The 57081-nt window shown below is 73.2% G+C and carries 50 protein-coding genes and 2 pseudogenes (1 of these 52 running past the window's edge); 25 read left to right on the forward strand and 27 right to left on the reverse strand.

The window, feature by feature from the left end:
* On the forward strand, positions 1-522 hold a 522-nt coding region (locus IE136_RS24335), incomplete at its 5' end, for a DUF1697 domain-containing protein (RefSeq protein WP_189601410.1).
* Between the two features lie 84 nt (positions 523-606).
* Positions 607-1230 carry a mycothiol-dependent nitroreductase Rv2466c family protein gene (locus tag IE136_RS24340; protein WP_158991671.1) on the forward strand — a complete coding sequence of 208 codons (624 nt, stop codon included), beginning with the start codon at positions 607-609 and terminating at the stop codon, positions 1228-1230.
* On the opposite strand, the gene IE136_RS24345 is transcribed toward IE136_RS24340, so the two are convergent.
* From IE136_RS24345 to IE136_RS24415, 16 genes are all read right to left on the reverse strand, one after another.
* A complete protein-coding gene (locus IE136_RS24345; protein WP_189601411.1) occupies positions 1223-1960 on the reverse strand; it encodes a sirohydrochlorin chelatase in 738 nt (245 codons plus the stop codon). The two genes, IE136_RS24340 and IE136_RS24345, sit on opposite strands and share 8 nt — an antisense overlap.
* Before the next feature lie 8 nt (positions 1961-1968).
* Positions 1969-2865 (reverse strand): ABC transporter permease, encoded by an 897-nt coding sequence (locus IE136_RS24350; RefSeq protein ID WP_158991675.1) that lies wholly within the window; start codon positions 2863-2865, stop codon positions 1969-1971.
* Entirely contained in the window at positions 2852-3649 is a 798-nt protein-coding gene (locus IE136_RS24355) for an ABC transporter ATP-binding protein (RefSeq protein WP_158991678.1), read from the reverse strand. The genes IE136_RS24350 and IE136_RS24355 overlap by 14 nt, the downstream gene beginning before the upstream one ends.
* Before the next feature lie 35 nt (positions 3650-3684).
* A complete protein-coding gene (locus tag IE136_RS24360; protein WP_189601412.1) occupies positions 3685-4791 on the reverse strand; it encodes an ABC transporter substrate-binding protein in 1107 nt (368 codons plus the stop codon).
* Positions 4792-4991: 200 nt separating this feature from the next.
* Positions 4992-6350, reverse strand: coding sequence for a sulfate adenylyltransferase subunit 1 (locus IE136_RS24365; RefSeq protein WP_158991682.1), 1359 nt, complete (start codon positions 6348-6350; stop codon positions 4992-4994).
* 2 nt (positions 6351-6352) lie between these two features.
* A complete protein-coding gene (gene cysD, locus IE136_RS24370; RefSeq protein WP_158991684.1) occupies positions 6353-7288 on the reverse strand; it encodes a sulfate adenylyltransferase subunit CysD in 936 nt (311 codons plus the stop codon).
* A gap of 91 nt (positions 7289-7379) precedes the next feature.
* Positions 7380-7961 (reverse strand): adenylyl-sulfate kinase, encoded by a 582-nt coding sequence (cysC, locus tag IE136_RS24375; RefSeq protein WP_308432455.1) that lies wholly within the window; start codon positions 7959-7961, stop codon positions 7380-7382.
* Complete coding sequence (locus IE136_RS24380) at positions 7943-8650, reverse strand: phosphoadenylyl-sulfate reductase (RefSeq protein WP_158991688.1); 708 nt, start codon at positions 8648-8650, stop codon at positions 7943-7945. The genes cysC and IE136_RS24380 overlap by 19 nt, the downstream gene beginning before the upstream one ends.
* A complete protein-coding gene (locus tag IE136_RS24385; protein WP_158991690.1) occupies positions 8647-8826 on the reverse strand; it encodes a hypothetical protein in 180 nt (59 codons plus the stop codon). The genes IE136_RS24380 and IE136_RS24385 overlap by 4 nt, the downstream gene beginning before the upstream one ends.
* Complete coding sequence (locus tag IE136_RS24390) at positions 8823-10520, reverse strand: nitrite/sulfite reductase (RefSeq protein ID WP_189601413.1); 1698 nt, start codon at positions 10518-10520, stop codon at positions 8823-8825. The genes IE136_RS24385 and IE136_RS24390 overlap by 4 nt, the downstream gene beginning before the upstream one ends.
* A gap of 125 nt (positions 10521-10645) precedes the next feature.
* Positions 10646-10729 (reverse strand): putative leader peptide, encoded by an 84-nt coding sequence (locus IE136_RS36780; RefSeq protein WP_310591794.1) that lies wholly within the window; start codon positions 10727-10729, stop codon positions 10646-10648.
* A 142-nt stretch (positions 10730-10871) separates the two neighbouring features.
* Positions 10872-11438, reverse strand: coding sequence for a GNAT family N-acetyltransferase (locus IE136_RS24395; RefSeq protein WP_158991694.1), 567 nt, complete (start codon positions 11436-11438; stop codon positions 10872-10874).
* Between the two features lie 112 nt (positions 11439-11550).
* Complete coding sequence (locus IE136_RS24400; RefSeq protein WP_158991696.1) at positions 11551-12585, reverse strand: LacI family DNA-binding transcriptional regulator; 1035 nt, start codon at positions 12583-12585, stop codon at positions 11551-11553.
* Between the two features lie 24 nt (positions 12586-12609).
* Complete coding sequence (locus tag IE136_RS24405; protein WP_158991698.1) at positions 12610-13404, reverse strand: ATP-binding cassette domain-containing protein; 795 nt, start codon at positions 13402-13404, stop codon at positions 12610-12612.
* Positions 13401-14414 carry an ABC transporter permease gene (locus tag IE136_RS24410; protein WP_158991700.1) on the reverse strand — a complete coding sequence of 338 codons (1014 nt, stop codon included), beginning with the start codon at positions 14412-14414 and terminating at the stop codon, positions 13401-13403. Before IE136_RS24410 ends, IE136_RS24405 begins: the two co-directional genes overlap by 4 nt.
* A 55-nt stretch (positions 14415-14469) precedes the next feature.
* Positions 14470-15483 (reverse strand): sugar ABC transporter substrate-binding protein, encoded by a 1014-nt coding sequence (locus tag IE136_RS24415; protein WP_158991702.1) that lies wholly within the window; start codon positions 15481-15483, stop codon positions 14470-14472.
* 138 nt (positions 15484-15621) lie between these two features.
* Here IE136_RS24415 and IE136_RS24420 point away from each other — a divergent pair, with 138 nt between their 5' ends.
* Both IE136_RS24420 and IE136_RS24425 read left to right on the forward strand, forming a co-directional pair.
* Positions 15622-17667, forward strand: coding sequence for a glycoside hydrolase family 32 protein (locus tag IE136_RS24420; protein ID WP_189601414.1), 2046 nt, complete (start codon positions 15622-15624; stop codon positions 17665-17667).
* 39 nt (positions 17668-17706) lie between these two features.
* Complete coding sequence (locus IE136_RS24425) at positions 17707-18663, forward strand: carbohydrate kinase family protein (protein WP_158991706.1); 957 nt, start codon at positions 17707-17709, stop codon at positions 18661-18663.
* A gap of 124 nt (positions 18664-18787) precedes the next feature.
* Here IE136_RS24425 and IE136_RS24430 read toward each other — a convergent pair whose 3' ends face one another.
* The gene (locus IE136_RS24430; RefSeq protein ID WP_158991708.1) at positions 18788-20086 is read right to left on the reverse strand and encodes a helix-turn-helix domain-containing protein; all 1299 of its coding nucleotides are present in this window, start codon (positions 20084-20086) and stop codon (positions 18788-18790) included.
* 251 nt (positions 20087-20337) lie between these two features.
* Entirely contained in the window at positions 20338-21975 is a 1638-nt protein-coding gene (locus tag IE136_RS24435) for an acyl-CoA dehydrogenase family protein (RefSeq protein ID WP_189601415.1), read from the reverse strand.
* A gap of 17 nt (positions 21976-21992) precedes the next feature.
* Here IE136_RS24435 and IE136_RS24440 point away from each other — a divergent pair, with 17 nt between their 5' ends.
* Together IE136_RS24440 and IE136_RS24445 are read left to right on the forward strand one after the other, a co-directional pair.
* Complete coding sequence (locus IE136_RS24440; protein WP_158991712.1) at positions 21993-23108, forward strand: YihY/virulence factor BrkB family protein; 1116 nt, start codon at positions 21993-21995, stop codon at positions 23106-23108.
* A gap of 62 nt (positions 23109-23170) precedes the next feature.
* Entirely contained in the window at positions 23171-23923 is a 753-nt protein-coding gene (locus IE136_RS24445) for a helix-turn-helix domain-containing protein (RefSeq protein WP_158991714.1), read from the forward strand.
* Here IE136_RS24445 and IE136_RS24450 read toward each other — a convergent pair.
* Both IE136_RS24450 and IE136_RS24455 read right to left on the reverse strand, forming a co-directional pair.
* Complete coding sequence (locus IE136_RS24450) at positions 23860-24258, reverse strand: VOC family protein (protein ID WP_189601416.1); 399 nt, start codon at positions 24256-24258, stop codon at positions 23860-23862. The genes IE136_RS24445 and IE136_RS24450 overlap by 64 nt on opposite strands.
* 366 nt (positions 24259-24624) lie before the next feature.
* Positions 24625-25578, reverse strand: coding sequence for a GlxA family transcriptional regulator (locus IE136_RS24455; protein ID WP_229819096.1), 954 nt, complete (start codon positions 25576-25578; stop codon positions 24625-24627).
* A gap of 354 nt (positions 25579-25932) precedes the next feature.
* On the opposite strand from IE136_RS24455, the gene rsgA reads away from it, so the two are divergent.
* From rsgA to IE136_RS24470, 3 genes are all read left to right on the forward strand, one after another.
* On the forward strand, positions 25933-27102 hold the full coding sequence (gene rsgA / locus IE136_RS24460; RefSeq protein ID WP_229819097.1) for a ribosome small subunit-dependent GTPase A: 1170 nt from the start codon (positions 25933-25935) through the stop codon (positions 27100-27102).
* A 326-nt stretch (positions 27103-27428) separates the two neighbouring features.
* Positions 27429-28817, forward strand: a complete 1389-nt coding sequence (locus IE136_RS24465; protein ID WP_189601418.1) for a bifunctional transcriptional activator/DNA repair enzyme AdaA — start codon at positions 27429-27431, stop codon at positions 28815-28817.
* Between the two features lie 17 nt (positions 28818-28834).
* Complete coding sequence (locus IE136_RS24470; protein WP_229819099.1) at positions 28835-29299, forward strand: GNAT family N-acetyltransferase; 465 nt, start codon at positions 28835-28837, stop codon at positions 29297-29299.
* Here IE136_RS24470 and IE136_RS24475 read toward each other — a convergent pair.
* The 3 genes from IE136_RS24475 to IE136_RS24485 all read right to left on the reverse strand — a co-directional run bounded on the left by IE136_RS24475 (position 29274) and on the right by IE136_RS24485 (position 31368).
* Complete coding sequence (locus IE136_RS24475) at positions 29274-29684, reverse strand: PPOX class F420-dependent oxidoreductase (protein WP_189601419.1); 411 nt, start codon at positions 29682-29684, stop codon at positions 29274-29276. The two genes, IE136_RS24470 and IE136_RS24475, sit on opposite strands and share 26 nt — an antisense overlap.
* Positions 29685-29783: 99 nt before the next feature.
* The gene (locus tag IE136_RS24480) at positions 29784-30266 is read right to left on the reverse strand and encodes a DUF456 domain-containing protein (protein WP_158991724.1); all 483 of its coding nucleotides are present in this window, start codon (positions 30264-30266) and stop codon (positions 29784-29786) included.
* A 118-nt stretch (positions 30267-30384) separates the two neighbouring features.
* On the reverse strand, positions 30385-31368 hold the full coding sequence (locus IE136_RS24485) for a helix-turn-helix transcriptional regulator (protein ID WP_189601420.1): 984 nt from the start codon (positions 31366-31368) through the stop codon (positions 30385-30387).
* Between the two features lie 251 nt (positions 31369-31619).
* On the opposite strand from IE136_RS24485, the pseudogene IE136_RS36970 reads away from it, so the two are divergent.
* From IE136_RS36970 to IE136_RS24505, 4 genes and pseudogenes are all read left to right on the forward strand, one after another.
* Positions 31620-34708: pseudogene (locus IE136_RS36970) on the forward strand (S8 family peptidase).
* A 110-nt stretch (positions 34709-34818) separates the two neighbouring features.
* On the forward strand, positions 34819-36234 hold the full coding sequence (locus IE136_RS24495) for a protein phosphatase 2C domain-containing protein (protein WP_189601421.1): 1416 nt from the start codon (positions 34819-34821) through the stop codon (positions 36232-36234).
* A 27-nt stretch (positions 36235-36261) separates the two neighbouring features.
* Complete coding sequence (locus tag IE136_RS24500) at positions 36262-38004, forward strand: pyruvate dehydrogenase (RefSeq protein ID WP_189601422.1); 1743 nt, start codon at positions 36262-36264, stop codon at positions 38002-38004.
* Positions 38005-38243: 239 nt separating this feature from the next.
* Positions 38244-38600 (forward strand): ATP-binding protein, encoded by a 357-nt coding sequence (locus tag IE136_RS24505; protein WP_373309125.1) that lies wholly within the window; start codon positions 38244-38246, stop codon positions 38598-38600.
* A 38-nt stretch (positions 38601-38638) separates the two neighbouring features.
* Here the strand turns inward: IE136_RS24505 and IE136_RS24510 are convergent, their stop codons facing one another.
* Both IE136_RS24510 and IE136_RS24515 read right to left on the reverse strand, forming a co-directional pair.
* The gene (locus IE136_RS24510; RefSeq protein ID WP_158991732.1) at positions 38639-39715 is read right to left on the reverse strand and encodes a DUF2637 domain-containing protein; all 1077 of its coding nucleotides are present in this window, start codon (positions 39713-39715) and stop codon (positions 38639-38641) included.
* A 206-nt stretch (positions 39716-39921) separates the two neighbouring features.
* Positions 39922-40779 (reverse strand): (2Fe-2S)-binding protein, encoded by an 858-nt coding sequence (locus IE136_RS24515; RefSeq protein ID WP_189601423.1) that lies wholly within the window; start codon positions 40777-40779, stop codon positions 39922-39924.
* 148 nt (positions 40780-40927) lie between these two features.
* On the opposite strand from IE136_RS24515, the gene IE136_RS24520 reads away from it, so the two are divergent.
* Positions 40928-41905 (forward strand): GntR family transcriptional regulator, encoded by a 978-nt coding sequence (locus tag IE136_RS24520; RefSeq protein WP_229819101.1) that lies wholly within the window; start codon positions 40928-40930, stop codon positions 41903-41905.
* A gap of 155 nt (positions 41906-42060) precedes the next feature.
* Positions 42061-44205, forward strand: a complete 2145-nt coding sequence (locus IE136_RS24525; RefSeq protein ID WP_189601424.1) for a WD40 repeat domain-containing protein — start codon at positions 42061-42063, stop codon at positions 44203-44205.
* Between the two features lie 28 nt (positions 44206-44233).
* Here IE136_RS24525 and IE136_RS24530 read toward each other — a convergent pair whose 3' ends face one another.
* Together IE136_RS24530 and IE136_RS24535 are read right to left on the reverse strand one after the other, a co-directional pair.
* The gene (locus IE136_RS24530; RefSeq protein ID WP_158991738.1) at positions 44234-45022 is read right to left on the reverse strand and encodes a hypothetical protein; all 789 of its coding nucleotides are present in this window, start codon (positions 45020-45022) and stop codon (positions 44234-44236) included.
* 159 nt (positions 45023-45181) lie between these two features.
* Positions 45182-46426, reverse strand: coding sequence for a hypothetical protein (locus IE136_RS24535; protein ID WP_189601425.1), 1245 nt, complete (start codon positions 46424-46426; stop codon positions 45182-45184).
* A gap of 160 nt (positions 46427-46586) precedes the next feature.
* On the opposite strand from IE136_RS24535, the gene IE136_RS24540 reads away from it, so the two are divergent.
* The 10 genes and pseudogenes from IE136_RS24540 to IE136_RS24580 form a co-directional block, all read left to right on the forward strand.
* Positions 46587-47567, forward strand: coding sequence for an ABC transporter substrate-binding protein (locus IE136_RS24540; protein ID WP_158991742.1), 981 nt, complete (start codon positions 46587-46589; stop codon positions 47565-47567).
* 38 nt (positions 47568-47605) lie between these two features.
* Entirely contained in the window at positions 47606-48520 is a 915-nt protein-coding gene (locus IE136_RS24545) for a FecCD family ABC transporter permease (RefSeq protein ID WP_373309126.1), read from the forward strand.
* Positions 48521-48543: 23 nt separating this feature from the next.
* Entirely contained in the window at positions 48544-49680 is a 1137-nt protein-coding gene (locus IE136_RS24550; RefSeq protein ID WP_189601426.1) for a FecCD family ABC transporter permease, read from the forward strand.
* Between the two features lie 98 nt (positions 49681-49778).
* Positions 49779-50646, forward strand: a pseudogene (locus IE136_RS24555) (ABC transporter ATP-binding protein).
* A 60-nt stretch (positions 50647-50706) separates the two neighbouring features.
* Positions 50707-50841: a streptamidine family RiPP gene (gene amiA / locus IE136_RS36470; protein ID WP_251067472.1), complete on the forward strand. Its 135-nt coding sequence runs from the start codon at positions 50707-50709 to the stop codon at positions 50839-50841.
* A gap of 141 nt (positions 50842-50982) precedes the next feature.
* Positions 50983-51864 (forward strand): hypothetical protein, encoded by an 882-nt coding sequence (locus tag IE136_RS24560; protein WP_189601428.1) that lies wholly within the window; start codon positions 50983-50985, stop codon positions 51862-51864.
* Positions 51858-53441, forward strand: coding sequence for a CocE/NonD family hydrolase (locus IE136_RS24565; protein ID WP_189601429.1), 1584 nt, complete (start codon positions 51858-51860; stop codon positions 53439-53441). The genes IE136_RS24560 and IE136_RS24565 overlap by 7 nt, the downstream gene beginning before the upstream one ends.
* Entirely contained in the window at positions 53438-54820 is a 1383-nt protein-coding gene (locus IE136_RS24570; RefSeq protein WP_158991752.1) for a YcaO-like family protein, read from the forward strand. The genes IE136_RS24565 and IE136_RS24570 overlap by 4 nt, the downstream gene beginning before the upstream one ends.
* A gap of 11 nt (positions 54821-54831) precedes the next feature.
* Positions 54832-56169: a nitroreductase family protein gene (locus IE136_RS24575; RefSeq protein WP_189601430.1), complete on the forward strand. Its 1338-nt coding sequence runs from the start codon at positions 54832-54834 to the stop codon at positions 56167-56169.
* Positions 56166-57081: the 5' portion of an ABC transporter ATP-binding protein/permease gene (locus IE136_RS24580; RefSeq protein ID WP_158991756.1), read on the forward strand. It continues 824 nt past the right edge of the window; the window shows 916 of its 1740 coding nt (coding positions 1-916); its start codon is at positions 56166-56168; its stop codon lies off the right edge, out of view. Before IE136_RS24575 ends, IE136_RS24580 begins: the two co-directional genes overlap by 4 nt.

Raw genomic sequence — 57081 nt, forward strand, 5'->3', positions numbered from 1 at the left:
ATCAACGTGGGCGGGCACCGCAAGGTCCCCATGGCGGAGCTCCGTTCGCTCCTGGCCGACCTCGGCCACCGCGACGTGCGGACCTATCTCCAGAGCGGCAACGCCGTCTTCACCACGGACGACGAGGCGCCGGCCGAGGAGGAGCGGACGGTGGCCGTCGAGAACGCTTTGGAGAAGCGGTTCGGCTTCCGCGTCGACTGCCTCGTCCGCAGCGCCCGGTACCTCGCGGCCGTCGCCGAAGCCTGCCCGTTCCCCGCCGCCGAACTGGAGGGCAAGCAGCTCCACGTCACGTACTTCGACCAGCCGGTCGGACCCGAGCGGTTCACGGCGATCGACGCGGCGGCCTTCCTCCCCGAGGAGTTCCGGCTGGGCGACCGGGCGCTCTATCTCTACGCGCCCGAGGGGCTCGGGCGGTCGAAGCTCGCGGAGGCGCTCTCCCGGCCCGCAATGCTCAAGGGGGTCGTCGCCACCACCCGCAACTGGAACACGGTGGTCAAGCTGGTGGAGATGACCCGGTCCTGACCCGCGAGCCGGCGCGGACCGGCCCAGTTGACGGAGTCGCGAACGGCCCGTCGATTCGCGGGGCCCGCTGGCTAGGCTCACGCCATGACCACAGAGACGCAGCCCAGGACCGTCGTCGACTTCTACTTCGACCCCGCCTGCCCCTTCGCCTGGATCACCTCCCGCTGGATGCTGGAGGTCGAACAGCACCGTGACATCGAACTGCGCTTCCGGGTGATGAGCCTGTACCTCCACAACATCGGCAACGAACTGCCCGCGTGGTACCGGGAGCTCGTCGACAAGTCGATCGGCCCGGTCCGGGTGGCGGCAGCGGCGGCGCAGCGGCACGGCGAGGAGATACTGCGCCCGCTCTACACCGCGTACGGAACCCGCATCCACCACGAGAAGCAGACCGACTTCGACGCCGTCGTGGCCGAGTCCCTCGCGGAGCTCGGGCTCCCGGCCGAGCTCGCCGAGGCCGCGCACGACACGGCGTACGACGAGGCGGTACGCGCCAGCCACGACGCCGGCAAGGACCCCGAGGCGGACGGTTACGTCGGCACGCCCACGATCCACGTCGACGGCACCGTCTGGTTCGGACCGGTCCTGCGGGCCGTCCCGCGCGGTGCGAAGGCGGCCGAGCTCTTCGACAGCTTCCGGGTCCTCGCCGGCCACCCGGACCTGTTCGAACTCAAGCGGACCCGGACCGGCGGCCTCGACTTCAGCTGACGGCCGCCAGCGCCTTGTCGATCCGCGCCTCCTCGTACCGCGTGATCAGCAGGCGGGCCAGTTCCGGCGAGGGGCCGAGGACGTCCGCCAGGACGTCGGCCTCCGCCGCGCCCGCCGCGATGCGGTCCGGCAGCCGGCCCGGAGCGATGACGTACGGGGCCACCGCCACCCGGCGCACGCCGTCCGCGCGCAGTGCCCGGACCGCGTCCTCGGTCCTCGGCAGAGATGCGGAGGCGAACGCAGGCCGCACGGAGCACCAACCGGTGCGCCGCAGCTCCCGCGCCGTTTCTGCGATCACCGCGATCGCCTCCGGGTCCGTGGAGCCCGCCGAGGCCAGGACGACCCCGGTCGCGCTCCGGTCGCCGGGCATCAGCCCGGCCTCGTACAGCCGTCGCTCCACCGCCGCCACGAGCAGCGGCGACGGGCCGAGTACCTCCGCCTGGCGGACGTTCAGCGACGGCGGTGCCTGCCGCAGCACGGCCGGGATGTCGGCCTTGGCGTGGAAGGCCCGGGTCAGCAGCAGCGGCAGCGCCACCACCTCCCGTACCCCCTCGGCCGCGAGCCGGTCCAGCACACCCGGCACCGACGGCAGGTTGAAGTCCAGGAACGCGGTTTCCATGCGCAGCCCCGGCCGCAGTGACCGGGCACGGCGCACCAGCGCGTGCACGGTCGCCGCGTGCCGCGGGTCGCGGCTGCCGTGGGCGACGACGAGGAGGACGGGAGGGTTCATGGCGTGACTCAGCTCTTCACCAGCAGGCCGCGGCTGCGCAGCACCGCGCGCTCCAGGGGGCTGAAGATCAGCAGGTCGATGGCGATGCCGACGAGCAGGATGAGGATGATCGCCAGGAAGATCCCCGGCATGTCGATGTTGTTCCGGCCGTTCTCCAGCAACTGACCGAGGCCCAGACCCAGTTCCGGGGAGGACGCGATGATCTCGGCGGCCATCAGCGAACGCCAGGAGAACGCCCAGCCCTGCTTCAGACCCGCCAGATAACCCGGCAGCGCCGCCGGCATCACGATGTGCCAGGCGCCCCTGAGGCCCGTCGCGCCCAGCGTCCGTCCGGCACGCAGGAAGAGCGGCGGGACCTGGTCGACACCGGCCACCAGACCGTTGGCGATCGAGGGCACCGCGCCCAGCAGGATCACCGCGTACATCATCTGGTCGTTGAGGCCGATCCAGAGGACGGCGGGGGCGACCCAGGCCACCGACGGCAGCGACTGAAGACCCGAGAGGATCGGGCCGATCGCCGCGCGGACGAACTTCACCCGCGCCACCAGCAGACCCAGCGGCGTACCGATGGCGAGGGCCATGAGGAAGCCGAGCAGGGCCCGCGACACGCTCGTCCAGAGGACGTCGAGGAGCGTGCCCTCCAGCCACATCGTGGACAGGCTGTCCCAGACGGCGGACGGCGGCGGCAGCTTGAACTCGTCGGTGACCTGGGCCGTCACCAGCAGCTGCCAGACCACGAGCACCAGCAGCACGGCCGTGACCGGCGGCAGCACCTTCTTCAGCAGAACCTCACGCACCGGCGTACGGCGCACCTGCACCGCGTCCAGCGCGTCGAGGCCCGCCTCCAGGCCGGCCAGGTCGTCGGCCTTCCCGGCCGACGTGGTGGTCGTATCAGTGCTGGCCATGACGGCGGATCTCCCCACGCAGTTCTTCGGTGATCTCGACGGACAGCTCCGCCACGGCGGCGTCCTCGATACGGCGCGGCTGCGGGATGCCGATGGTCCACTCCCGGGCGATCCGCCCGGGCCGGGACGACAGCAGAACGACCCGCTCGGCCAGCCGTACGGCCTCGCGCACGTTGTGGGTGACGAAGAGCACCGACAGCTTCGTCTCCCGCCAGATCCGGGTCAGCTCGTCGTGCAGCACGTCACGGGTAATGGCGTCGAGCGCCGCGAACGGCTCGTCCATCAGCAGCAGATCACTGTCCTGGGCGAGCGCCCGGGCCAGCGCCACGCGCTGGCGCATGCCGCCGGACAGTTCGTGGACCCGCTTGCGGTACGAGCCGCCGAGCCGGACCAGTTCGAGCAGGCGCTCCGCCTCCGGGCGCCGCTCGGCCTTCGGCACCCCGCGCAGCCGCAGGGCCAGTTCGATGTTCTTGCCCGCGGTGAGCCACGGGAAGAGGGCGTGCTCCTGGAACATCAGGGCCGGCCGGCCGCCGGGGGTCTCGATGGACCCCGCGGACGGCCGGTCGAGCCCGGCGACCAGGTTGAGCAGGGTGGACTTGCCGCACCCGGAGGCTCCCAGGAGGGTGACGAACTCGCCCGGGGCGACATCGAGCGAGATGTCGTCGAGAACGAGCTGCGATCCGGCGGGTCCGCCGAAGGACTTCGAGACGTGCTCGATCCGGGCGGCGTGCGTCACCGCCGCACGGTCCTCCTCGGCCTTGGCGAGCGTCGCGGTCGTGGCCATGGTCGTCACCTCCTGGGGGCTCAGCTGCGGACTTGTTACTTGACGCCGAGACCGGCGTCGGCGACCTCGGGCCGCCCCGCGGCCTTCAGGACCTTGTTGAGCGGCTTCAGGTCGTAGATGCCGGTCAGGTCGGGCTGCTTGAGCAGACCGGCCTTCACCGCGTGGGCCGCCTGTGCCTGGAGCGTGGCGGCCAGCGGGTCGTCGGTGAACCGGATCGACGGCCAGGCGGCGTCGATGACCTTGTCGCCGAGCGGCTTCCCGGACAGCTCCTTCAGCTTGGCGTTGGCCGAGGCCTTCGCCTTGTCCGGGTTGGCGTTGATCCACTCGTTGGTCTTCACGGAACCGCGCAGCACCGCTTCGACGACGTCCGGGTGCTCGGTGAGGAACTTCTGCGACACGATGATGTTCGTGATCACGAACTTCTTGTCGGGCCACAGCGCCGACTCGTCGAGCAGCACCTTCGCGCCCTCGGTGACCAGCTTCGACGCGGTCGGCTCCGGCACCCAGGCACCGTCGATGGAGCCGGACGTGTAGGCGTTCGGGGTGACCTTGTTGTCCGTACGGACCACGGAGACGTCACCCTTGCCGCTCTCGGCGTCGACCTTCCAGCCCTTCTCCGAGATCCAGTTGAGGAAGGCCACGTCCTGCGTGTTGCCGTGCTGCGGGGTGGCGATCCTCTTGCCCTTGAGGTCGTCCAGCGTCTTGATCTTGTCGGGGTTGACGACCAGCTTCACGCCGCCTGAGGCCGAACCGCCGATGATCCGCAGGTTCTTGCCCTTGGACTTGACGTAGCCGTTGATCGCGGGGGAGGGGCCGATGAAGCCGATGTCGATCGAGTCGGCGTTGAGCGCCTCGATCTCGGAGGGGCCGGCGTTGAAGGTCGAGACCTCCAGTCGCGTGCCGCCCAGCTCCTTCTGGATGATGCCCCGCTCGTCGCCCACCAGGGCGGTGGCGTGGGTCAGGTTCGGGAAGTATCCGAGCCGGACCTTGTCGGCCGAGAGCTTCTCGCCCTCGGCGGCCACCTTCTTCTCGTCGTTCTTGGCCTGGGAGCCGTAGCCGCAGGAGGCGAGCGCGCCGATCAGCAGCGGCAGGGCCGCGGCGGCGGCGAGTGAGCGGCGCAGGGTGGTACGGGAGGCAGGCACGGAGGTTGTCCCCTCAGGGTCTTCGAAGTCTTCTTCGTCTATGTCGATCGGGGTGGAGCGGGTACAGCGGGTGCGCGCCGCGTACGCGGCGCGTCGGCGTCAGCACGCACATCGCGCGACACCTCCCCGGCCCGCGCCGAGGGCGCCGGAACCCACCCGGCCGCCCTCCTTGGCGAAGGTGGCGTAGACGTTCTGGATCATCAGAAGTCCCAGCCCTCGTCGTCGGCGGCGTCCGCGACGGCCACGGCCTTGGCGGTGGCGAAGGACTCGCCCGCCATGCCGGCGGCCAGCGTGGTGCCGTCCGCGGGGTCGATCAGCAGGAAGGAGCCGGTACGGCGGGAGTCCGCGTACGCGTCGAGCGCGAGCGGTTCGGCGGTACGGATCTTCACCTGGCCGATGTCGTTGGCGACGAGCTGCCCCGGCTCGGGGTGCTGGGAGAGGTCGTCCAGGGTCAGCCGGGACGGGATCTCCTTGACGATCGCCTTGACCGTGCGGGTGGTGTGCTTGAGCAGCACCCGCTGGCCCACGGTCAGCGGCTGGTCCGCCACGTGGCAGACCGTCGCCTCGACGTCCTGGCTGGTCGCCGGGGCGTCACCGCTCGGGGCGAGCAGATCGCCGCGCGAGATGTCGATGTCGTCGGCGAGGCGGATCGTGACCGACTGCGGTGCCCAGGCGATGTCCACCGACTCGCCCAGGGCGTCGATCGCCGTGATCGTGGAGGTCCGGCCCGAGGGCAGGACGGTGATCGGCTCGCCGACCCGGAAGGCACCGGCCGCGATCTGACCGGCGTACCCGCGGTAGTCGGGGTGCTCGGCCGTCTGCGGGCGGATCACGTACTGGACCGGGAACCGGGCGTGGCAGGCCGTCAGGTCGTGGCTGACCGGGACGGTCTCCAGGTGCTCCAGGACGGTCGGGCCGCCGTACCAGTCCATGTTCGCCGACGGCTCCACGACGTTGTCGCCGGCCAGCGCCGAGATGGGGATCGCGGTGATCTCCGGGACGCCCAGCTCGGAGGCGTACGTCGTGAACTCCTCGGCGATCGCGGCGAAGACGGGCTCCGCGTATTCGACGAGGTCCATCTTGTTCACGGCGAGGACCACGTGCGGCACCCGCAGCAGCGCGGCGACGGCGGCGTGACGGCGGGTCTGCTCGACGACACCGTTGCGGGCGTCGACCAGGACGACGGCCAGCTCCGCGGTCGAGGCGCCGGTCACCATGTTCCGGGTGTACTGCACGTGCCCGGGGGTGTCGGCGAGGATGAAACGGCGGCGCGGCGTGGCGAAGTAGCGGTAGGCCACGTCGATGGTGATGCCCTGCTCGCGCTCGGCGCGCAGGCCGTCGGTCAGCAGCGCCAGGTCAGGCGCCTCCTGACCGCGCTTGAGGGACGCGGCCTCCACGGCCTCCAGCTGGTCGGTGAGGACCGACTTGGAGTCGTGCAGGAGGCGGCCGACCAGGGTGGACTTGCCGTCGTCGACGGATCCGGCGGTGGCGAAGCGCAGCAGGGTGGTCGCCGAGACGTCGGCGAACTGCTCGGTCGTGCTCGTACTCGTGCTCGTCATGGCTAGAAGTACCCTTCGCGCTTGCGGTCTTCCATCGCGGCCTCGGACATCTTGTCGTCGGCGCGGGTCGCGCCCCGCTCGGTGAGGCGGGAGGCGGCGATCTCGGCGATGACGGCGTCCAGCGTGGTGGCGTCGGAGTCGACGGCGCCCGTGCAGGACATGTCACCGACGGTGCGGTAGCGGATCAGCCGCGTCTCGACCGTCTCGGTCTCCTTGGGGCCGCCCCATTCGCCGGCCGTGAGCCACATGCCGTTGCGGGCGAACACCTCGCGCTCGTGGGCGAAGTAGATCTCCGGAAGCTCGATCTTCTCCCGCTGGATGTACTGCCACACGTCGAGCTCGGTCCAGTTGGACAGCGGGAACACCCGGACGTGCTCACCGGGGGCGTGGCGGCCGTTGTAGAGCTGCCACAGCTCCGGGCGCTGGCGGCGGGGGTCCCACTGGGAGAACTCGTCGCGGAGGCTGAACACCCGCTCCTTGGCGCGGGCCTTCTCCTCGTCGCGCCGGCCGCCGCCGAACACCGCGTCGAAACGGTGCTGCTGGATCGCCTCGGTCAGCGGCACCGTCTGCAGCGGGTTGCGTGTCCCGTCGGGACGCTCGCGCAGCTTCCCGGCGTCGATGTACTCCTGCACGGAGGCGACGTGGAGCCGCAGACCGTGCTGGGCGACCACGCGGTCGCGGTACTCGATGACCTCGGGGAAGTTGTGCCCGGTGTCGACGTGCAGCAGCGTGAACGGTACCGGCGCCGGCGCGAACGCCTTGAGCGCCAGGTGCAGCATGACGATGGAGTCCTTGCCGCCGGAGAAGAGGATCACCGGCCGCTCGAACTCACCCGCCACCTCACGGAAGATGTGGACGGCCTCGGACTCCAGGGAGTCCAGGTGCGACAGCGCGAACGGGCTGTCCGTCGCTTCGTGGACGTTGACTACGGTGGTCACGCTGCATCCCCTTCGTTCGCTTCTCCGCCTGCGCGGCGCAGAGGCGCGGGCATCGTCTTCGTCTGCCGCCCGGCGGCCGCGCACGCGCCGCTCACAGCAAGCCCTTCTCGGTGAGCAGCGCGTGGAGCCGTGCCGCGGACTCCTGCACGGTCTGGTTCTGGGACTCGATCCGCAGATCCGGGTTCCGCGGCTCGTCGTACGGGTCGTCGACCCCGGTGAGACCAGTGATCTCGCCCGCGGCCTGCTTGGCGTACAGCCCCTTCACATCGCGTACGGAGCACACGTCCACCGGAGTGGCGACATGCACCTCGACGTAGGCGGTGCCCTCGGACTGGTGGCGCTTGCGGACGGCCTCACGGCTGTCCTCGTACGGAGCGATGACCGGGACCAGGACCTTCACGCCGTTCGAGGCGAGCAGCTCGGCGACGAAGCCGATCCGCTGCACGTTGGTGTGGCGGTCCTCGCGGGTGAAGCCGAGGCCCGCGGAGAGGAACTCGCGGATCTCGTCGCCGTCGAGCACCTCCACGCGGTGACCCTCGCCGCGCAGGCGGCCGGCCAGCTCGTACGCGATGGTGGTCTTGCCGGCGCTCGGCAGGCCCGTGAGCCAGATGGTGGCACCGGTCACGTGATTCTCCTGGTCTTCCTGGGTGTCCGTCATCCGTGCAGTCCGCATTCGGTCTTGTTCCGCCCGGCCCAGCGGCCGGCCCGGGCGTCCTCGCCCTCCGCGACGCGGCGGGTGCAGGGCGCGCAGCCGACGGAGGCGTAGCCGTCCATGAGCAGCGGGTTGGTGAGGACGCCGTGCTCGGCGACGTACGCGTCGACGTCGTCCTGCGTCCAGCGGGCGATGGGGGAGATCTTGACCTTCCGCCGCTTCTCGTCCCAGCCGACGACCGGGGTGTTCGCCCGGGTGGGGGACTCGTCGCGGCGCAGGCCCGTCGCCCACGCCCGGTAGGCGGTCAGGCCCTCTTCCAGCGGCTTGACCTTGCGCAGCGCGCAGCACAGGTCCGGGTCGCGGTCGTGCAGTTTCGGCCCGTGCTCGGCGTCCTGCTCCGCGACCGACCGGCGCGGGGTGAGGGTGATGACGTTGACGTCCATCACCGCCTCGACCGCGTCACGGGTGCCGATGGTCTCGGGGAAGTGGTAGCCGGTGTCGAGGAAGACGACGTCGACGCCGGGCATGGCGCGCGAGGCGAGGTGGGCGACCACCGCGTCCTCCATCGAGGAGGTGACGCAGAAGGTCTTGCCGAAGGTCTCGGCGGCCCACCGGAGGATCTCCAGCGCGGAGGCGTCCTCCAGGTCGCGGCCGGCCTGCTCGGCGAGCGCTTTCAGCTCGGTGTCCTCGGTTACCTGAGTCGTCGTCATATCGCGTCCCCTCCATCGGATTCGCTGCGGTTGCCCGGGGCGAGGAGCCCCAGGAACTTCAGCTGGAAGGCTCGACCGCATGCACGGCATTCCCAGGCGCCGTGACCCTGCTCGTTCGGGCGCAGGTCCTCGTCGCCGCAGTACGGGCAGAAGAACGGCGCGGCACGTTCGCTCATGAGAGGGCTTCCTCGGAGGCGCGCGCAGCCCAGGTGGCGAAGCGCTCGCCGTCCTCGCGCTGCTCCTGGAACCGCGTGAGGACCCGCTCGACGTAGTCCGGCAGCTCGGCCGCGGTGACCTTCAGGCCACGGACCTTGCGGCCGAAGCCCGCCTCCAGGCCGAGCGCGCCGCCCAGGTGGACCTGGTAGCCCTCGACCCGGTTGCCGTCGTCGTCCAGGACCAGCTGGCCCTTGAGACCGATGTCCGCCACCTGGATACGGGCGCAGGCGTTCGGGCAGCCGTTGATGTTGATGGTGATCGGCTCGTCGAACTCCGGGATGCGGCGCTCGAGTTCGTCGATCAGCGAGGCGCCGCGCGCCTTCGTCTCGACGATCGCCAGCTTGCAGAACTCGATGCCGGTGCAGGCCATCGTGCCGCGCCGGAAGGGCGAGGGGGTGACCCGCAGGTCCAGCGCCTCCAGGGCGGAGACGATGGACTCGACCTGCGCCTCCTCGATGTCGAGGACGATCATCTTCTGCTCGGCGGTGGTTCGCAGCCGGCCCGAACCGTGCGCCTCGGCGATCTCGGCGATCTTCGTCAGCGTGGCGCCGTCGACCCGGCCGACGCGCGGCGCGAACCCGACGTAGAACCGGCCGTCCTTCTGCTTGTGCACGCCGACGTGGTCGCGCCACTGACCGGCGGGCTGGGCCGGAGCCGGGCCGTCGGTCAGCTTGCGCTTCAGGTACTCGTCCTCCAGGACCTGGCGGAACTTCTCCGGGCCCCAGTCGGCGACGAGGAACTTCAGCCGGGCGCGGTTGCGCAGCCGGCGGTAGCCGTAGTCGCGGAAGATCGAGATGACGCCCTCGTAGACGTCCGGGACCTCGTCGAGCGAGACCCAGGTGCCCAGGCGCACGCCCAGCTTGGGGTTGGTGGAGAGGCCGCCGCCGACCCAGACGTCGAAGCCGGCGCCGTGCTCCGGGTGGTGCACGCCGACGAAGGCGATGTCGTTGATCTCGTGCGCCACGTCGAGCAGCGGTGAGCCGGAGACGGCGGACTTGAACTTGCGGGGCAGATTGGAGAAGTCCTTGTTGCCCACGATCCGGCGGTAGATCTCGTCGATGGCGGGCGTGCCGTCGATGATCTCGTCCTCGGCGATCCCGGCCACCGGCGAGCCGAGGATGACGCGGGGGGTGTCGCCGCAGGCCTCGGTCGTGGACAGACCGACCGCTTCCAGCCGGTTCCAGATCTCGGGAACGTCCTCGATGCGGATCCAGTGGTACTGGACGTTCTGCCGGTCCGTGATGTCGGCGGTCCCGCGCGCGAACTCCTGCGAGATCTCCCCGATGACCCTCAGCTGTTCCGTCGTCAGCCGGCCGCCGTCGATGCGGACCCGGAGCATGAAGAACTCGTCGTCCAGCTCCTCCGGCTCCAGGACACCCGTCTTGGTGCCGTCCAGGCCCTGCTTGCGCTGGGTGTAGAGGCCCCACCAGCGCATGCGACCCCGCAGGTCGTTGGGGTCGATGGAGTCGAATCCGCGCTTCGAGTAGACCGTCTCAATACGTGTCCGCACATTGAGACCGTCGTCGTCCTTCTTGAACTGCTCATTGCCGTTCAGCGGGGTGAAGTGCCCCACGGCCCACTGACCCTCGCCACGGTGACGGCTCACCTTGCGGCGGGGCGTTGCGGGTGCGGGGTTTTCCGGGGTGGCGGCCATGGCGTTTCGTCCTTCGGGACTGCGGGAGGGCGGCTCTGACCAGCACACTCGTACGCGGGTCAGGAGATGGCGCGACGGTGCGCAGCAGGGTCGGGCAAAGTGGGATCGCGGCGGTGCTGGCTCTCTCAGCGCGCCGGACAGATGGCGCTGGACATGCGGCCGAGGTCGACGTGCCGCCGACTCACCAAGGCAATTCCAGTTCCAGACATGACGGAAGCGTGTCACGGGACTTTGGACCCAGTCCAGCTTCGTCCAAAATGTGGACACAGCCGTCCCGCATCGCGAGACGGTGTGTCGTGCGTCACTTCAAAAGGGTGATTCCGGGGGGAGATTCAGACGCCCCGGAAGGTGTCAGTGGGCGCCGGGCCAGGGGCCCGGGGTCTCGGACTCCTCGACCTCTTCCACCTTGGTGTCGAAGAGCCTGAAGCCACGGCGAAGATAGTTGTCCATCGCGTGCGGTCCGTCCAGCGAGCAGGTGTGCAGCCACACGCGCCGCGTCGGCTCGCGGTCCGGCCAGCGCTCGGCCAGGTCCCAGGCGCGCTGCACACCGTACGACAGCAGATGCCCGCCGATCCGGCGCCCCCGGAAGGCCGGGATCAGGCCGAAGTAGATGATCTCCACAACCCCGTCGTCCTGCGGGTCCAGCTCCACGTACCCGGCCGGCGTCCCCTTCTCGTAGGCCACCCAGATCTCGGCCCCCGGCTTCTCGACGATCTCCTGCCACTCCTTGTACGTCAGCGACAGCCGGTCGTTCCAGCGGATGTCGCCGCCGACCGCCGTATAGAGGAAGCGGCTGAACTCGGGGGAGGGCACCTCGGCGCGCACGATCGTGACGTCGTCGCCCTCCGGCGGGGTGGCGGGGCGCAGGTCGGACGGCGAGGTCTGTTCCAGGGACCAGGTGGTCAGGGAGATGCTCATACGTCCATCGCATCATGCGGAGCGTCCGATTCCCACAGCGGGCTCCGCGCCCCACAGCGGGCTCCGCGCCCCACAGCGGGCTCCGCGCCCCATGGAGGCTCCGCGCCCTCCCTCAGTGCGAGGCCGAGGGTGGCGGCGGTGGCAGTTCCCCCGACCCGCGCCGGACGAGGGTCACCGGGACCGTGCGGGTCACCGCGCGGGAGCGGTCGCCGCCCAGGCGGGCGAGGACCAGCTCCGCCGCGGCCCGGCCGATGGCGGCCGGGTCCTGGGCGACCACCGTCAGGCCCGGCTCGAGGACCGCCGCCAGCGGCAGGTCGTCGAAGCCGACCAGGGCGACGTCCCGCCGCCCCGCCTCCGCCAGTGCCGGCACCACCCCGAGCGAGGCGAAGTTGTTCGCCGCGAACACGGCGGTCGGCGGATCCGCGAGCGCCAGGAGGCGTCGTACGGCCACCCCCGCCGCGTACGGATCGTGAGCGGTGACCACCAGCGCCGGGTCGTGCCCGATCCCCGCCGCCTCCAGCGCCGACCGGTAGCCGCGCTGCCGCGTCTTGCGCGTGTAGAGGGTGGCCGGCCGGTCCCCGACGAAGGCGATGCGCCGGTGCCCGTGCGCGATCAGATGGGCCACTCCCACCCGCGCACCCTCCTCGTTGGCGCTGACCACCGCGTCCGCCGCGAGCCCCGCCCCCGGCCGGTCCACGAACACCACCGGAAGGCCGCTCTCCCGCTCCCGGCGCAGGAAGCGGTGGTCGCTGCCGGCCGCCGGGACGACGAGCAGCCCGCTGATCCGGCGGGCGAGAAAGGTCGTGATGAGCGCGTGCTCCAGCGGCTCGCGCTCGCCCGACGACCCCATCAGAAGGGTCAGCCCCCGGTCCCGTACGGCGTCCTCGACGCCACCCGCGACCGTGCCGAAGAAGGGGTTGCCCATGTCCGGCACGACCAGGCCCACCGTCGAGTCCCGCGCGCCGACCCGCATGTTGCGGGCCATGAGATTGGGGCGGAATCCCAGCTCCTCGACGACCGCGAGCACCTTCGCCCGGGTCGCCTCGGACACCGGCCCGTCCTCGTTGAGCACCCGTGACACGGTCTTCGGGGTCACACCGACCCGCGCCGCCACATCGGCCAGGGTCGGCCGTCGGGTGCTCCCCATGGTCACCGCATCTCCGTCGTCGATTCAGCGTTGCTCGGCTCCGACGGTACCGCCGTTCTCGGGCGCCACGGTCAGGGCCCCGGTCATGATCGCCACCACGTCCGACATGGAGTGGTCCGAGGGCCGGATCTGCGCCACCCGGCGGCCGAGCCGCTGGACGTGGATCCGGTCCGCGATCTCGAAGACGTGCGGCATGTTGTGGCTGATCAGCACCACCGGCAGCCCCCGGTCCCGGACCCGCCGGATCATGTCCAGGACCTGACCGGACTCCTTCACCCCCAGCGCGGCCGTGGGCTCGTCCATCACCACCACGTGCCGGGCCCACGCGACCGCCCGTGCCACCGCGACGCCCTGCCGCTGACCACCGGAGAGCGTCTCGACGGCCTGGGTGAGGGAGCGCAGCCCGATCTTCAGGTCCGCCATGTGGGCGGCGGACTCCTCGCGCATCCTCTTGTTGTCGAGCATCCGCAGCACCGAGCCGAGCGGACCGCGGCGGCGGATCTCGCGACCGAGGAACATGTTGCTCGCGATGTCGAGTGAGGCGGCGACGGCCAGGTCCTGGTAGACGGTCTCGATGCCGTGCCGGCGCGCGTCGGCCGGATCGCGGAACCGGACGGGCGCGCCGTCGAGCTCGAGGGTGCCCTCGTCGGGCTGGAGCGCCCCGGTGAGGGCCTTGATCAGACTGGACTTGCCGGCGCCGTTGTCGCCGATGACGGCGAGCACCTCGCCGGGCATCAGATCGAAGTCGGCGCCGTCGAGCGCGGTGACCTGGCCGTACCGCTTCACCAGGCCACGGGCCTTCAGAACAGGAGTGCTCATCGACGGACCTTCCTGCGGGAGAACTGGTCGACGGTCACGGCGAGGATCACCAGGCCGCCGGTGATGAGGGTCTGGTAGATCGAGCCGACGCCCATCAGCTGCAGCCCGTTGCGGAACACGCCGACGATCAGCGCGCCGACGAGCGTGCCGAGGACCGCGCCGCGGCCGCCGAACAGGCTCGTCCCGCCGAGCACCACGGCGGTGATCGCGTCCAGGTTGTCGGTCTGGCCCGCCTTCGGGTCGCCGACGCCGGTGCGGGAGACCAGCAGCAGTGCGGCGATGCCGTAGATCACCCCGGCGAGGGTGTAGATGCCGAGCTGGAGCCGGGTCGTGCGGATGCCGGTCAGCCGGGCGACCTCGGGGCTGTTGCCGAGCGCGTAGGTGTGCTTGCCCCAGGCCGTGCGGCCGAGGAGGTAGGCGAAGCAGAGGAAGAGCACGATGGTGAGGACCGAGCCGTACGTGATGTCGGTGCGGCCCAGCGGGAACGTCTCGCCCAACCCGGTCAGCAGACCCGGGAGTTCGGTGACGGTCTGCTCCTCGGAGTAGATGTGGGTGAGGGCGAAGGCGATGTTGAGCATGCCGAGCGTCACGATGAACGGCGGCAGCCTGACGAAGGTGACCAGGGCGCCGTTGGCGAGCCCGAACAGGGCGCAGACCCCGATGCCGGCCGCGATCGCGACGAGTGGAGGGAGGGTGCCCTCGGCGGCGAGCTTGGCCATCACGATCGTGCCGAAGGCCATCACGGCGCCACAGGACAGGTCGATGCCGGCCGTGAGGATGATCAGGGTCTGGCCGAGGGCGAGGGTGCCGACGACCATCACCTGCTGGACCACGAGGGAGAGGTTGCCGCCGGAGAGGAACTGCTCGCTCTGGAACGAGAAGAAGAGGCAGGCGGCGAGCAGGGCGACGAGCGGGCCCGCGGTGGGATGGGTGACGAGGCCGCGTGCGGCGCCGGAGCGACGCGGGGCGGCCGGAGGCGCGGCGGTCGGAGGTGCGGCGGTCGTGGTCAACGATGCTCCTTGAGGAGAGGGGAGTGGTGGGTGAGGTCGGCGGGCCGCGCGCGGATCAGCCCCAGCAGTTCTCCAGGCCGTACGCCGTGTCCTTCGCGCTCACCCCGGAGGCGGCCTTGTCCGTGATCAGGTTCACGCCTGTGTCGACGTAGCCGGACGCCTTCGTGCCGTCCTCGGCGTACGCCACGACCGCCTCGACGCCCTTGGCGGCCATGAGGAGTGGGTACTGCTGCGAAGTGGCCGCGATCTTTCCCGACTTGACCGCCTCCGTGCCGGTGCAGCCGCCGTCGACCGAGACGATCAGGACGTCCTTCTCCCGGCCCTTCGCCTTGAGCGCGGTGTAAGCGCCCAGCGCCGCCGGCTCGTTGATGGTGTAGACGAGATTGATGTCCGGGGCCTTCTGCAGGCAGTTCTCCATGGCCGTCTGCCCCTTGGCCTGGTCGCCCCCGGTGTCCTGGGAGCAGGCCACGGCCGGGTCGCCGTCCTTGATGCCGTACCCCTTCAGGAAGCCGTCGTGGCGCAGCTGCCCGACGGCGACGCCGGGTGCGAGGTCGAGCGTGGCGATCTTCGCCGGCCTGCCCGCCATCGCGGCCTTGGCGTACCGGCCGATCAGTTCACCGGCCTTGAGGTTGTCGGTGGCGAAGAGGGCGTCGGCGGCGTCCTGGGGATCGGTCGGGCTGTCCAGGGCGATCACCAGGACGCCCTTCTTCCGGGCCTGCTGGATCGCGGGGACGATCGCCTTGGAGTCGTTGGGCGTGATCAGGATGCCCTTGACCCCGGCCGCCACCATGTTCTCGATCGCGGTGACCTGGCCTTCGTTGTCGCCGTCGAACTTGCCCGCCGCCGTGGAGAGTTCGGCGCCGGACTTCTTCGCAGACGCCTCGGCCCCCTCCTTCATCTTCACGAAGAACGGGTTGGTGTCCGTCTTGGTGATCAGACCGACCTTCACCGGGCCGCTGCCGACGGAGCCGGCGGAACCCTTCGCCCCCTCGCCGCAGGCGGTGAGCAGCAGGGCCGCCGAGGCGAGGCTCGCGGCGAGGGGGAGTGCGGTGCGGAAAGTGCGCTTCATGGCGCGGCTCCTCGAGGACGCAGGACTGTCATCGTTGACTTATGTCAACGTTGACATCGACTGGCCAGGATGATGGACTCCGCCGCGAGCAACGTCAATGCCCCTTACCCGTCACAAGTCGGCAACGGAGGCTTCCGGATGAGCCGCTGGAGAGCACCGAACCTGATCAGCGTCGCGGCCCTGCTCGTCGCCGCGTCCCTTCCCATCAGCGCGAACGCCACCACACACCCAGCCCACGCCGCGACACCCCGACCCCCGGCCACCGGCCCGGTCAACCCCGGATTCGACACCGGGGATCTCACCGGCTGGACGGTCACCGCGGGCACCGCCTTCGGTCCCGCCGCCGTCACCGCCACCGACACCTACTGGGGAGGCCCCTTCCAGCACCGGGGCAGTCACCACCTCTGGGGCCACGCCGCCGCCGGCGACGAGGCCACCGGCACCCTCCGCTCCTCCACCTTCGCCGCTCCCGCGCGGATGAGCTTCCTGGTGGGCGGCGGCTGGGACCCCGAGCGCCTCTACGTCGCCCTCGTCAGGGACGGCGACGGCCGCACGCTCCTGCGGCAGACCGGCCCCGAGGACGAGGCGTACGTCAGGATCGTCTGGGACACCTCCGCCTGGCGGGGCCAGGCCGTCCACCTCGAAGTCGTCGACCGCAAGACCGGCGGCTGGGGTCACGTCAACCTCGACGACGTACGCACCGGGGACGCCGCCCTCCGGGACGACAACGGCCTCACCTTCCGTACGCTCGGCCAGGCCAACCAGCCCACCGCGACCAGGGACTACGCCGCCGACCCGCTGCGGCCCCAGTTCCACCACACGCCCTACCAGGGCTGGATCAACGACCCCAACGGCGTGATCCAGTGGCGCGGCCGCCACCACCTCTTCAGCCAGTACCACCCCGACGCCCCCAAGTGGGGGCCCATGCACTGGTCGCACGCCGAAGGCCCCGACGCCGTCCACTGGCGGGACCTGCCGGTCGCCCTCACTCCGCCGCCGCGCGCGACCCCCACCGACAACAGCGGGATCTTCAGCGGCAGCGCCGTCGACGACGACGGCACCCTGACCGTCGCGTACACCCGGTCCACCGACACGAGCGCACACCCCGGTGCCACCCCGGAGACCGTGGAGATCGCGACCAGTACCGACGGCGTCACCTTCACCCCCGGCACCGAGGTCGTCGGCGAGGCCCCGCCCGGCTCCGCCGCCGGATTCCGCGACCCCAAGCTCTTCCGCGACCCCGTCGACGGCCGGTGGAAGATGGTCGTCGGAGCGGGCGACGGCGGACGCGGCAAGGTGCAGCTCTACGCCTCCGACGACCTGCGCAGCTGGACGTACGCGGGCGTCCTGACGGAGGGCGACGGCACGACCGGCGCCATGTGGGAGTGCCCCGATCTCTTCGAGCTCGACGGGAAGTGGGTGCTGCTGTACTCCACCAACGAGGGCGGGCAGTCGCTCCAGCGGTACGCCGTCGGCACGTACGACGGCAGTCGCTTCCGTGCCGAGCGGCACGGCGTCCTCGACGGCGGTGGCGACATCTACGCCGCCCAGAGCTACCGTGACGACGCCGGGCGGCGGCTGATGACCGCCTGGATGAGCGACTGGAGCGCGAAGGAGCCCACCAGGGTGAGCGGTTGGGCCGGCGCCCAGTCTCTCCACCGCGAACTGTTCCTCACCATCGACGAGCGCCTCGGCCAACGGCCGCTCGCCGCAGCCGACTCGCTGACGTCGGGCCGGTCGATCAGCGTCACCGGCAAGACGGTGGACGGAACATGGCGGCTGGGACGGGGCGACACCGCACGCGTCAAGGCCGTCCTCGACCTGGCCGGCAGCACCGCCGACACCCTCACGCTCCGGCTCAAGGCCTCCCGGGCCGAGGCGACCGTCCTGCGGTACGAGAAGTCCACCGGCACCCTCACCCTGGACACCGCCGGGGCGGGCTACGGCACCCGAGCCACGTACACCACCCATGCCGAGCCGGCGGCGGACGGAACCCTGTCCCTCGACGTCTTCGTCGACCGCTCGTCGGTCGAGGTCTTCACCGGTGACGGCGCCGCCCTCACCGCCCGGGTGTATCCGCGCTACCGCGAGTCCGACGCCGTCGAGTTCGCCACCACGGGCGGACAACTACGCCTGAGAAGCGCCTCCCTGACTCCGCTCGGCTCCGCCGTCCTCCCCGACTGACTCGTGTCCGCCCGCGAACAGCCCTGAAAGGTTCCTCGTATGACCGCGACCCGCCGCCCCGTGGCCGTCCTCGGCGAATGCGTCGCCGACGCCTTCGTCGCCCCCACGGGCACCGAAGGACCAGGTCTCCGGCTCGACGTGCTGCCGGGCGGCGGGCCCGCGAACACCGCCGTGGCGCTCGCCCGCCTCGGCACCCCGACCCACTTTCTCGCCCGGCTCTCCGGCGACGTCTTCGGCGGCCTCTTCCGCCGCCGGCTCGCCGAGTCCGGAGTCCGCATCGACCTCTGCCCCGACGCCGCCGAACCCAGCACCCTGGCCGTCGCCGGCCTCGGCCCGGACGGCGCCGCCGAGTACTCCTTCCACGCCGAGGCCACCGCCGACTGGCAGTGGACACGTCAGGAACTGGCCCCGGTGGGAGCCCTGGACGCGGCCTGCCTCCACACCGGCTCGCTGGCACTGGTGCGGGAGCCCGGGGCGCCGGCCGTCGAGGAACTCCTCGAAGCCCTGCGGCCCACCACCACGATCTCCCTCGATCCCAACGTACGCCCGCTGCTCGCGGCCCCCGAGCGGTACCGGGCCCGTCTGCCGCGCTGGTGCGCCCTGGCCGACATCCTCCGCCTCAGCGAGGACGACCTCGCCCACCTCCACCCCGGGACCTCCCCCGAGGCCGCCTGCGACACCTGGCACCGGGCGGGCGTCCCGCTCGTACTCGTCACCCTCGGCGGGGCCGGCGCCCTCGTCTCGTACGACGGCGTCCGCCGGCAGGTCCCCGCGCCGCCCGTCGACGTCGTCGACACCGTCGGCGCGGGCGACGCCTTCACGGCCGGCCTCCTCCACCGGCTCCACGGGGCCGGCGCGCTGGGCGGACGGCTCTCCACGCTGACGTGGGACACCCTGCAGGAGGCGGTCGCCTTCGGTACGACGGTCGCCGCGGCCACCTGCGCCGTCCGCGGCGCGAACCCGCCGTACGCGCAGGACCTGGTCACCCGCGTCTGACCGGAGGTCTTCGCGTGATCAAGACCCGCGACTGCCAACAACGCTCGTGATCGATACAGATGGGTCGTGTCCGGAAAGTAGCGCCGTCTGCCCGCAGGGCAGCCGGGACTTCACGGACACGGCCTTAGGCCGCGCCCCTGCGCGCCCCGCGGACCGCCGGTGCCGTCGAGTGCGGGAGCAGGTCGTCCGGGTGGGGCGGGCGGAGGATCTCGACCTCGACCTCCTCACTGAAGCGGTACGGCCGGTGGGCGAGCACGCTCGCCAGGTTCCGGCGGATCCGCGACATCTCCGCCCGTACCGTCACCGTCCTCGTCCGGTCGCCGAACACGTCCTGCGCCAGTTCCGCCGCCGTCCGGCCGTCGCGGTGCAAGGCCAGGACGTACAGCAGTTCGGCGTGGCGCGGACTCAGCTCCTGCGTCCAGCTGCCGGCCGCCCCCGACACCGCCACCGACCAGCGGCGCGGCCGGCTCAGGTCGAGCACCACCCGGCTCGCCGCGCCCGTCGCGCCGTCCGCCGCGGCCCGCTCCTCCTCCACCCGCAGCAGCCAGCCGCCCGGCAACGGCTCCACCGCGCACATCCCCAGCGACGGCAGCCAGACCCGCCCGGCGCGGAAGGACCTGGGCAGCGCGATCCGGTCCACGGGCGCCATCCCGGTCACCGCCGCCGTCCAGCCGTGCGTGTCCACCGCGACCGCCCGCCCGCCCACCCGGCACAGGATCGGCGCGGCCACCGAGCGCAGCCGCTCGATCGACCGCAGATGGCGTTCGCGCATCTCCGCCTCGGCGAGCCGGGCCACCGAGGCGACCAGCGCCAGGGTCGCGGGATGGAAGCTGGAGGCCGGGCCGCTCACGTCGATGATCCCCAGCAGCCGGTGGTCGCGCGGGTCGTGGACGGGGGCCGCGGCGCAGGTCCAGTTGTGCAGGGTGTGGACGTAGTGCTCGGCGGAGTGGACCTGGACGGGCCGCCCCATGGCGAGCGCCGTCCCCACCGCGTTCGTCCCGGTGGTGTGCTCGGTCCAGGCCGCGCCCTCCTCCAGACAGATGCCGTGGGCCTGCCGGAGAACCGCGCTGTTGCCCTCGCGCCATAGCACCCGGCCCTGCTCGTCGGTGACCACCATGATCTGCATCGAGGCGTCGGCGATCCCGGCGAGGCCGGCGCTCAGCGTCCGCATGACCTCGCCGAGGACCGTCGCACGCCGCCGCTGCTCCAGCTCGTCACGCTGGAGCAGCACACTGCTGGTGCCCTGGTCCGGATCGAGACCGAGCCGGAACATCCGTCGCCACGACGCGTCGATCACCGGACGCGGCGCGATCGGCGGCGTCCGGCCCGCCAGGGTCTCCTCCCGTACCCGGTGCAGCAGTCGGGTCGCCTGGGCGGCGTCCATGGTGGCGAGCCGGTTCATGTCGAGCTGAGTGTTCTTCATCGGTCTCTCCCAGCCACCCGCGGTGCTGTATCGGTTCTGCGCAACTACGGAGTCGTGGTGCCCATCGTGCCGCCCTCCGCTTCCCGCTGAAGGGCGGTTCGGGTAATCCTGCAACCCTTTGCAACTCTGGCAGTCACCCGTTCGGTGCATGAGGCTGTGCACAGCGGAGGGTGGTGCCGTGTCGGCGCAGCACCACCCTCCGCTTTCGTGCCCGGCGCATGCCGCGTCGGCGCGGCCGGCCCCGGACCGGCTCAGATCTCCACCCGCGCCCGCTCCACCACCGTTCCCAGGTCCAACGTGTGCGGCAGCGTCCCGAACGCCGACCCCCAGTCGCCCCCGAGCCGCGAGGCGCAGAACGCGTCCGCCACCTCCGGCGGCGCCCAGCGCACCAGCAGGGACCCCTGGAGCACCAGCGCCATCCGCTCGGCGAGCCGCCGAGCCCGTGCCTCGATGCCGTCCAGATCCGCCAGCTCCGTCAGCACCGCCGTGATCGCCCGGTCGAGCCGGTGGTCCGCGCCCCGGGCCCGCCCGACCTCCGTCAGGAACGCGTCCAACGCCGCCGGCTCCTGCCGCAACGCCCGCAGCACGTCCAGCGCCTGGATGTTGCCGGAGCCCTCCCAGATCGAGTTCAGGGGCGACTCGCGCAGCAGGCGAGGCATCCCCGACTCCTCCACGTAACCGTTGCCGCCCAGGCATTCGAGCGCCTCCGCCACCAGCGGCGTGCACCGCTTCGTCACCCAGTACTTCGCCGCGGGCACCGCGATCCGCGCGAACGCCCGCTCCTGCTCCGTACCGGAGTCCCAGGCCGCCGCGAGCCGCATCCCGAGCACCGTCGCCGCCTCCGACTCCAGCGCCAGATCGGCCAGTACGTTGCGCATCAGCGGCTTGTCGATCAGCGGGCCGCCGAACGCACGGCGGTACGCGGCGTGGTGCACGGCCTGCGCCACCGCCTGGCGCATCAGCGCCGCCGAGCCGAGCACGCAGTCGAGCCGGGTCGCCGCGACCATCTCGATGATCGTGCGGACCCCGCGCCCCTCCTCACCGACGCGGCGCGCCCACGTCGTCCCGTCGAACTCCACCTCCGCCGAGGCGTTCGACCGGTTGCCGAGCTTGTCCTTGAGCCGCTGGATCAGGAACGTGTTGCGCGTGCCGTCCTCGAGGACCCGCGGCACCAGGAAGCAGGTCGGTCCCCCCGCGGCCTGCGCCAGGACCAGGAAGCCGTCCGACATCGGCGCCGAGCAGAACCACTTGTGCCCGGTCAGGACGTACCCCCCGTCCGCGTCCAGCGGCCGGGCCTCGGTCGTGTTGGCTCGTACGTCGCTGCCGCCCTGCTTCTCCGTCATCCCCATGCCGAGGAGCACCCCCGCCTTCTCGCGTGGCGGCCGCAGCCCCTCCTCGTACACCAGCGAGGTCAGCAGCGGCTCCCACACGGCGGCCAGAGCGGGATCCGCCCGCAGCGCGGGCACCGCGGCGTGCGTCATCGACAGCGGACAGCCGTGACCCGCCTCGACCTGGGTCATCACCATGAACCCGGCGGCCCGGCGCACATGACCACCCGGACGGGCCCAGGCGGCCGTCAGTCCCGCGTTGACGGACTTCCCGAGGAGCCGGTGCCAGGACGGATGGAACTCGACCTCGTCGCTCCGGTTCCCGTAGCGGTCGTGCGTCCGCAGCCGCGGCGGGTACTCGTTGGCGAGCGTCCCCCACGCCTGCGCCTGCGCCGACCCGGCGGACCGGCCCAGCGTCCGAAGCTCCCCGCGCGCGTCCGCGAGGACCTCCGGTGACAGATGGCGCTCGACGGCATCCGCCAGAGCCCGGTCGGACGCGAAGACGTCGTATCCCACCAGGGGCGGAGCCTGGTTGGTCACTGTGTGGGTGGTGGCTGCCATGCCGATACGGTAAGGAGGTGCAGGCAGCAAAGGAAACACCCGAGCGGCAGCCCGGGAGCAGACTCCACCGGGCGCGAGTCCTCTACCGCAACGTATCCAAGCGGAAGATGGTCTGGCTGCTCCTGAAGGACACCGTCAATTCGTGCATCGAGTACCGCATCCTCGGCCTGGCCGCCGAGGCGGCGTTCTTCACCCTGCTGTCCCTGCCCCCGCTGCTGCTCGGCATGATCGCGCTCCTCGGCTACGCGGACGACTGGACCAACACCAACACGGTCGCCAGCATCGAGGAGAACATCCTCAACGCCGCCCGGACCGTCCTCTCCGACCGGGGCGTCCGCCAGATCGCCCAGCCGCTCCTGGAGGACGTCACCCACGGCAAACGGCCGGAGCTGATCTCCCTCGGCTTCGCCATCGCCCTGTGGTCCGGGTCCCGAGCCGTGAACGTCTTCATCGACACCATCACCGTGATGTACGGACTCGACGGCCACCGCGGCATCGTCAAGACCCGGCTCCTCGCCTTCCTGCTCTACATCGTCGCGCTGCTCATCGGCGCGGTCGTCCTGCCGCTCGCCGTGGTCGGCCCCGACCGGGTCGTGGAGCTGGTGCCCTGGGGCACGGAGGTCGTCTCCGTGCTCTACTGGCCGGCCGTCATCCTGCTCTCCATCGCCTTCCTCACCACGCTCTACCACGTGTCCGTCCCCGTCCGTTCGCCGTGGATCGAGGACATCCCGGGCGCCCTTGTGGCGCTCGCGATGTGGGTTCTGGGCAGTTTCCTGCTCCGGATCTACCTGACCAGCCAGGTCGAGGGACCGACCATCTACGGCTCCCTCGCCGCCCCGATCGCCGTCCTGCTCTGGATCGGCATCTCGGCCTTCGCCGTCCTGGTCGGCGCGGCGGTGAACGCGGCGATCGACCGCGTCTGGCCCTCGGTCGCGACGGCCGCGGCCCGCGAGGCCACCGACCGGGCCCGCGCCGCCCAGGTCGCGGACCTCGTCGCACGGCTGCGCGCGGAGGCGGACGAGGTGGACGAGGACGACCCGGACATGCCGTCCGAGTTCCCGGAACGCTGGTCCAGGTTCCTGCCCCCCGACGACGTGAAGTCGCGGCTGCACTCCGGGTGGGAGAAGGACTGACGCGAGGGGGGCGGGGTCAGGCGCCCTCCGGTGACCCGGCTCGGCCGCCTACCCTCGGCGGTGTGTACGAGGAGAGAGCCGCGCGCCTGGACGGCGCCGTCGTCTGGACCCGGGCCCCCGCATCCGGCGACGGAGCGGCCCGGCCGCCCGAGCCGTACGCCGTACTGCCGGACGGCTGCATGGACCTGATGTGGTGCGACGGCCGGCTGCTCGTGGCGGGACCCGACACCCGGGCGTTCGTCCCCGAGAACCAGGCGGCCCACTACGCCGGCGTCCGCTTCGCACCCGGTGACGCACCCGCACTGCTCGGCGTCCCGGCGCGCGAGCTGCGCGACCGGCGGATCGGACTCGGCGCCCTCTGGGGCGAGGCCCGGGCCCGGCGGCTCGGCGAGCGTATCGCCGAAGCCTCCGACCCCGCCGCCGCACTGGAGGAACTCGTCCTGCGACGGGCCCTGGAGGTCCCGGCCCCCGACCCGCTGCTCCGGGCCGTCGTCCGGCGGCTGAACGCCGGCCGGCCCGTGGCCGAGACGGCCGAGGCCGTCGGCATCGGCTCCCGCCAGCTGCACCGGCGGTCGCTGGACGCGTTCGGCTACGGCCCCAAGACCCTCGCCCGCGTCCTCCGGCTCCAGCGCGCCCTCGCCCTGGTCCGGGCCGGACTGCCGTACACCGAGGCGGCGCTCCGAGCCGGCTGCTCCGACCAGGCCCATCTGGCGCGCGAGACCCGGACGCTGGCCGGGACCACGCTGACCGCCTACGCCGCCGCCTGGGCGAAGAGGGAGACGCCGCAGCCGTCCGGGTCGAGCACCACGGCGTAGCGCTGTCCCCAGACCGCGTCCCAGGGCTTGAGGTGCCCGCGGTATCCGGACGAGACGAGCGACTCGTACGTGGCGTCCACCTCCTGGGGCGAGGAGCAGCGGAAGGCGAGCCCGATCCGGTCACCGGCCTCGGGCCGGGCCCAGCCGGGGTCGAAGGAGCGGATGACCTCCTCCGTGTCCCAGGCGATCCGCATCCCGCCGGGCAGCGCGGCCTCCACGTGCGGCGCCGTGTCGGCGTCGGCCGGTACGCCGAGGCCGAGGCGGCGGTAGAAGGCGAGCGAGGCGGCCATGTCGGAGACCACCAGGCCGATGACATCGAGTCGTGGTGTGTTCATGCCGCCACGCTAGAACCGGCCCCGGCGCCGGGTCTTGAACGAATCGGACCCGGGCCGCCGGACTACGCCACCGTCGTGACGATCACGGGTACGCGTACCTCGTGCACCGGCGCGATCCAGCCCGGCAGGGCTCGGATCCGCCGAAGCGGACCGCCGGCACCCAGCCCCGTCTGCCGCTGTCGGCCATGGTCATCGCCCAGCCCTTCGAGCTCCACCCGAGCGCCGCGCATGTGTCCGTGTGGCTACTTGAGCGGCAGGCGAACCAGTCGCTGCTGCCGGCGTGCACAAGGGGTTCCCCACGACTTGTCGCGGCCGCGAGTCCGCGCACGCGCAGACGGGCCATTGCCGACGGCGGCCGCTCTTCGGTCACCGGGTCCTGGTGAAGGTACGGCGGTAGGTGCGGGGCGGTACGCCACGGCGGCGGACGAACTGTTCGCGCAGCACGGCCGCGGAGCCGTAGCCGACCAGGCGGGCGATCTCCTCGACCGGCAGGTCCGTGGTCTCGAGGAGTTCCTCCGCCCGGCCGAGCCGCAGACCGAGCACCCACGCGTGGGGCGTCGTGCCGGTCGCGGCGGTGAACCGGCGGGCGAAGGATCGCCGGCTCATCAGGGCGCGCCGCGCCAACTCCGCGACGGGCAGCCGTTCGTGGAGGTGTTCCCGGGCCCAGGCGAGCACGTCCGCGAGCCGTTCGTCCTCGCTGTCCTCGGGGACGGGAGCCGCCACGTACTGGGCCTGCCCGCCGTCGCGGTGCGGTGACAGAACGAGGTCGCGGGCGACGGCGTTGGCGGCGGCCGCTCCGTACTCGCGGCGCAGCAGATGCAGGCAGAGGTCGAAACCGGCCGCGGCCCCCGCGCCCGTGAGGATCCGGCCCTCGTCGACGTACAGGGCGTCGGGATCGACGGTGACGGACGGGTGGCGGCGGGCGAGGAGATCGGCGAACCGCCAATGGGTGGTGGCCCGAAGACCGTCGAGCAGCCCGGCGGCGGCGAGCGCGAACGCACCGACGCAGTGAGCCCCGACCAGCGCGCCGCGGGCGTGCGCGGCACGGAGCGCCTCGAGCACGGGGGCGGGTGGTGGAGTGCGGAAGCCGGCCCAGGGGAGGGCGAGTACGAGATCGGCGGAGGCGAGCCGTTCGAGCCCGTGCTCGACGGCCAACGGCACCCCGACATCGGTGACGACGCGCCCCGGCCGTTCGGTGCAGAGCGCGAAATCGAAGCGCGGAGGCCCGTCGGCGTGGGCGTCGAAGACCTCGGCGACGAGACCGACGGCGAGCATGCCGACGCGAGGCGGGGCGTAGGCGGCGACGGAGAGGAACGGCATGGCGCGGAGTATGGCAGGAGGTGGCACCGAACCCGTGATCGGCGGCAGAGGGTCGCTCGGCCTGGTCGCGGTCGGCACGCTGTCCTCCGGGCCCTCAGGTTCGCGGAAAATACTTCGCGCGGTCCGGAGTCCCCGGTCTAGGGTGTGATCGTTCCCCGGGACGGCCGTTGCGGCCGTCCGCGAGTGTGTCGACGTGTGTGATCCAGGAGGTGTGACCGATGGCTGTCATGACGACGGGCGCTGCCCTCATCCAGAAGTGCGTCAACTCCACCTCTGTGGTCTCCGGCTGACCTTCCTGTCTCATCCGCGCGCCCAAGTGCGCGTGCCGGGGCCACCCTTGTGAAGGGTCACCCCTTGTCTTCCTCTTCTTCTCCGCAGGCTTCTTCTCCGCAGGCTTCTTCTCCGCAGGCTTCTTCTCGTCAAGTTTCTTCTCCTCAGGCTTCGGCTTCGCATGCTCTCGCCCCGTACGGCTGGGACGAGAACTGGGCGACCGCGTTCGCCCCGTACGCCCGGCAGGGACTTCTGCCGGGGCGGGTCCTGCGTGTCGACCGGGGGCAGTGCGACCTGGTCACGCCTCTGGGCACCGTCCGGGCCGACACCGAGTTCGTCGTGCCCCGTGATCCGATGAAGGTCGTCTGCACGGGCGACTGGGTCGCCGTCGACCCGGACGGCGACCCGCGGTACGTACGGACGCTGCTGCCGCGGCGGACGGCGTTCACGCGCTCCACCTCGTCCAAGCGGTCCGAGGGCCAGATCCTCGCCGCCAACGTCGACCACGCGATCATCACCGTTTCGCTCGCCCTCGAGGTCGACCTCGGCCGCGTCGAGCGCTTCCTCGCCCTGGCCTGGGAGTCGGGCGCCCAGCCGCTCGTCGTACTCAGCAAGGCCGACCTGGTCCCGGACCCGCTCGGGCTCTCCTACCTCGTCGAGGACGTGGAGAGCGTGGCCCCCGGCGCTCAGGTGCTGCCCGTCAGTGCCGCGACGGGGGAGGGCGTCGAGGTGCTCGCCGCGATCGTGGGGGGCGGGACGAGCGTGCTGCTCGGGGCCTCCGGCGCCGGCAAGTCGACGCTCGCCAACACCCTCCTCGGCGAGGACGTCATGACCGTCCAGGCCGCGCGGGACGTGGACGGCAAGGGCCGCCACACCACGACCACGCGCAACCTGCTCGTCCTGCCCGGGGGCGGCGTCCTCATCGACACCCCGGGGCTGCGCGGGGTCGGGCTCTGGGACGCCGAGACCGGCGTCGGACAGGTCTTCGCGGAGATCCAGGAGCTGGCGGCGGACTGCCGCTTCCACGACTGCGCCCACGAGGCGGAGCCGGGCTGCGCGGTGCGGGCGGCGACGGAGGACGGCTCCCTGTCGGTACGCCGGCTGGAGAGCTACCACAAGCTGCTCCGCGAGAACCAACGCATCGTCGCCAAGACGGACGCCCGCGTCCGCGCCGAAATCCTCAAGGACTGGAAGCGCAAGAGCGCGGCGGGCCGCGCGGCCCTGGAGGCGAAGCGGGGCGGCAGGGGGAGGTAGGCGGCCGACGCGGTCACGGCGGGTGACGACCCGCCGTGACCGGCGACAGGCGGCCGGTGGGCGGTGCGCGGTGGCAAGGGAGCTCGGGCGCCGTGGCCGGTGTGCTGGGACGGGGCGTGGGCCTCAGCGGGGGCCGGCGTGCTCGGACGGGGCGCGGGCCGCAGCGGCGGCCCGCGCCCGACGCGGCGACGAGCCGTGACCTGGGACCGCCAGGCCGGGGGCGGCGATCCCGGGCCCTGGCGAGGCGCCCGGCTCCTCCCGGGGGCAAGGTGGTGTCCGAAAACCGCCAGCCCAGCCCCCCGTGCTCCCGCACACTGGAGCTCGTGATGGACGAGGAGACCAGGTACGAGGCGGTCAGCAGTCGGGACGCGCGGTTCGACGGGGAGTTCTTCTTCGGGGTGCGGACGACCGGGATCTACTGTCGGCCCAGCTGTCCCGCCGTCACCCCCCGGCGCAAGAACGTCACGTTCTTCCCGACCGCCGCCGCCGCGCAGGGGCACGGCTTCCGGGCCTGCCGGCGGTGCCGGCCGGACGCCGTGCCCGGGTCCGCCGCCTGGGACCTCCGTGCCGACGTCGTCGGACGCGCCATGCGGATGATCGGCGACGGCGTCGTCGACCGTGAGGGCGTGCCCGGACTCGCCGGACGGCTCGGCTACAGCGCCCGGCAGGTCCAGCGGCAGCTCACCGCCGAGCTCGGCGCCGGCCCGATCGCCCTCGCCCGAGCCCAGCGGGCGCACACCGCCCGGCTGCTCCTGCAGACCACCGGGCTCCCGATCACCGAGATCGCCTTCGCGTCGGGCTTCGCCAGCGTGCGCCAGTTCAACGACACGATCCGCCGCATCTACGCCCGTACTCCCTCCGAACTCCGCACCGAGTCCGGCACCGGCGCCGGCCCTCGCACCGGGCCCAGCACCGGCGCCCGGACAGCGCTCGCCGCCGGAGTGCCGCTGCGGCTCGCCCACCGGGGGCCCTACGCCGCCCGCGAGGTCTTCGATCTGCTCGCCGCCGAGGTCCTGCCGCACGTCGAAGAGGTCCTCGGCACCCCCGGCGCCCGCACCTACCGCCGTACGCTCCGCCTCCCGTACGGCACCGGCGTCGCCTCCGTCGACGAGACCGCCGCCGGACCCTGGCTGGAGGCGCGGATCCACCTCACCGACCTACGCGACCTGACGACCGCCGTCCAGCGGCTGCGCCGCCTGTTCGACCTGGACGCCGACCCCTACGCGGTCGCCGAGCGTCTCGGCGCCGGCCCCGCTCTCGCCGACCGGGTCGCCGCCCGCCCCGGCGTACGGTCGCCCGGCGCGGCGGACCCCGAGGAGTTCGCGCTGCGGACCCTCCTCGGCCCGGAGGAGGCCGCGCGGCTCGTCCTGACGCACGGCACCGCCCTGGACACCGCCTGCGGCTCCCTCACCCACCTCTTCCCCGAGCCCGCCGCCCTCACCGGCCACCCCTTCGCCGGCCCGCTCGCGACCGCGCTCACCACCGGCGCCCTGCGCCTCGACGCGGGCGCCGACCGCGACGAGGCCGAACAGGCCCTGCGCGCCGTCCCCGGCATGACCGCCGCCCGTGCCGCGCTCGTCCGCATGCGCGCCCTCGGCGACCCCGACGCGGCTCCGGCCGGCAGCCCGGTGGACGGCCCCGGCGCCGAGGCCTGGCGACCTTGGCGGTCCTACGCCCTCCGCTACCTGGAGGCGGTCCCGGCGTCCTCGGCCTGACCAGGCACAATTCCCCCATGAATGCCACGGACGCGACGGACGCCATGATCACCATCGACCGGCTCGGCCCGGATGACCGTGAGGTCTGGGAGCGGCACTTCCGCGACTACATCGACTTCTACGGCCGTACCGAAGGCCCCGAGATGTACGACCGCGCCTGGAAGGAGTTCCAGGACGACACCCGGCTCCACGCACGGGCCGCCCGGCTCGACGGACGGCTCGTCGGCTTCACCCACTTCCTCGTCCACCCCAGCACCTCCGGGCCGGACGTCTGCTACCTCCAGGACCTCTTCACCGAGCCCGAGGCGCGCGGCAAGGGCGTGGCGCGCGCCCTCATCGCGGCTGTCGCCGAGTGGGCACGGAGCGAAGGCTGCGACCGGGTCTACTGGAACACGCAGGAGTCCAACTCCACGGCCCGGCACCTCTACGACAAGGTCGCCAGGAACACGGGGTTCATCAGGTACCAGATTGATCTTCCTTAGCCCCCTCCGGCCCGGGAAGGCCCCAGCTGTGGATCCGGCGCGGGTGGATCCGGATGACCTCCTCGCTGAAGTGCGGGCCGAGCTCGTGCGGCCCCACGAGGAGCTCGGCCTCGCCCCGGATCTCGACCCCCCGCACCCGCCAGGGCCGTACGCTCGCCAGGTCGTCGACGACCAGCGCCACGTGGGGGTTGGTCATCAGATTGCGCCACTTCTTCGTGCGGCCCATGGCCATGCCGCCCACCAGGACGGTGCCGTCCTCCTGCGGGAAGAAGCCGACCGGGTTGGCCTGCGGCCGGCCCTGCGGGTCGACCGTGGCCATCCGGCCCAGGCGCTGGGTCCTGAGGTAGGCGCGTTCCTCGTCGCTGAAGCCCTCGAAATCCCTCATGCGGCCAGCATCACGCGCCGGCCGTCTCCCGGGCATCGGCGGCAGGACGGATCCTCGCGGAGCCGAGTCGTAGCCGGGTCCCGGCCGAGTCCTAGGACCTCAGCCCCAGACGACCGCCCCCGCCCACGCGCCGACGATCAGCAGACACGCGAACAGTTCCACGAGGATGCTCGTGCCGGCCGCCCGCATCACGGTCCTGGTGGAGGCCCGGGCCTGGCCGTGGCCGCCGAGGCGGAGACGCTCGGAGAGGTAGATCCCGCCGACGAAACCGGGGATCGCGCCGAGCACGGGGACCAGCAGGAAGCCGAGGAACGCGCCGACCCCGGCGTACGTCACCATCCGCCGGGTGATGCCGACCCCGCGGATCCGCCGCTGCGGCAGCTGCCAGACGACCACCTGGGTGAGCAGGAGCAGCGCGGTCGAGGAGACGAGCAGGATCCAGGCGAGACCGGACTGCTCGTGGAGGGACCACCAGAGCATGGCCGCCCACACCAGCCACGGCCCGGGCACGCCGGGAGCCAGCACCCCGAACAGGCCGAGCAGCATGACCATCGCGACGAGCAACAGCTGCCACACACCCATCTGTCAAGGGTGCAGGACCGACCGCGTTCTCGCAGGTCGCGCCATACGCCAAAACCACGGACGGCCGTACGCGAAAGGCCTGGGCGCCGCGTTCGAAGCCACCTCGGAGCCCCACCCCCTACCCCCGGGCCACCCACCCCCTCTCGTAGGCGTGCCAGCCCAGCTGGAGGCGGGTCGTCACCCCGGTCAGTTCCATCAGGCCCTTCACGCGGCGCTGGACCGTGCGCAGGCCCAGGTCCAGCTGCTTCGCCACGCTCGCGTCCGTCATGCCCGCCAGCAGCAGTGACAGGATCTCCAGGTCCGTCGCGTCGGGACCCGGCGTCTCCGACTCCGTGACCTGTGCGCCCGCGCCGAGGCGCAGCGGCAGCGCATCGCGCCATACCGCCTCGAAGAGGCCCATCAGGGACTCGAGGAGCCCGCTCGCGTGCACCACCAGAGCCGCCGGTTCCGCGCCCCGGCCCGTCAGCGGGACCATCGCCAGACTCCGGTCGGCCACCACCAGCTTGGTGGGGACCCGGTCCACCACCCGGATCCGCTCATCGCGTCCGAGCGCCGCCGACAGCTCGACGATTCCCGACGGCAGCGTCAGCACCTCGCGCTCGACGACCACCCGGTAGGCCACGCCCCGGCCTGCCGCCAGCTCCTCCGCGTCGTTCTCCATGCCGGTCACCGCGACCGGCTTGCCCGTCACGAGCGCACAGACCTCCTCCGTCGCGCCCAGCTGCAGCTGGAGGAAGCGGTGGGTGACGGCGCTCGCGCCGGTCACGACCTCCACGAGGTCGTGGACGGCCGGCTCCGCCGCCTCCGCCCGGTACTCCTCCGCGAGCAGCGCCGCGGCCAGTTCCGCCTGCTCCAGTTCGTGCCGCTGCTGGGTGAGGAGCGCGCCGAGCGCGACCCCCGGCGGGGCCGCCACCCACCGCCCGGTCCCGGCCGAGGACTGCGCGGCCAGGCCCCGCGACTCGAGGCGCCGCAGCGCCCGCTCGGTGTCCGTCTCCGGAAGGGCGAGCCGGTGGGCCAGGTCCGTCACCTCGGCCGCGCCCAGCGCGACGAGCGCGCGGTACGCGGACTCCTGCCGTTCGTCGAGACCTATCGCTCCCAGCATCGCCGCCCCGCCCCTCGCCGGATGTCCCCGGACGTGCCCCACGCCCCCGGACGTCCCGGACCTTCCCCGGACGTTCGGCGGACGCTTTCGTTCCGTTGGTGCCATGGCGGGAATCGGCCACGACGCATTCCCGCCGCGCCCATCATCCCTGTACCACCCTCACCTCTGCCAATGTGGCGGCACCGCAGCACCAACAGCCTCCAGGGTCCAGGTATTTGCCTACCTATGCCCGGAATCATATGGGGAGAGCGATGCGCCCGATTTCGCGTACGGTCCTGGGGGTGGCGACCGCCGCCGTCCTGGCCGTCACCGCGGTCGCGCCGTCCACGGCCGCCGCGCCGGGGGACGACTCGACCGGCAATCGACCGCTGGTCGGCAGCGAGGCCTCCGCCCGTGCCGGGGAACGGGCCGCCACCGTCACCCTGGTCACGGGCGACCGCATCCTGGTCAGCCGGGACGCGGCCGGCAACGCGGCGGCGTCCGCACTGCCCCGGGAGGACGGCACCGTGCCGCTCGTCCAGACCCGCCGCTCCGGCGAGGACCTGTACGTCTACCCGGAGCGCGCCACCGCCGCACTCGCCGCGGGCCGCGTCGACGAGGAGCTCTTCAACGTCACCGGCCTCGTCCGCCAGGGCTACGACGCCGCCGCCACCGGCACGCTCCCGCTCATCGCCGTCTACGGCACCGACCTCGCCCGCTCCGCACCGCCCGCCGCCCCGCGCGGAGCCCGCCGCGGCCAGGTGCTGAAGGCCGTCGACGGCGTCGCCCTCCAGGCCGACAAGAAGCGGGCCGCCACCTTCTGGGCCGAGGTGGAAGCCCCCGCCGCACGCACCGCGGGCGGCCTGAGGAAGCTCTGGCTGGACCGCAAGGCCGAGGCCACCCTGGAGCACTCCACCCGCCAGGTCCACGCCCCCGAGGCGTGGGCCGCGGGCTTCGACGGCACGGGCACCAAGGTCGCCGTCCTCGACACCGGCGCCGACGTCGGCCACCCCGACCTCAAGGGCCGCGTCGTCGCCTCGCGCGACTTCACCGACTCCGACGGCGCCGACGACCGCCAGGGCCACGGCACCCACACGATCTCCACCGTCGGCGGCTCCGGAGCCGCGAGCGGCGGAAAGAAGAAGGGCGTGGCGCCCGGCACGGACCTCCTCAGCGGCAAGGTCCTGGACGACTCCGGCTCCGGCGCCGCCTCCTGGATCATCGTCGGCATGGAGTGGGCCGTCGCCCAGGGCGCCGACGTGGTCTCCATGAGCCTCGGCAGCCCCGTACCGACCGACTGCACCGACCCGATGAGCACCGCCGCCCAGCGACTCGCCCAGAACCAGGGCACGTTGTTCGTCATAGCCGCCGGCAACACCGGCCCGAAGCTCAACACCGTCTCCTCGCCCGGCCCCCCGACGTGCTGACCGTCGGCGCCACCGACCGCGACGACTCCACCGCGTACTTCTCCAGCCGCGGCCCGACGATCGTGAGCCACACCCTCAAGCCGGAGATCGCCGCCCCCGGCGTCGCCATCTCCACCGCCGCGGCGGGCGGCCGCGGAGTGTACGCCTACCAGTCCATGTCCGGCACGTCGATGGCCGCCCCGCACGTCGCGGGCGCCGCCGCCGTCCTCAAGCAGCGCCACCCGGAGTGGACCGCCCGCCAGATCAAGGCCGCGCTCGTCTCCTCCGCCGAGAGCTCCGTCCCGGGCGACGTCCGCGAGGTCGGCGGCGGCCGCCTCGACGTCAGGGCCGCCGTCGACCAGACGGTCCTCGGGCAGGCCGCCGTGCAGGGCGGCACCTTCCACTGGCCCCAGGACACCAGCGACCGGACCACCGTCCCCGTCCCGTACACCAACACCTCCGGCCGGTCCGTCACCCTGACCCTGGCTGTCGAGAAGGTCACCGGCAACGACGGCACACCCGTCCGGTCCTCTCTCGCCCGGCTCGGCAAGCGCACCGTGACCGTCCCGGCGGGCGCCACCGTCGAGGTCCCGCTGCACCTCGACCCGGCCGCCCACCTGGAGCGCGCCCGGCTCGTCGACGCGGGCACCGGCACCCCGGACGAACTGAAGGCCGCCGGAGTCCAGGGCCGTATCGCCCTGGTGCGCTTCCCCGACACCTCCACCAGCGCGAGCACCGTCGCCCGGAACGCGAAGGCGGCCGGAGCCGTCGCCGTCCTCGCCTACCGCACCTCGCCGGCCCGCTGGTACCCGACCGGGGGCTTCACCGGAGCCGGGTTCCCGGTCCTCGCCGTCGACTCGGCCGAAGGCGCGGCGCTGCTCGCCGAACTCGCCGCCGACGAGGTCACCCTGAGCTGGAAGGCCACCGCGAAGAGCCCGTACCTCTACAGCCTGGTCTTCCCCGAGACCGGTGCGATCCGCGACGACAAGGTCTACCGGGTCCGCGACGGACAGCTGGGCCGCACCGAGTCGACGTACGGCTCCATGGGCGTCGCCACCGACTTCATCGACAACCCGGCGGCCTACCGCCCGAACGGCTCCGGCGTGTTCTTCGGCGCGGTCGAGCCGGTCGCGGCGCCCGGCACCCGGACCGAGTACTACACGCCCGGCGACACCCGGTGGGAGCAGGTCCTCTCCTCCGGCTTCCCGTTCGGCGAGTTCATGCGGGGCACCGCGCACGCGTACACGGCGGGGGAGAAGCGCACCGAGCGCTGGTACGACGGCGTCGTCGCCCCGACCGCCCCGCGCGACGCGGCCGGAATGCCGGTCCTCGTCGCCGAACGCCAGGGCAACCTGATCGGCTTCGCCGACGCCCTGTGGGGCGACAGCACCCACGACGCCCAGGCCGGTTCCTTCGGCGACATCGGCAACGTCCGGCTGAGCAGGGACGGCGAGCTGCTCGGGGAGAGCGCATGGCCGTTCGGAGTCTTCGAAGTCCCCTCCGCGAACGGCGCGTACACGCTCGAACAGAACGTCATGAAGATCGGCAGCGAGGTGTGGGCGCGCTCCACATCCGTCAACTCCGTGTGGAAATTCACCTCGAAGCTTGACGAGAGCGTCTACTCTCAAGGCATCCCGATTCTCTTCCCCCGGTACACCCTGCCGGAGGACGGCCTCAAGACCCTCGCCGCGACCGACGACCAGAAGATCGGCCTCACCGCGACGGGTCACGCGGGCTACACGCCCGCCGCGCTCACCTCGGCCAGGCTCTCGTACTCCTACGACGGAGGCACGACCTGGACGGAGGCGCAGGTCTCGCAGCAGGACGGTGCGTGGACCGCGACCGTGAACCACGCGGGCGCGGCCGGCCGGCCGGTCACCCTGAAGACCGAACTGACGGACAGTCACGGCAACTCCGTCACCCAGACCGTGGTCCGCGCTTACGACGTGCGCTGATCACGCCGGTCCGCCGGGCGTCCTTCCCGTGGGGGGTGGGGTCGCCCGGCGGACCCACCTTTTTCCGGATGTCCCGTTTTCATGCGGCCTGCGCGGTGGACAATAAGGGCATGACTCAGCAGGGGGACAGCTGGTGGGACAAGCTCTACGACGAGTCGGCCCCGGACACGGCGCCGACCGCGACGGGTGACACGCTGGAAGACCGCTTCGACTCCGCGTCCCGGGCCATGCCCGCCGCCGTACGACGGGACAGCGCCCCGCCCCGGCCGGAGCGGCCCCCGTGGGAGCCCCTCGACACGGAGGAGGAAGCGGGCGACCCGCGTCCCTTCCCACCGCCCCCCGACGCCCCGCCCCCACCACCGGCATCGCCCGCAGCAGCCGTACCATCGGCACCACCCGCCCCACCGGAACCGCCGCCCCCGCCCCCGCCCGCGCCTCCCAGGTCTTCCGCGCCGGCCCTCGAGACCCAGCAGGCCGACACCGCCGCCGTCCCCCGGCCCCGTACGGGTCACATCGGCAGCCGCCCGCCCACCTACGAGGCCGAGCCCACCGCACTGCCCGCCGCCCGCCCCGGTGAACTGGCCGACCTGGTCGCCGACACCGTCCTCGACGGCGCCCGCTACGGCGCCTGCACCGTGCGCGCCGCCTCCCTGCGCGGCGACTCGGCCCGCTACCGCGGCGAACCCCGCAGGGACACCCTGCTCACCGCACGCTTCGGCCAGGACGAGGCCGCGCTCGTCCTCGTCGCCGTCGCGACCGGCGCCCGCGCCTCCGAAGGCGCCCACCTCGCCGCCGCCGAAGCCTGCCGCTGGATCGGTGACGCCGTCGGACGCAGCCACGCCCGGCTCTCCGAGGACATCAGGGCCGGCCGCCGCGGGGACCTGAAATCGGGGCTCCACCGGCTCACCGACCGCACCTACGGCAAGCTCCGCGCCCGCGCCGCCGAACGGGGCCTAGAACCCGAGGAGTACACCGCGAGCCTGCGCTGCCTGCTGCTCTCCGCCGACCCCGGCTGCCGTACCCGGGTCTTCTTCGGCATCGGCCGCGGCGGGCTGTTCCGGCTGCGCGACGGCGCCTGGCAGGACATAGAGCCGCTCGTACCCGAGCGGTCGGCCCTGCGCGGCGCACCCGTCCTCGGCTTCGGTTCGCCCCCGCCCGACACGCCGGCGGAGACGGAGGAAGGCGACCGGCTCACCATGGACCTCGGCATCACCACACCCGCCGGCCCCTTCGTGGAGGACCCGCACTCAGCCTCCGGCGGGAGGGACCCCCATCTCGCTTCGCTCGCGCCGCCGGCCGAGCCGTTCCGCTTCCGCGCCTCCGTCGCCCGCCCCGGCGACACCCTGCTGCTCGCCTCCGAAGGACTCGCCGAGCCGATGCGCGGCGAGCCCGCCCTGGCCAGGGAGCTCGCCGAGCGCTGGGCCGGCGCCGAGCCGCCCGGGCTCGCCGCCTTCCTCGCCGACGTGCAACTGCGGGTGAAGGGGTACGCCGATGACCGTACGGCGGTGGCCGTCTGGGAGGCGTAACGCTCCTGCCCATGTGTTGATGGATCCATGGCCAAACAGAACGTCGCAGAACAGTTCGTCGACATTCTCGTCCGAGCGGGCGTGCAGCGCCTGTACGGAGTCGTCGGCGACAGCCTGAACCCCGTCGTCGACGCCGTCCGCCGCACCCCCGGCATCGACTGGATCCACGTCAGGCACGAGGAGGCCGCCGCCTTCGCCGCCGGGGCCGAGGCACAGATCACCGGCCGCCTCGCCGCCTGCGCGGGCTCCTGCGGCCCGGGCAACCTGCACCTGATCAACGGCCTGTACGACGCCCACCGTTCGATGGCACCCGTGCTCGCCCTCGCCTCGCACATCCCGTCGAGCGAGATCGGCCTCGGCTTCTTCCAGGAGACCCATCCCGACCGGCTCTTCACCGAGTGCAGCCACTACAGCGAGCTGGTCTCCAACCCGAAGCAGATGCCCCGGCTGCTGCGGACGGCCATTCAGCGCGCCGTCGGCCGGGGCGGCGTCAGCGTCGTCTCCCTGCCCGGCGACATCGCCTCCGAGCCCGCCCCCAAGGAGGCGGTGGAGCACGACCTCGTCGCCACCCGGCCCACCGCCCGTCCGGGTGACGCCGAGATCGACGCCCTGGTGCGGATGATCGACGCCGCCGATCGGGTGACGCTGTTCTGCGGCAGCGGCACCGCCGGCGCGCACGCCGAGGTCATGCAGTTCGCCGAACGGCTCAAGGCGCCCGTCGGCCACGCGCTGCGCGGCAAGGAGTGGATCCAGTACGACAATCCGTTCGACGTCGGCATGAGCGGACTGCTCGGCTACGGCGCCGCCTACGAGGCCACCCACGAGTGTGATCTGCTGCTCCTGCTCGGTACCGACTTCCCGTACAACGCCTTCCTGCCCGACGACGTCACGATCGCCCAGGTGGACATCAGGCCCGAGCACCTCGGCCGCCGCTCCAAGCTCGACCTCGCAATCTGGGGCGACGTCCGCGAGACGCTGCGCTGCGTCACTCCGCGGGTGCGCGCCAAGACCGACCGCCGCTTCCTCGACAAGATGCTGAAGAAGCACGCCGACGCCCTGGAGGGAGTCGTCAAGGCGTACACCCGCAAGGTCGAGAAGCACGTGCCGATCCACCCCGAGTACGTGGCCTCGGTCCTCGACGAACTGGCCGACGACGACGCCGTGTTCACCGTCGACACCGGCATGTGCAACGTGTGGGCCGCCCGCTACATCTCGCCCAACGGACGCCGCCGGATCATCGGCTCCTTCTCGCACGGCTCCATGGCCAACGCCCTGCCCCAGGCCATCGGCGCCCAGTTCGTCGACCGTGGCCGCCAGGTGATCTCGATGTCGGGCGACGGTGGATTCGCCATGCTCATGGGAGAGTTCCTCACCCTCGTCCAGCACGACCTGCCCGTGAAGATCGTCCTGTTCAACAACTCCTCGCTCGGAATGGTGGAGTTGGAGATGCTGGTCGCCGGGCTGCCTTCCTACGGAACGACGAACCACAACCCGGACTTCGCCGCCATCGCCCGCGCGGCCGGCGCCTACGGCGTCCGCGTGGAGAAGCCCAAGCAGCTCGCGGGCGCACTCAAGGACGCCTTCAAGCACAAGGGACCGGCCCTCGTCGACGTCGTCACCGACCCCAACGCCCTCTCCATCCCGCCGAAGATCAGCCGCGAGATGGTCTCCGGCTTCGCGCTCTCCGCCGGCAAGATCGTCCTGGACGGCGGTGTGGGCCGCATGCTCCAGATGGCCCGTTCCAACCTGCGTAACGTCCCCCGGCCCTGAGAGGTCTGATCCGCACCCCCGTCACGCATCCCACCACATCGCCCGCATCGCATGAATGCGGGCGATGTGGTGGGGCATGCATCCCCGTGAGCCTGTTCGAGGCGAGCGGCGCGCGATGCCGTTCCGACATGTGGGTGGGGGTTATGGCAGGGGAGGCGAGACAGCCGACTCAACTGCTCAGGAAGGTGGGATGCGCCGATCTCACCGCGGTGCCGGAGGTGCGACATGCGTTGCGGAAGATGCTGCGGAAGTGGGGTGGGCCTGGCGCCTCCGACGTGGCGGAGCTGCTCACCAGCGAACTGGTCACCAACGCGCTGATCCACACCGACCACGGCGCGGTGGTCACCGCCACCGTCGTCCCCGACAGCCTCCGGGTCGAGGTGCGGGACTTCGTCTCGGGCCTGACCGCGCCCCCACCACCACCGCACGTACCGACCGCCGACGCCGGTACGCACGGGGACGGGGTGCGTGAGGAGGGTACGAGCGGCAGGGGCCTCGTTCTGGTCCAGGCGCTGGCCGACTCGTGGGGGGTGGAGGACCACGGCGTGGGCAAGGTGGTCTGGTTCGAGCTGAACGGCGGGTCCGCCGCCGCCTGAGCGGCGACGGACCCGCCGTCCGGTTCCGGGTCTCCCGCTCAGCCGAACTGCTGCTCGAGATCCTTGAGTTTGCGCTCCAGGGAGTCGAGCCGGGGAAGCGTCTGGGTGTCGTCCTCGGCGGTGAGGTCGACCGTCCGCGGCTCAGCGTCTCCCTTCACGGCTTGGAGGGAGGGCCGGTGTCGAAGCGGCAGCTGTCCGGGGTCCGCTATGGCGGGCTCCGCGACAGCCGCCCCCACGGACGACGTCGCGGAGCCCGCGCCGGAGTTCAGCGCCGCGACCTCGACCTGGCGGCCGCCGCCACCGCCACCACCGCGGCCGAGGCTGAAGGCCCGGTGCTGCCGGTTGATCGCCTTGAGTCTCGCCCGGTCGAGTTTCTGCTGCTCGCGCCTGCGCAGCCGGTTCTGCTGCTTCTCGCGCCGGTCCTCCCGGACCTCGTCGACCGCCTCGTCCAGGGTGCGTACACCCTCGAGGAGCATCAGCGACCAGGCACCGAAGGTCTCCCGGGGAGCCCGGAGCCACCGTACGATCCGGATCTGCGGCAGCGGGCGAGGTACCAGACCCTGCTCGCGCAGGGCCGCCCGGCGGGTCTGCTTGAGGGCCCGGTCGAAGAGGACCGCCGCCGAGAGGGACATGCCCGCGAAGAACTGCGGGGCTCCCGCGTGGCCCAGACCCCGGGGCGCGTGCACCCAGTTGAACCAGGCCGCCGCGCCGGCGAAGGTCCACACGAGGAGGCGCGAGCCGAGGGCGGCGTCACCGTGGCTCGCCTCGCGGACCGCGAGCACCGAGCAGAACATGGCCGCGCCGTCGAGGCCGAAGGGGACGAGATACTCCCAGCCCCCGGTGAGATTGAGGTTCTGCCGGCCGAAGCCGACGAGCCCGTGGAAGGAGAGTGCTGCGGCGACCGCCGCGCAGCAGAACAGCAGGACGTAGGAGGCGGTTCCGTAGATGGCTTCCTTGCGTCTGCGGCGTTCCTCGCTGCGCTCCCAGGAGTCCTCGGCCGCGGCCTGGTCACCGGCGCGCTTGCCGCGCGCGAGCACCGCCACCGCCGTCAGGACTCCGGCCACCATGACGCCGCCCGGAAGCAGCCAGTCCAGCGATATGTCGGTCAGTCTCATGCGGTGTCCCTTGCATCGCAGTAGGGCGTTTCGGCCGCCCATACTGGCCGACCCCGTGGCCACCTCAGGGGGTTTCCCGGCAAGAGCACGCCATTGGGGCCGCACAGCATACGAATAGGTGCGATCTGATCGAACGGCAGCGCGAGGCAAGGGAGTTGCGTTCGATTCGCGTCACCCGTGAGGGTGGCGTAATCGCGGTGGGTGGGTCAGGCGGTCGCGGCGAGCCTGCGGACCCGCTCGGCGTCGCAGGTGCGCGGACACGTCATGCAGGTGTCCTCGGGGCGCACGGTGTAGAAGAAGCAGCACGTCGCACGGTCCCGGGTGGAGTGGAGCGTTCCGCCGACGGCGTCCGAGCCGGCCAGCTCACGGAAGCCCGCGGTGCCGACGTACGGCTTGGCGGTGCCGGGCATCAACAGCTCCAGCTCCTCCATGGCCCGCTGCTCCTCACCCAGCAGGGCGGCGATGTACCAGAGCCCTTCGACGATCTCGTCGGTGGTCATGCCCCACAGGGCCCGCTTCCCCCGCCGCATCCGGGGGCCGAAGCCGGCCAGGACGTCCTCGAAGTGCTCGGCCAGCGAGGAGCGGACCTCGGTGCGCAACGCCTCCTCGTCCGGTACGACCCGGGCGCCCGGCAGGGCGGCGGCCGGGTCGTCGGGCAGGCAGGCGAACGACTCGACGCGGACGGCCAGCCGTCCGAGCGCACGCTGGAAGGCGACGTCGCGGGCCGGCAGGCGCGGGACCCTGCGGTGCAGGAACCAGGGGGCGGTGACCAGGAGGCAGGCGGGCCAGGCGTACCGGTGCAGTCCCAAGCCGGCGACCACGTCGGGGCGGGCCTGCCGGCCGTAGTCGCGCAGCACCTGGGCGTTGTCCCAGGCGAGGAAGGCGTCGAGGGCGGCGCCGCCGGCCGCGAGCTCGTCCGCGCCCACCCAGCCGCCGCCGCGCGGCGACCGCTCGTCCTGACCCAGCTCCTCTAGCCGCAGACCGGAGAACACCTCGCCGAGACGGGCGTACGAGGCCGCGACGGGCGAGGTGAAGGGGGCGGGGAGCAGGGCGGGGACGGTCATACGGGACCACCGAATCGCGATCGTTAACAGGTAAGCCTTACCTTACCCGATACGTGCGATGTTTGAACTGCCGTCCTGTCCGCCTATGGTGCACAGGGGGCGCCGGTATCGCGAGCCGGGCCCGGCACGAGCCCGCAGGAGGACCCGGGTGGAGCAGGGCAGAGCGCGTGAGCGGGCGGCGCAGGAGCCGTATCCGCCGCTCGGCGACGCCGTACGGGTCCCGGAGCAGGCACGCGGCGGCCTGCCCGCCGCCCCTTCGGAGGCGCACGCGGCGAGGGCGCGTGGCGAACACACCCACAGCGAGCCTCCGGCACCGGGGCTCGCGCCGAGGTCCGCCGGCGAGGAGCCTGGGCGGGAACCCACCCCCGGGCCCGCCGGCGAGGCGCCCGCGCCGGGGCTCGGGGCCATGTCTGCCGGCTCGGCCGGGTCTGCCGGGTCGGCCGGCTCCGTCGGTTCTGTCGGTTCTGTCGGCGACGTGCCCGCGCCCGGGCTCGCGCCCCGGTCCGTGCAGCGCCACTCCGTGCGGGGCCAGATCCTCCAGGCCCTGCGCGCCGCGCTCGTCGGTGGCGAGCTCGTCCCCGGTGAGGTGTACTCCGCCCCGGTGCTCGCCGAGCGCTTCGGTGTCTCGGCGACCCCCGTGCGCGAGGCGATGCAGCAGCTGGCCACCGAGGGCGCCGTCGAGGTCGTGCCGAACCGCGGCTTCCGGGTCGCCGAACGCACCCCGCGCGAGCTGGCCGAGCTGGCCGAGGTCCGCGCGCTCATCGAGGTCCCGGTGATGCTGCGGCTCGCCCGTACCGTCCCGGCCGCTCGCTGGGCCGAACTCCGGCCCCTCGCCGAGGCCACCGGCGCGGCCGCCGCCCGCGGCGACCGCGCGCGCTACGCGGAGGCCGACCGCGCGTTCCATCGCGCGGTCCTCTCGCTGGCCGGCAACGAACAGCTCCTCGCCGTCGCCGACGACCTGCACCGGCGCTCCCAGTGGCCGTTGACGGGCGCCCCGGCGACCCGTCACGCCGATCTCGTCGCGGACGCGGCGGAGCACACCGCTCTTCTCGACGCGCTCATCGCCCAGGACCTGAACGTCGTGCAGTCACTCGTACGGGAGCACTTCACCGGATCGGAAGGCTGACGACTAAGGTCGTTGCCCTCCGCCCGTTACCGTCCTCCTCCTCGTCTTTGCTCCCCCCGCCCGCACAGCGCGTCCGTGAGGTGTCCCATGCCGTCCGTGACTCCGACCCCGGCGCGACAGGGGTCCCTCCGGCCGAAGGACGAGGGAGGGCGGCCGTGACCGGATCCGGATCCGTACGCGCAGAACGCCCCGCCGCCGGTACGGAAGCCCAGGCCGCGGCCCTGCTGGGCTGGCTCACCGACCCGGACGCGCCCCGCCTCTGCCTGGTCACGGGCGGACCCCGCACGGGCAAGTCCGCGCTGCTCGCCTGGTTCGCCGCGTACGGCGCGCGTTCGGGGGGCCGTTCCGGCGGACGCTTCGGCGCGCGGACCGGCGGCCGCTCCGGCCCGCGCCGCAAGCGCGCGGCACGGACCGCGGTCCCGCTGGCGGACCAGAGCGCGCTCGGCGCGGCCTGGACGATCGCCGACCGCCTCGGGGTCGTGGCGCGGACGCCCGGAGAGCTGATCCATGTGCTCGCCACCACCGAGACGCGCCGCGCGACGCTCCTCCTCCCGGACCTGCACGCCGCCGCCGAACCGGACGCCCTCGCCGAACTGTGCGCGGAACTCGCCGGTCTGGGCCGCATCCGCCTCGTCGTCGAAACCCGCACGGGAACGCCCTCGCACGCGCTCCTCACGACCTGCCGTGCCACGGTCGTGGACCTCGGCGGGGAGACGGAGGACGGCAGAGGGGGCGGGGGCCGAAAGACCGTCCGGGACTTCGGCGAGCCGGAGGAGCCCGAGGGCTCCGGGGAGACCCGAAAGACCGTCGGAGGCGTCCGGGATCCGGGCGTGGCCCGAGAGGCCGGCCGAACCGGAGGGGCGGGGGAGGCCGGGACAGCCGGAGGCGCCGGGCAGACCGAAGGCGCATCTGGGGACTTTCGGGCGTCCGGGGATGCCGCCGAGGCTCCGGAGCCCCAGGCGGCGGGGGAGCCCGCGCAGCCGCGGGACCCCGGCGCACCCGGGCCGCGTGCGCGGACCGGAGCAGCACGGTCCCGACCGGGCGCGGAGGTATCCGGCGTGGAACCGTCCGACCCGGCCGGGCGGTCTCAAGCGGGCGCGGAGGTATCCGGCGTGGAACCGTCCGACCCGGCCGGGCGGTCCGAACCACCCGCCGAGGCCCGCTCGTCGGACCGGTTCGACAACCTCGGGCGGTCCCAACCGCTCGCCCACGCAACAGGGTTGGGCCGGTCCGACCCTGACAGGCGGTCCCGACCGCACGCCGGCACCCCCGCGTTGGACCCCGCCGACCCCGTTTCCGTCTGCCGGGCGGATCCGCGGCGGGTGACGACCGCCTACGTGGCGGACGCCGAAAACGATCACGGTGGGCTGCGTGCCGCTTGGCTGCGCGCCGGCCAGTCCCTCTCACGCGACCAGGACCCCGCCACGCGGGCCCTGGTCCTGCGCGCCGCGCTGGGGGACGGTGCCGACCCCCGGCTTCGGCCCGCCCTGGAGGAGCTGGCCGCCGGCGAGCCGTGGCGGGTGCGGTGGTCACGGGTGCGTGGCGACCTGACCCCGCCCTGGCCCGGCCCGGTCACCGCCCTCGCCGCGATCGGCGACCGGCTGCTCGTGGCCGGCCCGAACGGGACCGTACGGCCGCTCGACCCGGCCGACGCGACCCCCGCCGGGGAGCCGCTCACGAGCCCGGCGGGTCGGGTCGAGGCGCTGGCGCCCACGCCGGACGGCAGCGTCCTGCTCCTGGACGAGCGGGGCCGGCTGCACACCGTCCGCGGACCCGCGCCGCGCCCGCCCTACCTGGATCGGCTCACCGCCGCCGTCACGGCGACCCTCACCCGGCACCCTGGTACGGCACTCGCGGCGATCAGCGGTTCCGTGGTCGTGGGGGACCGGCTCGGGTCGGTGCACGCCTTCGGTCTGACCGGCATCCACCAGGCCGCGCCGCACAGCGGGCGGGTCACGGCGGTGACCGCCGTCGAGACGCCCGCGCCCTTCCTCTGCAGCGGCGGGCTCGACGGCACGGTCCGCCGGTGGGTCCCGGGCCAGGACCCGCACCCCGAGCCGATCGCCGAACGCCGCACGCCCGTGGTGGCGTTGGCCGCCTCGCCGACCTCCCAGGGCCCGGCCCTGGCGATCGCGTGGGCGGACGGCCTGGTCGAACTCCGCCTGCTCGAAGCGGAGGACCGGCTGTTCTTCCGCCCCGGCCCGCCCGTCCGCGCGGTGACGCTGAGCGAGGACGGAGGCGTCGTCGTAGGCATGGACGAGGCGCTGATCCGCTTGGACAGGGCGCCGCACGAAGCGTGACGCCCTGTCATGACAGCTGATCGACCGGTCAGGCGGCCGTCTGAGGCGCCAGCTGCGCCGCGAGCCAGGTCGGAACCCCGCCCAGGAGTCGGAAGAGGCGCGCCGCCTCCGCCCGCAGGCGCCCCGCCTCCGGCTCCGTCTCCGTATCGGCGAGAGCGGTCAGTGCCGGAGCCGTACCCACCAGGTAGCCGAGCTCCTCACGGATCCGCAGGGACTCCGCGAAGCCGTGCCGGGCCTCCGCCAACTCACCCTCACGCAGGGCGAGTCCGGCGAGATGCCGCCAGGTGGAGGAGAGCAGCAGAGAGTCCCCCTGGGCCGTCGCTCCCGCGTGGGCGCGGCGGTAGGCGGCACGGGCCGCCTGCGGGGAGTCGCCGAGGTTCTGGGCGACCAGGCCGCGCCGGTAGTCGAGCAGCGGGCGCCCCTCGGCCGACGGGCCGATCAGCGCCGCCGCCCGGCCGAGCGCGGCCGTCGCCTCGTCCGCCCGGTCGCGTACGCCGAGCAGTGTCGACGCGTAGGCGAGGTAGCCGCGTTCGCACGCCGCCGCCCCGCGCTCCTCGTCGCTCTGCGCGACCGCCTCGGCCGCCCGGAGCGCCTCCTCCGCCTCCGCCCAGCCCTGTTCGGTGTACAGACAGCGCTCGATCAGCAGCGCCGCCCGCTCCAGCGCCGCCGCCGGCTCGGTCGCGCGGGGCAGGAGCAGCGCCGCCGCGTCCGTCCAGCAGCCTCGTGAGCGCAGCCGCCATATGGCGGTCTCCATGGGGGTCTCCTTGCCGTAGGCAAGGGACGGATCGTCGCCACCCGTTGTTTCGGAACCAGACATGGCGGTGTCCGCCACATTGCCCTCCCCGAGCGCGCCATCGAGCTGTTGAGTCAGGCTCGCATCTCAGCACGAAGGGGTGGGCCGGGCCAAGAGGTCAGGTGAATCATTTCACAAGTGCCGGGTGTTCATCCGGTATACGGACACGGTGACTGGTGCCGCTCAGCGGCCGACCCGGTCGGCCTGCGCTCCGTCGCCCGGCGCGACCAGGGCGAGATGTCCGCCGTCGTCCAGAGGTGTCGGCATCTTCAGGACGGTCAGGGCGCGCTCTCCCTCGAAGAGATGAATCTCGCCGTGACCGCCTCGGGTGACGGCGGTGTACGCGGCGCCCGGCGAAGCCGCGATCGCGCGCCGCTGGACGCCGTCCCAGGGGGTGCCGCCGGGGCGCGGAGCGCCGTCCATCGGGGGCAGGGGCAGGCGGGCGGTGACCCGGGGTCGGAGCGCCGAGGGGTCGAGCAGGACCAGTTCGTCGCCGTCCGGGTGGACCCGTGCGTACGCGATGTGGGAGGCGGCGACCGCGAGCCGGAAGACGAGCCCGGGGCCGAGCGGGACGCGGCCGGTCAGGCCGGAGCCGAGGTGGTGGAACCAGGCGTCGTTGGTCCACTCCGGCCACCGCCCGGGGTCCGCGGGTCCGCCGCGCACGCAGGACCAGAGGGTGCGGCGGACCGGGTCGAGGCGCAGGTAGTAGCCCCGGCCGGGCCCCGCCCAGCCGAGCGGTTCCTCGGCGGCGAGCCGGGTCCCCTCGCGCCGGGCGCGGTGGACGCCGGAGCCCGCGGCCGCGAACAGCCGCCCGCTCTCGGGGTCGTAGGCGTCGCCGTGCCCGTCGTCGTCGGGGAGGGGCAGCTCGTGGGCGGGCGCGGCGGGCGGGCAGGAGGGCGCCGCGCCGAGCAGCGCGGCCCACGGGTAGGCGGTGAGGGTGCCGGGCTCGCGGTGGCGCAGGACGACGAGGGGGTCGGTGCCCTCGTGGCTGTCCCCCTCCCCGACCAGCGTGACGCCGGGCTCGCCGGTCCGGGTGCGGACCCGCGCCGCGAGCGGGCGGCGGCCGGGGCGCAGTTCGACCACGGTCAGGAGGTCGCTCCAGGGCTCCTCGTTGCGGCCGAGGCCGGTCGTCACGGCGAGGCGCCGCCCGCTGGCGTCGGCGGCGAGGTGCTCGGCGGGGGTGGCGACGGGGACGGTCGTCTCGGTCAAGGGCCGGCCGGCCTCCGGGCCGTAGGGGTCGAGCACGACCAGCTCGCCCGCCAGTTCGTCGACGAAGGCGCTACGGCCGCCGGGGAGCGCCAGGAATCCGGCGTGCTCGGCGAGGTGCCGGCCCTCCACGACCGCGATCGTCCGGCCGCTGGGCAGGTCCAACACGGTTATTCCTCCCGCGACTTGGTCGGCGACGAGAAGGCGGGGCGGCAGGGGCATGGCGGTCTCCTGGAGGTTGGGCGCGAGTCAGGGCCTTATTGAGAATGATTATCATGTGTCACTCTGTGGGGGTGCGGGACGGTCCGGGGCGCCCGCCGCGCCCGCCTGCCATCACCCCGGACGGAACGGAACTGAGGGACACATGTCGCGCAGGATGCTCATGCTGAGAAAGGCGCGCCGCTGGACGGCCGCGGCGGTCCTGGGAAGCGTGCTCGTCGGCTGCGGAACGACCGCCGACGGCAAGGGTGAGGAGAAGGGGGGCGCGGGCGGCGGCTCGGCGACCGACCTGACCGTCCGGCCCATCGCCGCCGCACGGACGGTCACCGACGCGAAGGGTGTCACCGTCGAGACCACCGCCCCGCCGAAGCGGATCGTCTGCCTCGTCGCCCTCTGCGACGACATGCTGGCCGAACTCGGCATGACCCCGGTCGCCACCAACTCCGCGCTGCTCTCCCACGAGAAGTTCCTCGGCAAGGAGAAGGCGACGAAGATACCCGTCGTCCCCGGAGGCTTTCTCAGCCCCGAGACCGAGGCGATCCTCTCGTACCGTCCAGACCTGGTGATCGGCCTGGAGGACACCCACGGCAAGCTCGCCCCCGCGCTCGAGGGAGCCACCGTCTTCTGGCCCGTCCAGCCGGGCGACTGGCAGGACAGCGTGGGCTATCTGCGCGACCTCGCCGCCCTCACCGGTCGTACCCAGCAGGGCGAGGCGGCCGAGAAGACCTTCCGCGCCAAGCTCGCCGCGGCCGAGAAGTCGCGCAGTGACAAGACCGCACTGATCATCTTCGGCAGCGACGAGAACTTCGGTGTCGCGACGCCCGGCAACGACGTCACCGCCGGACTCATGCCCAAGATCGCCGACTATCCCTGGAAGAGCCGGGGTGTCGAGGGCACGTACAGCATGGAGGAGATCCTCGCCCGCGACGTCGACGTCCTCTTCGTCGAGACACTCTCCTTCGGCGGCCCCGCCGCCCCCGGCGACCGGCTCTCCGACAAACTCGCCAGGAACCCGCTCTGGTCGAAGATCCCGGCCGTCAAGAACGGCAGGGTCCACGAGGTCGACGCCGAGGTCTGGGCCAAGGGGCGCGGCACCCGCTCCCTGGGCATCGTCCTCGACGAGGCGGCGGCCGCGCTGCGGTGAGCGCCTCATCCGTACGTCAACTCTGCCTCTGCGCTCTCGTGTTGGCGGGCGCCGCGGCCAGCGCGCTCTGCCTGCCGCTCCTGGGCGACTTCGGCGACGCCGGCACGGCGGGGGTGATCCTCACCGAACTTCGCCTGCCCAGGCTGGTTCTGGCGCTCGTCGCCGGCGCCTGCCTGGGCGCCGCCGGCCTCGTCCTCCAGGAAGCACTGCGCAACCCCCTCGCCGTACCGGAGATGCTCGGCGTCTCGGGCGGCGCGGCGCTCGGCGTCGCGGCGCCGCTCGTCCTGGCCCTGCCCGTGCCGCTCGCCGTGCAGCCTCTGCTCGCGCTGGCGGGAGCGGCGACCGGAGGTCTCCTCACCCTGCTCGCCGCCGGGTTCGGCCGGAGTCCCGGCGCCGTCCTGCTGACCGGCGCGGCCGTCGCGGCGGCGCTCCAGGCCGCACTGCTCGTCCTGATGGTCCTCGCCGACCAGCTCGACCTGCAGATCGTCTACCGCTACCTCCTGGGCAGCCTCTCCGCCCGGACCTGGGACGACGTCACCGGACTCTGGCCGTGGCTCGTCGTGGGGCTGCCCGCACTGGTGCTCTGCGCACCCGTCCTCGGTGTGCTCCGGCTCGGCGACGAGGACGCCCGCGCCCTCGGCGTACGGGTGCGGCGCGCCCGTCTCGCGGCGCTGGGTCTCGCCGTCCTGCTGATCGCCCCGGTGGTCGCCGTCTGCGGCCCCGTCGCCTGGGTCGGCTTCCTCGCCCCGCACCTCGCCCGCCGACTGCGGCCGGACGCCGACGCGGTGACCTGGCTGCCCTGGTCGGCCGCGCTCGGCGCACTGATCGTGATCTGCGCCGACCAGCCGGCCCGCCTCGCCCTCGCCCCGATCGAAACGCCGGTCGGCGCCTGGACGGCCCTGCTCGGTGTCCCGGCCGGCGTCGCGCTCCTGCGGACGGGGGCGCGGCGATGAAAGGCGTACGTGAGGCCCGGGGGATGCGTGAAGCCCAGGGGACGCGTGAGAACAAGGAGCCGTGGGAGAACAAGCGGCCGCGTGCGGAGAAGGGGCTTGACCGGGGCGCGGCGGCTCCTGTCACCGTGTCCCGGCCGGCGGCGCGCCGGTGGGTGCGGGTCGCCCTGCCGGTGGCGCTCCTCGCGGCGCTGGTCGGCGTCGCCGTGGCGGGGCTCGTGGCCGGACGCACTGTCGGGGTGGGCGGGGTGGTCGACGTGCTCCGGGGTGGCGGCGATCCCCTCGCTCGGCACGTCGTGCTCCAACTCCGGCTCCCCCGAACGCTGGTGGCGCTGACCGCCGGTGCCTGCCTGGGCCTGGCCGGGCTGGTCCTCCAGTCAGCGCTGCGCAACCCGCTGGCCGGACCGGAGGTCACCGGTGTCACGCCCGGCGCCGTCCTCGGCGCGGTGGCCGCTACCGGGCTCGGCCTCGCGGGCTGGGAGTCACCGGTCGCCGTGGTCGTGGCGGCGTGCGCCGGCGGTGTCACCGGGGCCGGGCTGCTCTGGCTGCTCGCGGGCAAGGACCGGGGCGACCCGGCGCAGACCGCCGTCCACGGAGTTCTGGTCTCGGCCGTGCTGTCCGGGCTCACCGCGATGGTCCTGCTCGTCGCCCCCGGTGAACTGGGCAGCGTCGTGCAGTGGTTGGTCGGCTCCACCGAGGGGCGCGTGTGGGGTCACTGGGAGCTGCTCTGGCCCTGGGCGGCGGTCTGGGCCGTCACCGCCTGCGCGCTCGCGGCCCCGCTGACGCTGCTCCGGTGCGGCGACGAACAGGCCGCGGCGGCCGGCCTGCACACCGGTCGCGCCCGCCTCGGGGCGCTCGCCTGCGCGGTCGCCCTGACCGCCGGGGCGGTCTCGGTGGTCGGAGCCCTCGGATTCGTGGGCCTGCTGGTGCCGCACCTGGCCCTCGCCCTCTTCGGGGCGGACCTGCGCCGGGCGCTGCCGGGCGCCGCCCTGCTGGGGGCGCTGGTGGTGGGCGGCGCGGACGCCGGGGCCCAGTGGCTCTCGCGCGTCCTCGCGGATGCCCTGGAGATGGACCGGCTGAGCATCCCGGCGGGCGCGCTCACGACCTGCGTGGGCGCGGTCCTGCTGCTGATCGTGGCCCGGCGCGGAACGGAGGAGAGTTGACGATGAGAAGGATCACGGAGCCGCTCGGGACACGGGCGGTCGAGGCGGGAAACGGCGTCCGGGGCTCGGGCCCGGACGGTCCGACCGCGGACCACGCGATCTCGGGCACCACGGGCGATGTTCCGTCCGAGGGCACGGGGGCGGCGGGCACGATCCGGGCCGAGGGGCTGCGGTTCGGCTATCCCGGGCGCGAGGTGCTGGCCGGAGTCGATCTGTCCGTGGACGCGGGAGAGTTGGTCGCGCTCGTCGGACTCAACGGCTGCGGCAAGTCCACCCTGCTGCGACTCTGCGCGGGCCTGTTGCGGCCGGGCGAGGGCCGGGTACTGCTCGACGGCGACGACCTGTCCCGGCTCTCCCGCAGGGCCGCCGCCCGTCGGGTCGCGATCCTGCACCAGGCCGCTCCCGCCGTGCCCGGCATGTCGGTGAGGCAGTTGGTGCGCCAGGGGCGCTACGCGGTGCGCGGCCCGCTCGGCATGCTGCGCGACGGCGACGACTCCGTCTGCGCCCGGGCCATGGCGGACGTCGGTGTCGCCGACTGGGCCGACCGGCCGGTGGACGCGCTCTCGGGCGGTGAGCGTCAGCGCGTACGGCTCGCCATGGCGCTGGCCCAGGACACCCGGCTGCTGCTGCTCGACGAGCCCACCACCTATCTGGACCTGCGGCACCAGTTGGAGGTCATGGGGACGGTGGTGCGGCTGCGGGAGGAGCGCGGCCTGACGGTCGTGATGGTCCTCCACGACCTGGGGCACGCGGCACGGTTCGCCGACCGGATCGTCGCTCTCCGGCGGGGGCGGATCGCGGCCGACGGGCCGCCCGAGGCGGTCGTCACGCCCCAACTCCTCGCCGAGGTCCTCGGAGTCGCGGGACGGGTGGGGCGCGATCCGGAGGGCGGCTGGCCGGTGTGTTACCCGGATCACCCTCTGGATGTGGAGCCAGCTATTGCGGAATGAAAATCATATTCATTAGTGTCCCTGGTGCGACGCCGGAACGGCGGCGTGACCATCCCATCGAATGGAGAGTCAACTCATGGAGCAGCACAAGGTGTTCAGCCCGATCGCCGAGCAGGGCCAGCTCGCCCACCTGTCCGCCACGCACTCCAACGCGCTGGTGGAGAACCCGTTCGACGACGCGGTCGAGGCGGACACCGACTCGGACAAGTAAGTCCGGACCCCCGGCACCACGCCGGGCACCGCGGGCCCGCCCGGATCGCCTTCCCGGGCGGGCCCGCTCCGTCCTTCCACTCCGCTCCATCCCTCCCGCCCCCGCCCGCTGCTCCGCGTCACCCGTCCCAGGAGGAACCCCGTGACCCCCGTGCGACTCGCCCCCGGTGTCTTCCTCGTCGCAGTCCCCGGCCAGGGGCTCGCGGTGCGCACACCCGACGGGGAGTTCCTCCGTGTCGACACGGGAGCGGTCCCGCCCGGGGACCTCGTGACCCGGCTGACGGAGGGAGGCGGTGCGCGCGAGCCCCGACTCGACGCACTCGTCTCGGCCTTCGAGGAGGCCGGCTACGCCGGGAACGTGGACACCGCCCCGCCGGCCCCGCTCGCCGGCCGGACCGTCCTCGTCCTCGGAGACCCGCCGCTCACCGGCCCGCTCGCCCGGTGCGTACGTGAGGCGGGGGGCCGGGTCCGCACCGGCGGACCGGAGGACGTGCGCGCCCTCGTGTCCGCCGAGGGGGACCTCCGGACAGCAGTGGTCTGGTGCCTCGACGGGCCCGTTCCCGTGGGCCTCTGGGACGAGGCCGACCGCCTGCCCGCCGCCGGCGCCGCCTGGCTGCGCTGCCACCGCGAAGGAGCGCAGGTCTGGCTGGAGCCGCCCGCGTTCGGGCCCGGCGACGTGACCTCGGCGGACGTACGCCTCCGCCGTCTCGCGGCCACTCCCGCCCACCGCGAACTCGTCGCCTACTGGGACGGTCCGCGCGCCGGCGACGGCGGCCCCGGGCACCACGCGGCCTCCGCCGCCCTCACCGTCGCCCTGCTCACCGCCGACCTCCTCACCTGGGCGAACGGCCCCGCCACCGCCCCCTCCCGGACGACACGCAGACACCTGCGCCGCATCGACATCCGGACCCTCGCCCTCACCGAACACCCCATCCTCCCGGTCCCCCCGATCGCGGGTGGCCGGCCCCAGAGCGCCACCGCCGTGCAACACCAGGGCAACTCCGGACCGGGGGGCGCGTGTTGAGGAGCGTATGGGTCGGGGGGCTGGCCACGGACGTCTGCCTTACGGAGGGTGAGGGGCCCCGGCCCGCCGTGCTCATTCGTACGCCCTACGACCGCAGGCGCCACCGTGCGGAGCTACGAGCCTGGGCCGCGCGCGGATTCGTGGGGGTCGGGCAGGACGTGCGGGGCCGGTACGCCTCCGAGGGTGACTGGCGTCCCTACCGCTCCGAGGCGGCCGACGGCGCCGCCACCCTGGCGTGGATCCGCGCGCAGGAGTGGAGCGACGGACGCGTCGTGGCGGTCGGCGCCTCGTACGCGGCCCACTGCGCGCTCGCGCCCCTGCTCGAAGAGGAGGCGGGCGAGGTGCCCGACGCGGTCGTCGCCGCCGTTCCCGCGCTCGGCGGCGCCGAAGTGGCGCGCGAGCCGAGCGGCGTCGAAAGACTCTCGCCGCGCGTGGGGTGGTGGCTCACGCACGGGGACCGGGCCGACTCCGACGAGGAGGCGTTCGCCCGGGCCCTGCGGGACACTCCCGGCCTTCTCGACCGGCTGCCGGTACGGAAGATGCTCCCGCAGGCCTCCTGGCCGGACGTGTGGACCGCCCGGCGTGACGACGGCCTGTGGGCGCGGGCCGCCTGCGCCCGTGTGCCGCTCCTCGCGGTCGGCGGCAGCCGTGACCCCTTCGCCGACGAAACGATCCGCCTCTGGCGCTCGTGGGGCGGCGCCGCGCGGCTGCTCCTCGGCCCCTGGGGCCACGGCCTGACCACCACTCCCGCCCCCGAGGCCCACGCGGAACACCACCTCGACCTCGGAGAGCTGTACGCCCGGTGGGCCCGGAAGGCCCTCGCCGCAACCCTGCGCGGACGGCGCGGCGCCCTCGCCCTCGGCGGCAGCGCGCACTGGTGCGACGCCGCCACCATCGGGCCCGCCGCGCCCGGGTTTGGCCCGGACATCGGTCCCGACACCCGTACCGACACCCGTCCTGACACCGACGCCGGCCCGGGCGCCCGGACCGACCGCCCGCACCGCGTCGCGCGCCCCCTCGCGTACCGCTTCGGGCACAGCGCCGGGTTGCGGCTCGTCCACGGGGCCGACTTCCTCGCCGACCCCCGCCGGCCCGTGCGGTCGGACCGCCTCGACATCGACGAGCATGCCGCGCCCGACCGCTGCCTGCTCGTCACTCCGCCCCTCCCGCGCCCCCTGGACCTCCTCGGGGACGCCGAGGCGCGGCTCGTCGCGGCGGCCGAGGGGCGGAGCGCCGACTGGGCCGTCCGGCTCGTCGCCCTGCGCCCCGACGGGCGGGCCGAACCGCTCGCCACCGGTGTCGCCCGAGCCGACCACGGCGGCCCGGACCCACGGCCGGTGACCGTTCCGCTCGGGCACCTCGCGCGACGGCTGCCCGCCGGCATCCGGCTCCGTGTCGAGGTGGCCGGGCACCACTTCCCGGCCCACGTCCGCAACCCGCACACCGGCCAGGACCCCGTGACCGCGACCCGGCTGCTGCCCTCCCGGCGGTCCGTACGGACGGCCGACAGCGTCCTGCTGCTCCCCGCGGTCCACCGCCCCGCCCTCATCGATCCCGTACAGGAGATACTCCGTTGACCCTCACCGGCGTACCGTCCCTCGACGCGCTCGTGGACCCCGTCTGCGGGCTCATACGCGGGGTCGAGCCCGTCCCGCACCCCTCGGGCGCCCCGCCCCGCTACACCGCCATGACCGCCGAGGTCTCCGACGCCCGGCGCTTCGGCGCCTGGCCCGCCGACCGGGTCTCCCTCGGCACCACCTTCGGCGACCCCCGGGGCGCACGCCTCGCCGCCGTCGCCGAGGCCGTCGAACGCTACTGCGGCAACCGGCTCGCGCCGCCCGGCCATCCGGACGCGCCGCGCCGCGCGACCGCCACCGAACTCCGCGCCGAGGGACTGCGGTTGTACGGTCCCGGTGACCTGCCCTCATACGCCTCCTGGCAGTACGAGCGGCCGGGATTCCCCTACGAACCGCTCGGGCCCGACACCCCGGCCCTCTGGGTCAGGGGCAGCGAGAGCGGCCGCGAGTGCTGGGTGCCGGTGGCGCTCAGTCACCTCAACTGGCGGCAGGGCGAGCTGCGTTCGCTGCCCCGGACGCACCACCTCAACTACGCGGGGATCGCCACCGGCCAGGGATTCGACGACGCCGTCGAACGCGGACTCCTCGAAGTCGTCGAGCGCGACGCGCTGGAACTGTGGTGGCACCTGGACGGCCCCACGCGCGGCATCGACCCGCGCTCCGTGCCCGGACTCGACCGCGACCTCGAAGGCTGCGGCCTCGACGTCCGGATCGTCGAGATGCCCTCCGAGTTGGCACCCTGCGTCGCCGCCTGGGTGTACGACCCCGAACGCGGCATCCACGCCGCCGGGTTCGCCTGCCGCTACGACCCCGCCGAGGCGGCCCGCAAGGCCGTGCTGGAGGCCGTCCACACCTGGGTGTTCACACAGGGCGCGGTGGACGCGGACGGTTGGGTGTTCCGGGCGATCGACGCCGGCATGCTCGCCCGCGGCCTCTACCTCGACCACCGGGCGGACCGTCGCTATCTGGACGCGGCAGGCGAGGACTTCGGCGCGATACGGGATCTTGGCGCCCATGTCCAGGTGTGGCTGGACCCGAGGATGGAGCCCTACGCCCGGCGCTTCACCGAGCCGGCGCTCGGCGTCGTCCCCGTGGACGAAATCGCCACGGGCAGCCGAGCCCAGCTCGACGCCCGTCTCGCGTCCGGGGGGCACCGACTCGTCACCGTCGACCTCACCACCGAGGACATCGCGGAGACCCCGCTCCGGGTGGCCCGCGTCCTCGTGTCGGGCCTGATCCCCAACGCCCCTGCCGCCTTCGCCTACTTCGGCTGTGAGCGCTTCACGCGGGCGGCCGTGGAACGGGGCTGGTGGCCGACGGCTCCCACCGGTCCGACGGGTCCGGGCGACTTCACCCTCGCCCCGCCGCCGCACATGTGAGGACGCTCCACATGACACACCTGTCCCTAGGCACGTCCCCGCCCCCCACCGCGCCCAGGACTCCGGCCGCGGGGGGACCCACGGGCCTCCGTGTCGCCCTCGCACTCGCCCGCTCGGAGCGCGTGCCCGGTCCCGACTTCCCCGCCGGGCCGGCCGTCACCGCCTGGCCGGGGGAGGGGATCGCCGTACCGACCGCACTCGATGCCTTGCTCGGCGCGTCGCTGGCGGGCGGACGGCTGCGGCCCGCCGCCTCGGCGGGGGCGCTGCACCCCGTCAACGCCCACCTGCTGGTGGGTCCCGGCGGACGTGTCCCGCCGGGGCGGTACGCCTACGACCCCGTCGCCCACCGGCTCCACGCGCGCGGGGGCGCTCCGGCCGACGCCCCGGACGGCGTGGTCGTCGTGCTGACGGTGACCGCTCGCCGTACGGTCTCCCACTACGGCCACCGCGCCTGGCCGCTGCTCCTGCTCGACACGGGCCACGCGCTCGCCGCCCTCGCCCTGGCCGGTGCGGACGCCTTCTGCGAGGACGCCGACGGCCGGCTCCTGGCCGCCGCCGCGGGCCTGACGAAGGGCGCCGGTGAGCCCGAGCACGCCGTGGCGGCCGTCTGGTCGGGACCGGGCGACCACCCGGACGCCCGCACGCTCACGCGCTGGGCCGCCCACGGCCCCGGCACGCCGCCGTCCCCGGGCCGCCGGCTGCCCGCACCGACCGACCTGCGGGACGCCTGGAAGGCGCTCGCGGAGGTCACGACCGCTTCGGCTGAGGAGAGTTGGCGCGGCTTCCCGGGGCTGCCGCGCCCGCTGCCGCGTCCTCGCCGCCGCAGCACGGAGCCCGGCTTCGGTGGAAGGCCCGGTCACGCGGTGCTCGGCCGCCTCCTGCGGGCGGCCGAGCGCGCCGGCCCCGAAGGCGTCCGCTGGTGCGTCGCCGTCGGCGGCCGCGACGCGGCCGTCCTCGGGCTGCCCGGGCCGCACGTACTGGCCACGGGGGACGCGCGGCCCACCCTGGCGGGCTGGGCCGCCGGTCAGGCATGGCTCGGCGCGACCGGAGCCGTCCTCCTCGCCCAAGGCTGCCCCGAAGACGCCTCACCGGCCGAGATCCGCCACACCCATGTACGGGCCGGCTACGCCGTCGGCCTCACCCAGGTCCTCGCCCAGGAGGCCGGTTTGGCCACCCGCCCCGTCGGCTCCTGGCAGCACGCCGACCTCGGCGCCGCCCTCGGCGGGCCCCCCGGCCGCTTGCCGATCCTCCACGCCTTGGCCCTGGGCCGCCACCGGTCCCGCGAAGCCTCGGCCGTGGGCCCCCGTCCAACCCGTGAACCCTCCGTCGAAGGAGCCCCGCCGTCATGATGCTCCACCCGGAGCTGGTCCGCGCCGCACGGCCCGCACGCGGGCCGCTCACCGGCGCCACCGCGCTGCTCGTCGCCGTCGCCGGCACCCACCTCGCGCAGGCCGCGCTCCTCGCCCTCGCGCTCGCCCGGATCGCCCGGGGGACCACCGAAGGCCTGGCGCCGCTGCTGGGCGGCGTGCTCGCCGCCGTCGCCGTACGGGCCGGACTCGGCCGGTGGCAGCGGCGCGTCGCCGTGCGCGCGGGGGCCACCGTACGGACCGGGCTGCGCGACACGCTGCTCCGGCGGCTCGGCGAACTCGGCGCTCCCCGCGAGGCGGACGCGCGCGCCGGCGCCGTACGGGCCACGCTCGTCGACGGCGTCGAGGGCGTCGACGCCTACGTCTCCCGCTACCTCCCCCAGCTCCTCGTCACCCTCGCCCTGCCCCCGCTCCTCCTCCTCGCCGTCGCCCTCGTCGAGCCGTACGCCCTCCTCGTCCTCGCCCCCGCCCTCCTCCTCGCCCTCTTCGCGCCCCGCTGGTGGGACCGGCTGCTCGCACGCCGCGGGCAGGAGCACTGGGGCGCCTACGAGGCCCTGTCGGCCGACTACCTGGAGGCCCTGCAGGGCATGCCGTCCCTGCGGGCCGCCGGCGCCGTCGCCCGTACCCGCGCCCGCCTGGAGGAGCGCTCCGCCGCACTGCACCGGGCGACCGTGGCCAAGCTGCGCGTCTCCCTCGTCGACACCGGGATCACCGACCTCGCCGTGCAGGGCGGCACGGTCGCCGCCGCCCTCGTCGCCTGCTCGTCGGCCGTCTCCGGGCGGACCGCGGCCACCGGCACCTACCTCGTCCTGATGCTGGCCTCCGAGTGCTTCCGGCCCGTCCGCGACCTCTCGCGCGAGTGGCACTCCGGCTACCTCGGTGTCTCCGCCGCCG

Origin of the sequence: Streptomyces lateritius (assembly GCF_014649715.1) — a bacterium.
GTDB classification, from domain to species: Bacteria; Actinomycetota; Actinomycetes; order Streptomycetales; family Streptomycetaceae; genus Streptomyces; species Streptomyces lateritius.

Coding starts and splice junctions, on each gene's coding strand:
- IE136_RS24340 (WP_158991671.1), top strand. CDS start 607: ATGACCACAGAGACGCAGCCCAGGACCGTCGTCGACTTCTACTTCGAC.
- IE136_RS24345 (WP_189601411.1), bottom strand. CDS start 1,960: ATGAACCCTCCCGTCCTCCTCGTCGTCGCCCACGGCAGCCGCGACCCG.
- IE136_RS24350 (WP_158991675.1), bottom strand. CDS start 2,865: ATGGCCAGCACTGATACGACCACCACGTCGGCCGGGAAGGCCGACGAC.
- IE136_RS24355 (WP_158991678.1), bottom strand. CDS start 3,649: ATGGCCACGACCGCGACGCTCGCCAAGGCCGAGGAGGACCGTGCGGCG.
- IE136_RS24365 (WP_158991682.1), bottom strand. CDS start 6,350: ATGACGAGCACGAGTACGAGCACGACCGAGCAGTTCGCCGACGTCTCG.
- cysC (WP_308432455.1), bottom strand. CDS start 7,961: ATGCGGACTGCACGGATGACGGACACCCAGGAAGACCAGGAGAATCAC.
- IE136_RS24380 (WP_158991688.1), bottom strand. CDS start 8,650: ATGACGACGACTCAGGTAACCGAGGACACCGAGCTGAAAGCGCTCGCC.
- IE136_RS24385 (WP_158991690.1), bottom strand. CDS start 8,826: ATGAGCGAACGTGCCGCGCCGTTCTTCTGCCCGTACTGCGGCGACGAG.
- IE136_RS24390 (WP_189601413.1), bottom strand. CDS start 10,520: ATGGCCGCCACCCCGGAAAACCCCGCACCCGCAACGCCCCGCCGCAAG.
- IE136_RS36780 (WP_310591794.1), bottom strand. CDS start 10,729: ATGTCTGGAACTGGAATTGCCTTGGTGAGTCGGCGGCACGTCGACCTC.
- IE136_RS24395 (WP_158991694.1), bottom strand. CDS start 11,438: ATGAGCATCTCCCTGACCACCTGGTCCCTGGAACAGACCTCGCCGTCC.
- IE136_RS24400 (WP_158991696.1), bottom strand. CDS start 12,585: ATGGGGAGCACCCGACGGCCGACCCTGGCCGATGTGGCGGCGCGGGTC.
- IE136_RS24405 (WP_158991698.1), bottom strand. CDS start 13,404: ATGAGCACTCCTGTTCTGAAGGCCCGTGGCCTGGTGAAGCGGTACGGC.
- IE136_RS24415 (WP_158991702.1), bottom strand. CDS start 15,483: ATGAAGCGCACTTTCCGCACCGCACTCCCCCTCGCCGCGAGCCTCGCC.
- IE136_RS24420 (WP_189601414.1), top strand. CDS start 15,622: ATGAGCCGCTGGAGAGCACCGAACCTGATCAGCGTCGCGGCCCTGCTC.
- IE136_RS24425 (WP_158991706.1), top strand. CDS start 17,707: ATGACCGCGACCCGCCGCCCCGTGGCCGTCCTCGGCGAATGCGTCGCC.
- IE136_RS24430 (WP_158991708.1), bottom strand. CDS start 20,086: ATGAAGAACACTCAGCTCGACATGAACCGGCTCGCCACCATGGACGCC.
- IE136_RS24435 (WP_189601415.1), bottom strand. CDS start 21,975: ATGGCAGCCACCACCCACACAGTGACCAACCAGGCTCCGCCCCTGGTG.
- IE136_RS24450 (WP_189601416.1), bottom strand. CDS start 24,258: ATGAACACACCACGACTCGATGTCATCGGCCTGGTGGTCTCCGACATG.
- IE136_RS24455 (WP_229819096.1), bottom strand. CDS start 25,578: ATGCCGTTCCTCTCCGTCGCCGCCTACGCCCCGCCTCGCGTCGGCATG.
- IE136_RS24465 (WP_189601418.1), top strand. CDS start 27,429: ATGGACGAGGAGACCAGGTACGAGGCGGTCAGCAGTCGGGACGCGCGG.
- IE136_RS24470 (WP_229819099.1), top strand. CDS start 28,835: ATGAATGCCACGGACGCGACGGACGCCATGATCACCATCGACCGGCTC.
- IE136_RS24475 (WP_189601419.1), bottom strand. CDS start 29,684: ATGAGGGATTTCGAGGGCTTCAGCGACGAGGAACGCGCCTACCTCAGG.
- IE136_RS24480 (WP_158991724.1), bottom strand. CDS start 30,266: ATGGGTGTGTGGCAGCTGTTGCTCGTCGCGATGGTCATGCTGCTCGGC.
- IE136_RS24485 (WP_189601420.1), bottom strand. CDS start 31,368: ATGCTGGGAGCGATAGGTCTCGACGAACGGCAGGAGTCCGCGTACCGC.
- IE136_RS24495 (WP_189601421.1), top strand. CDS start 34,819: ATGACTCAGCAGGGGGACAGCTGGTGGGACAAGCTCTACGACGAGTCG.
- IE136_RS24500 (WP_189601422.1), top strand. CDS start 36,262: ATGGCCAAACAGAACGTCGCAGAACAGTTCGTCGACATTCTCGTCCGA.
- IE136_RS24505 (WP_373309125.1), top strand. CDS start 38,244: ATGCTGCGGAAGTGGGGTGGGCCTGGCGCCTCCGACGTGGCGGAGCTG.
- IE136_RS24510 (WP_158991732.1), bottom strand. CDS start 39,715: ATGAGACTGACCGACATATCGCTGGACTGGCTGCTTCCGGGCGGCGTC.
- IE136_RS24515 (WP_189601423.1), bottom strand. CDS start 40,779: ATGACCGTCCCCGCCCTGCTCCCCGCCCCCTTCACCTCGCCCGTCGCG.
- IE136_RS24530 (WP_158991738.1), bottom strand. CDS start 45,022: ATGTCTGGTTCCGAAACAACGGGTGGCGACGATCCGTCCCTTGCCTAC.
- IE136_RS24535 (WP_189601425.1), bottom strand. CDS start 46,426: ATGCCCCTGCCGCCCCGCCTTCTCGTCGCCGACCAAGTCGCGGGAGGA.
- IE136_RS24540 (WP_158991742.1), top strand. CDS start 46,587: ATGCTGAGAAAGGCGCGCCGCTGGACGGCCGCGGCGGTCCTGGGAAGC.
- IE136_RS24550 (WP_189601426.1), top strand. CDS start 48,544: ATGCGTGAAGCCCAGGGGACGCGTGAGAACAAGGAGCCGTGGGAGAAC.
- amiA (WP_251067472.1), top strand. CDS start 50,707: ATGGAGCAGCACAAGGTGTTCAGCCCGATCGCCGAGCAGGGCCAGCTC.
- IE136_RS24575 (WP_189601430.1), top strand. CDS start 54,832: ATGACACACCTGTCCCTAGGCACGTCCCCGCCCCCCACCGCGCCCAGG.